Below are 53,514 nucleotides of genomic sequence, written 5' to 3'. Positions count from 1 at the left end.
ACTGGGGGACAGCCCAAGCAACTCTTCTGGAATTCGCCACGCACTAGACTGCCATCTGAGCCCAGCCGCAGCTTTTGCAGACGGCAAAAAAGCAAGCTGGTATGTTTTGAACTTCTCAAGCCGCCCTCGCCAAAAACTCTCCCGAGGCGCCAACAATTCATGCGCAACCGTTATGCTCCGGGCCTCGTCATCGCTCAGAATCGGGAGGCGGCCGCCTACATCGAAACCAGAACGCCTCGCGACTGTCCGCGCGTCCAGAGCCTGACCATCTGAGCTGCCAAACCAAACATCAACATCCTCTGTGCCTGTCGCGACACGCCAATGGCTAGGGTGGATTTCAACTAGAGACCCCGCCGCAAAGCCCGAGCTCCCGGCCGTCACCTCCAAGCGCCTGACGGGGACGAAGTCATCGCCTACAAAAACCTTGGACAGACCCAACAGATTGGCATGATAGGGGCCAAAGTCCAAGGCACGTGTCATCGCTGCCAGACCCTGCGCTGGTCGATCCCATCGCAGACAACCCGCAGCATCTGGGCGGCGACGTTTCGGGAAAAAACTTCGGTCCGCTAGCGCCTGCGGACGAGCACCGAGCTCTCCATTTGTTAAGCCAGTTAGAAGCTCGCGGAAGCCCTCGATAGCAGCCTCATAACATCTGAGATTCAGCGTCAATGCCGTATCACTCGGCGCAATCAACACTTGGCGCTGTACTACCAGCTCACCAGTATCAACCCCATGAGCGATACGATGCCACGTGATGCCATGTTCGGTCTCCCCGGCAAGAAGCGCCCAGGACGTCGCATGGGTTCCTGCATATCGCGGCAATGGACCGTCATGGTAGTTGAAAGCGCCTTGACGGGCTCGCCCAAACACCTCCGGCGGCAGCACGAACGGATTAGCAACGGAAAAAATCCATTCCACCGGCTCGGCCTTCAGCAACATGGAGAGCTCTTCAACGCTCACCACACACAGGATATTGGCGCGAGCGGCCCAATCGGCGAATGTAGCGTCGGCACACAGCGCCGCGCGGATGTCGTGACCCATCTCCTTTGCTAGCTGCAAGCACCTTATGGCTAGCGTACCACTACCAACAAAGACGCTAGAATAAATTGACGGAGTTGCAGCCTGCTGCCTGCTACTGTCGCTTGGCCCGTAAGCATCTGTGCGCATCGGAGGAGACTGATGTACTATCTTCATCGCTCAGCCAATCCGTCGCGTAGGTTGAGCAGCTCCACCCAAGGCGCCCGTACCATAGAGACTTGGACCTGCCGCACTGGTCAGGATTTGATCGAGAGCTGCCGCGTGAACGCTCATCGAATCCGACCAACTTAGAGAGCTACCAGCTCGAATAACGACAGCGGCGCCTCCGCGACCAAGCGTCATTCGGCCGGACCACTTAACAGTGCAGCGTCTATGGCGGTGAGTTGACTCAGTCGAACAAGCTTCATCTGACTGTGCGGGCGGGTCACCGCGGGACCGCCATGGCCCCACAGATCCTTCACCGTCTCATAGCAATCCGCGTGCCACAAAGAAGCTTTACAAATCCGGGTTGAAGAGCGAAAGAGCACGTGCTTTTCGCCGCGGCGCCGAAATACTTAAGCCTCAGTGTCCAATTTCGGACATAACGTCTTCAGCTGGACATGGCGAAACATGACGACTTCAAACTCAGAGGGTTGCTTCTCGTGCCGAACTCGGACATCTGCCTGAGGGGGATCTTCCGATGGCGACTCATGATCGAACGCTTGACGTTGAAACACCAAGTGTCACGCGATCTTGCGGTATGATCTAATGTTATTGGGCGGCCGAGACGCGGCCTGTCAATCGGGCCCTTTGATTGCTGCATATAGTCAAGCTTCCACTTTTTGGCTCGCCGACGACACGACGGTAGCGCCCGTGCCGTCGGAGCGGCTCAGGGTTGCAGAGACGGCGCCGGCGCGGCTGAGATTAACGACGTCGTGAAGGTGATGGCGGAGCGGCTGGAGAAAACGGAGATCGTCCGCAGGCCCTACGACATCAGCCTGCAGGAGTTCGAGGACCTGCGCACCATGTTCCGGACCTACGCCGACGCCGGCTGCTGCCTCGTCGGCTGGTGGTGAGGAGCGCGCGATGGTCAAGCGCATGATCCACAGCTGCGGGACCTGATCGTCCCGCAGCTGCCCCACGACGACGCCACCGAGTTCTGACCCCATCCCGCGTTCGCAGCGCGGCAACACAAGGAGACCACCAACATGAGAACACTCTACCAATACACCGACTCGAAGGTCGGCGCGAAGATCAAGCTGGTCGAACGGACCACGCTCGTGCCCGCCACGCCGTTCCAGCCGGCGACCCAGCGCAAGGCCTTCGCCGTCACGCTGGACATCCCCGGCGAGTACGCCACGTTCGAGAAGTACGACGACGTCGAGTATGCCGCCGGCGCCTTCATCAACACGTGCGAGATGTTCGGCGACGTGATGATGCGCAATCAGGTGGTGTAGGTATTGAGGGCCAGCAGGATGCCGGCCCTCGTCGGCGTGATGTCGATCGGCTCAACGTTGGCGATCTGTTCGAGATCGTCGTCCCTCCAATCCGAGACGGCCCGATCGGCGGCCCGCTTACTGGTGAAGTATTCGTAGCCGGCGCTCTGGCCGCCTTCGGCGAGACGGTGGACTTGATAGAAGCGCACGATGATCTCCTCTGTTACTTCGCGCTTCGCTTGAGGGCGTCAGCGATGCCGATGACGCCCTCCGTCTTGGGGGCCTGCGCGGCACGCTCGCGACTGTGCTGGGCGCGCTCCTGCAGGCCGGCGGCAATCGACTGGGCTTGCCGCCGCTCTTCGCCGCTGAGACGCGCGGCGCTGAGGAAGTTGGCCGCCAGCGCCAAAAGCGAGCCACTGCTCGGGGGACTTGGTCATTCGTCCTCCGGGAAGTCGCGGTCGTATGCCTCGGCGAACTCGTCGAGCGTGCCTTGATGGCCGCAGACCTGGCACTTGACCTGATCGTTCGAGTTCGCCGGGATGGGCGGAGCCACGATCATGTAGCGCCGGCACTTCGGGCACTTGTCGCCGTTGTACTGGAAGGCCATCACATGCCTCCCCACTCTTTGAGCAGCTCTGTCGTCGTGTCGTGGTTCCAGAACCGGATGCGCTGCCGCGGCTCCATGATCTTCCACGCCACCCGCAGCAGGTCCTGCAGGTCGCCCACCTCGTGGTCGGGCTCACTCTCGCGGCCGTGCTTGGCTGCGGCTTCGATGATGTCCTCGATGACGCTCTTCTCGCTCATGATGCGGCATCCCTCAGCATCTCGCGGGTGCTCTGCACGACGAGGTCGAAGTCGACCTTGTGAGCATCGCACCACTCGATGATGTCGCCGAGCAGGTGGGTAAGCATGATCTCCTGATCGCCTTCGAGGCCGGTGTCGGCTCGGTGACGGTCCAGCACTCGTTGTGCCCGTGAAGGGCCGTAGCTTACGTCAGACATTGATGGTCTCCTTGAATGCGCCTGCTGCGAACAGGCGGTGGGGTGTCAGTCTTTGAGAGTGTCGTCGCGGACGAACCGCACGAAGCCAAGCCGCTGGGCGATCTGCCCTATGGCGAACTTGTCCTTGTGCCGGTTCCAGAAGCCGCGGCAGCATGCGTCGTTCGAGTGGTGACAGACGCGATAGCCCTCGAAGCCGCCGTGCTTATTGGCGACGTCGGCTTCGAGTTTTTTTAGATCGAGCGGGCTGTCCTTGCGATAGATGCAGGTCGAGCACGGCCGGTCCTGCACGAGGAAGCCGTCTCGGTCAGCGCTCATGCTGCAGCTCTTCGCTGGTCAGCCAGTGACCGCCCGTGGGCCGCTCACGATTTGGGAACAGGACGTAGACGTCGTTGCCCCGCACTGTGTCGACCTCTCCGGGAAAGGCGACGCCAAGCGACACGCGCCAGACGACAGCGTCACCGCGCTTCAATGCTTGTGCCATGTCTTGCCTCCATCGTGAGAGTGGTGGCCGCCGGCGAGCGCCTTCGCATCGACGCGGCGTCCGGCCAGTTGCTCGGCGCGGGCGAGCTGCTGCTTCGCCATTGCCGATCCGGTCGACATGATCCGGCGGTAGACGCAGGCGTCGGTGACGCCGCGCCGGTCGGTGACGGCGTCCAGTCCCTCGAAGGTGATCGCGCCCTGCGCGCCCACCTTGGGCTTGACGCGGCCCTTGACGATCTCCTGCGCGACGAGGTCGATCACGCGCTTGATCTCTTCCTTGCGCTCGGTAAGGGTCTGCTTCTCGTTGGCACGCCATGTGTCACAAGCCATGTTGGTCTCCTTGAAATGTTGGGGTTTGAAGCGAAGCCGGCGGGCCTGCGAAGCCCGCCGGGGTCGTTGTCGTTAGTCCATCTCGAGCTGCGGCACCTTGACGGCCGGGGCGGCCGGAGCGATCGGCGCGACCTCCTCGTCGACCTCGGGCGCGGACGCGGGCCCCTGGCCCTCGGTCGGCTCGAAGTCGAGCGCGCGGGCGCCGTGCACGGGAGCCGCGATCTCGACGTTGTCGCCGGTGATGTCGAGGAACGCGGTGCGGCTCTCCGTGATCTTGCGGATCGCCTGCAGGTCGATCTCGGCCGAGCTCGTCTCAGCGGCCTTGACCATGTCGTTGGCCGCCTTGCGGGCGGTCTCGATGGCCTGCTTGACCCGCTCCGATGCGTCGTCGGAGAGCATCGAGCCGAGCAGCCGCGCTTTCTTGGCGGCATCGCGCACCGCCTTGGCATCGAGGTTCTGCAGGCCGGTCTCCATGTCCTGCATCAGCTCGCGGACCTCCGAGTTGATCGCCCGCATCGCCTCGACGTCATCGGCTGCCACCCGGCCCGCGATCACGAACACGTTGATCTGGGTGGTGGAGGCGCGGCCGTTGAACTCGTCGGCGAGCCGGCGGGCCTCGGTGAACGCCGCCTCGAGCTTCTCGACCTTCTCCTCCGAGCAGAGCAGGCCGAAGGTGGTCTTGATGCACAGGCCGGCGATGGTCTCGGGGCGGACCTCGAAGGTCCACGAGCCGTCGGCGCGGCGGATGCAGCTGCACCGGCGCAGGATACCGACCCGGGACTTGACCTCGGAGCGGACGTCATCGCCGTTGCAGACCGACAGGTGGTAGCTGTTGGGACTGCGCATCGCGATCTCGACCAGATAGCTGCCGGTCTCGTCGTGAACCTCGTACTCGACGCCGCCCATGTAGGAGAGCTTCCAGCGGAAGGTGGGGGTGTTGCACTGCATCGCTCACTCCCTCGCCGCCGGAGTGTCCCAGCCGAACATCGAGCCGGACTTCATGCGCATCGCCTCCTCGGCGGTGACGCCGAGGCGATCGTTCAGCTCGTCGACAGCTTCCTCGACCGCCGACATCGGCACCTCGTCATTGTCGAAGTCGGTGAGGTAGTAGCCGGCCTCGCCGCGCTTGACGATGCCGATGCGGTTGCCCGGCTCATTGCCGGGCACCACGACGTAACAGAGTTCGGGTTTCTCACTCACGGTTGGTCTCCTTGTCAGATCATCAGGATGATGGGGTTGCAGGAAACAGCGAGGCTCTGGGTGAACAGGGCGGCCTCGCTGTAGCGATAGAACTTGCGATGGGTCGCAAGCACGTAGTGTGTGCCGGGCTCCGCCCGGCGCAGCACCATGTAGACGGGCTTGCTCATTGGTCGTGGTAGCTGTCGTGACAGCCCTTCGAGCAGAACAGGCCGCGATGATCGTGCGTGCGGCCGCCGTCGGTCTCAGTGCTGTAGCGGAACAGGGCCTGCAGCTTGCGGCCGCTGCGATAGCGGAAGCCGCCGCACCAATCGCAGTCCTGCGAGGTTGCGACGACCTCGCGGCACAGGTCCTGACGGGCGAAGGAATCGCGGGCGATCTGGATGCTCATGTGCGATCCCTCCGGCCGTCGGCGTGGAACGCCAACCACGCCGACAACGGCTGACCCCGGCCCGTTCGCAGCGGGCTTCAACAAGGAGACCAAAGACCATGACGACACGTAAGCAGATGCTCGGTCGCGATCTCGCGACCACCCTCGACGGGATCACCCCTCCGCAGGAGCAGTTCATCGGGGCGGAGCAGAAGCGGCTCTACGAGCAGGAGGAGAAGCGCAACGACGCCATCAACGCCTGCGCCAAGGAGTGGGCTCGCATCTTCAAGGTCGACGGCGCCGACCTGTGGTAAGCGCTCCTTTCTACGCACCTATGCAGTTGAGCGCGGGGATGGGATGAGGTGTCCACCATGAGCGAGGTGGACACGATCGATGATCACTCCAGAAGAACCTTTGAGACTTGAGACGGTCGGCGTGTTGCGCAATGGCCGGCGTCGCTATGATCCGGCCAGCAAACAGCGGCTGGTCGAGGCCTGTCTGCAGTCTGGCGTGTCGCTGGCGGGGCTTGCGCTGCAACACGGCGTGAACGCGAACCTGCTGCGCAAGTGGGTGGCCAAGCGACAACTTCAGAACGGGGATGGCCAGCCGGAGGCGCGGGCGCCGATTGCGCCAGCCTTTATTCCGGTTCGCGCGCCGTCGCCGTCGCCAACTCGATCTGCTGGCGCGATTGCGGTTTGCGCGACGGAGCGATCCTGTGCAGGGCGGCTGACGGCATCGATGCCCAACGGCGTGACGCTTTCGCTGGAAGGCGGCGACGCGCAGTTGCTGTCGGCGGTGATTGAAGCGCTGGGGCGTTGCGATGTTCCGACTGGCGTCTGATCTTCGGGTCTACCTTCACCGCGAACCGATTGACTTCCGGGCGGGCATCAACAGCCTGGCGATCGTGGTCGAGCAGTCGATGGGGCTGGATCCGTTCCAGCGCGCGGTGTTCGCGTTCTGCAATCGTCGCCGCGACCGGATCAAGCTGCTGATTTATGATCGGTCAGGATTTTGGATGCTGCTGAAGCGGCTGGAGGCCGACAGATTCCACTGGCCCCGAAGTCAGGAGGCGGTGCTGACGCTGACGACGGAGGAGCTGCACTGGCTGCTTGACGGCATCAACATCGCGGCGGTGCGTCGTCATCCGGTGCGGCAATATCAGAGCGTGGGCTGAGCGTGTTCGATGCGGGCGGCGTCATCGGGCTTCGGCATGGCCGTTCTCAGATGACGCGGCCGAAGACATGACGAAGACATGGGAGCCCGGTTGACGCGGCGGCATGACTTCGATTCAAGACTCCGATGAGTCGCAAGCCCACGACGCACGAACTGGAAGCCTTGATCGCGGCGCACGCGGCCGAGATCGCGGCGCTGAAGGCCGAAAACGAGAAACTCGCACAACGCGTGCTGCATCTAGAGGAGCAGTTGCGCCTGGAGCGCCTGCACCGGTATGCGCCGAAGAGCGAAAAGCTCAAGGAGCGCATCTTCAACGAAGCCGAGCAGGCCGCCGCTGAAAGCCGGGACGACGACGATGTCGAGGCGGTCGCCGTGCCGGACACGGGATTGCCGGAGGCTCCAAAGCCGGCGCCGAAGGCACGCGGCCGCAAGCCGCTGCCTGACGATCTGCCGCGCCAACGCGTCGAACACGATCTGGGTGAGGATCAAAAGGACTGTCCGTGCTGCCATAATCGGATGCATCGGATGGGCGAGACCGTCACCGAGCAGTTGCACGTCGAGGTCAAGGCGTCGGTGCTGCAACATGTGCGGTTCAAATATGCCTGCCGTCACTGCGAGCGCACCGCGCTGAACACCCCGATTGTGACCGCGCCGATGCCGGCGCAGCCGCTGCCGGGTAGCGTCGCCACGCCATCGACGCTGGCGCTGGTGCTCGCCAACAAATACGTCGACGGCACGCCGCTGTACCGTGTGGCGGACGCGCTGGGGCGCGCCGACGTCAGCATCAGCCGCGGGACGCTGGGCAACTGGGTGATCCGGGCGAGCGAGTTGCATCTGCATCGGGTCTATGACGCGCTACAGCAAAAGCTCATGTCGCAGCCCCTGGTCCACGGCGACGAAACCTGGGTCCAGGTTCTTAAAGAGGACGGCCGTGATGCGCAGGCCAAATCCTTCATGTGGGCCTATCGCAGCGGCCAGGACTGCGCGCAGCCGGTCGTGCTGTTCGATTACCAGCCCGGTCGCGGCCAGCAACATCCTCAGGCCTTCCTGGCCGGCTATCGCGGCTTGTTGATGAGCGACGGCTATGACGCCTGGCGCACGCTGACAGGCGCGACCCATCTCGGCTGTATGGCGCATGCGCGCAGGAAATTTACCGATGCGCTCAAGGCCAGGACAAAGCCTGGCGGTCCGCCATTGCAGGCGCTCAAGTTCTTCGAGGCGTTGTACGAGGTCGAGAGGGTGGCGCGCCAGACGCCGCCCGACGGCGAAACGCGCGCCGCATACACCTTGCGGCTGCGCCAGCAGCATAGCCTGCCGGTATTGGCCGCCTTCCGGACCTGGCTCGACGACCAGGCGCCGAAGGTGCTACCCGAAAGCTTGACCGGCAAGGCGATCGCCTATGCACGCAACCAATGGGATTATCTGACCCGTTACACCAGTGACGGTCTCGCCCCGATCGATAACAATGTTCTGGAGCGCGACATCAGGCCGTTTTGCACCGGACGAAAAAGTTGGCTGTTCAGCGACACCGTTGCCGGCGCCAAGGCAAGCGCCGTGATCTACAGTTTGGTGCTGACATGCCGGGCATGCGGCGTCGATCCCTATGCATGGCTACGTCACGCGCTCACCGAATTGCCCCAACGCGCGCCAGACGCCGATATCGAAGATCTGTTGCCGTTCAATTGCACCGCTCAAAAAAACCTGCCAGCTGACAACGACAGCGGCTGACCGTCAAACGCTCAGGATCAATCAAGCCGTTCCGATGATCCCGCTGGGCCCCGGCGCCACGCGACGCCGCGGCCAGCCGCGCGCGCAGCCTGTGCAGTAAAATGCGCGCTTACGACCTGTGGACCCGGACGATGCCGCAGGCGCTGTTCGACACGCTGGAGGGCTTCTCGCCGCAATGCGCCATCGTGGCGGCCGAGGCGTTCCTCAAGCAGTTCGGATGGAAGATCGAGCGGCCGGGCGACGAGACGCGCGCCGACGCCGTGCACGAGGCCCTCACCGGCCTCGTCGACGAGGTGGAGAAGCTCTACCACCGCGCACCGCGTGAGAGCGACCTGCCCCATGAGCCCGGCGTCTACGCCGCCAACATGCCGGACAGTCAACGGTGGTCCTGCCCGTACCACCCGAACGAGATCGCCGAGCACATCCGCTCGAAGATCGACGGCATCGTCGAGATCGCGGTCAATCCCGCTCGCTGAAATAAAGGTGGGGCTGGAGTTCGCAGCTCCAGCCCCGGCTCAAGGGAGGTAAACCGCCAAGGAGACCATCCACGGGGTCCATCAACCAAGAGCATCCACATCACCTAACACAAACAAGGAGACCTTCAAGTGACCAACACCGAAACGGTGCAAGAACATCTTGTCTCAGCTGGGGATACTGTCTGGGTCCTCGTCATTGACACCCGGCACGGAACCGACGTGGAGACCTTCAAGACAAGGGAGGCCGCGGACAAGCACCTCTACGACTATTGCGACGAGTGGTGGGATCGCGAGTTCGGCGCCGCCAGCCGGCCATCGGACGACAATCTGGTCGAAGCCTACTGGAATCGCATGAGCGACGAGGGCGAGGAGTGGTACGTGCTGGAGGAATGTAAAGTGAAGAGCCTCGAGGTCACCGAGTAGGACCTCGCAAAGGAATTGGGCGCGGCGACTTCGCAGGTCGCCACGCCCAATCATAAGCGCCTGCCGATCCCAAGGAGACCATCCCCACGACCGGCGTCGCTTTCAAATGCAACATAAGGAGGAGCAATTGAGATTGCTATACGCGAAACGATGACAGTTCGGTCCTACACGATCCTGGAAATGCTGGGCGCCGTGCGACGGCTCCCAGCGCAGATGCCCGAGTCGGACACCCTTCCGACCGGCGGTTATCAGACCCACCAGCAGCACTGGGTCACATGGCTAAGCGAGTACGACGGTCCCGGTGGATACGGCCGGAACAGCTGGGATGTTGACGCGAGGTCGGTCTACGCGCGCCTCTGCAACGCCTACATGATCGTCTATCTCAACGAGGCGGCCGGCGCCGATCCGGCCGCGATCCGGCAGACGATCCGGGAGATATTCGCGAAGGGCAACAATCGCGCCCAGACCGAAGCCAAGATCGCCCGCGAGCGCCATTCATGGGACGGGCTGACCAAACTACTGTTCCGATAGCATTCCGAAAAAGGCCAAGGGCCCCGGCGGGTTAGTCCCTGCCGGGGTCACTCCCGACCGGTGACGGCGTCCAGCCAGTGCCAGTCGCGACACGGAACCACCTTCCTTGAGGCGGCTGGGTCCGCCGTCTTTCGCCTCCTCACCATCAGACCCCGCGGACGCCGCCCGCTCGGCTTCGCGTTTAGCTCCGGAACGATCTCGCGGATCAGTTCCGCCTCGCGCTCCCTCAGCTCTGACGGATCGCATTCGAGCAGGATTTCCAACGTCGGATACCCCCATTCATCGAAGGCCCGCTGAACGTCGCGCGTATGCCGACCTTCGCGCATGTCCTTACGATGCAGTGAGAATCTCGTCCCGACGTTCGTAGAACATCCAATGTACCGCGCCCTCCCCTGAACCGCAGCAAGTAGACCCCGCAAACGACCGTCTCGCGCGCCATGTTTTTTTGCTCTTCCGTAGGTATTTAGGTATTCCAAAAATAGGTATCTCGGTATAGGTAAGCATTGCTTACCTATATGGCCGTTTTAAGGGCCGTACAGGGCCCCGGGGCCGGGCCCGGCCCTTGGTAGCACCGGGCCCGTTTTAACGCGCCCTTGCCTGGCCTCCCGGCCCCGGTTCCGGGGCCCTAAGTAAGGTTAGCTGCCATTCCGGGGCCCCGGCCCCCGGGGCCGGTTCCTGCCCGGTTCCATAGGGGCCCGGGGCCCGGTTCCCTGCCCGTTTCCGGGCCCTGCCCGGGGCCCCTACGGGGGCCGGGGGCCGGTCCGGTTCTGCCAATGCTTCCCGGCCCTGTACCGTGATTCCATACCGCCGATATTTGGCGATGTGCACCAATCCCCGACGACACAGGTCCGAGCCGACGCGAAGGCCCATCGCGATAGTGGCACCTTCCGGCAGCAACAGCGTGAGGAAGCGACGCTCGCGCGGTGTGAGGGTCATCCGATCCCTCCCGCCGCTTCGATTGCACTCCGCTTGAGACGATCCCAGACGCGCCACCAGCGTGCGTCGAAGTGGACCCCGGCCTCCGGACCGTAGCGCCGCCACTGACGACGCAGCCGGCCCCAGACGCGGCGCTGGGCCAGCGGGACCGCCTTCCAGTGATTGCCGCAGATCCACTGCACATTGACACCGTTCCGACCCGGCTTCGTTGTGCGCCGGCAGAACGGCACAAGGCATCGCACCCGATCCGTCATGACCCGATCCCTTCCGCGATCAGCTGCTCGCGCACCTGCGGCCAGGACCAACCCTGCGGATGGCCGCGCCGGTGCCAGTTCGCGTAGGAGAGCTGCAGCTCCCGGTTGGCGCGGACGCCGTACCAGCGCCGCTTCTGCTCCTTGACGCAGGTCTTGCAGCGGAGGCGGATGCCGCCGCGGCTTTCGCTGTTGCGCTCCTCGCGCACGTTGTCGCCGGTCAGCTCGTGACCGTGTCGGCACATCGCTGGCATCAGCTCACCACCCACTCGCCGCCGGTCCAGATGATGCGGACCATCTCGGTCGGCAACATCGCTCCGGGATCGCCGGGGATTGGCCCCCACCCGATGACGTAGCGCCACTCGCCGAGCACCGGGACGCGCCCCATGTCGACCGACAGAGCTGGCTCCGCAAATTCGGACAGTAGCTTGAGTGGATTTTCTGCCTGACAGCGGCGAGGATTCTTGCTGCGAATCAGGAGCGAAGATGACGAAGAAGAGCCGCCGGATGCATTCTCCGGCATTCAAGGCGAAGGTTGCTTTGGCTGCGGTCAAAGGCGACAAGACGCTGGCGGAGCTGGCGCAACTGTTTGATGTTCATCCGAACCAGATCACGATCTGGAAAAACCAGCTCCTGGAAGGCGCCGCCGGCGTGTTTGGGCATGACAAGGCGTCGGCCGAGACGCCGGTCGATTTGAAGGCGTTACATGCCAAGATCGGCGAGCTGGCGTTGGAAAACGATTTTTTGTCCGGCGCGCTCACCAAGGCGGGCCTGCTGAGCGCAAAGCGATGATCGACCGCGGTCATGATCTTTCTATCGTGCGCCAGGCGAAGGTCCTGAAGCTGGCTCGCAGCACGGTCTACTATGAACCTCGGCCAGTTTCGGCCGAGGACCTTGCCTTGATGCGTCGGCTCGATGAGCTGCATCTCGATTATCCCTTCGCGGGAGCGCGTATGCAGCGATCGTTGCTGCGGCGGGAGGGCGTATACGCCGGTCGCCGCCACATCGCGACGCTGATGAAGCGCATGGGGATCGAGGCGGTCTATCGTCGCCCGAACACGAGTAAGCCGGCACCGGGTCACAAGATCTACCCGTACCTGTTGCGCGGATTGAAGATCGAGCGGCCCGACCAGGCGTGGGCAATGGACATCACCTACATTCCGATGCGGCGTGGCTTCGTCTATCTCGCGGCGGTCGTCGATGTGTTCAGCCGACGGGTCCTGGCCCATCGCGTCTCGATCACAATGGAGGCGGCCTTCTGCGTCGAAGCGGTCCAGGAGGCGTTGGCGAAGCACGGCAGGCCCGAGATTTTCAACACGGACCAGGGCAGCCAGTTCACCAGCCTCGAGTTCACCGATGTGCTGCTGGACGCGAAGATCGCCATCAGCATGGACGGCAAGGGCGCCTGGCGCGACAACGTGTTTGTCGAGCGGCTCTGGCGCACGGTCAAATACGAAGAAGTTTATCTCCGCGCCTACGACAGCGTGTCCGAGGCGCGAGCGTCAATTGCCAAGTATCTGGCCTTCTACAATCAGGGACGCCCTCACTCGAGCCTTGACGGGCGCACGCCCGACGAGGCTTACTTCGGCACGCAAGCTATGGTGATGGCCGCATGACCGTCGCCGACGATTTTGTCGTCGCTCTGGTCGGGCTACGCCCTCCCGACGCAACGACAAAATCGTAAGGCCCCGCGTTCAGCATAACCCGGCAGGAATCCACTTAAATCCCGCGGGGCGCTGTCCAAACAACCGGCGCCAGCTCTGACCGCATCTCGTAGGTCACGGCGCGCTCGCCGCTGTTGAGCGCCTTGATCTGATCGGCTGCGGTCACCATGATTGAACCACCCTCGTCTCACGTTGCTTTCTCTCGTCTGCGATCTCTCTGCGCCTTCGCGCCCGACGCACCTTCATGCAGGCCTTGCACTTGCGGACCGGCTTCCCCGACGTGCCCGTCTCCCACACGGTGTTCTCGGGAGTGAAGGCGTGGCCGCGCGCGCATTGTGACTTGCGGCGCGGTGCGCGCGTGATGCCGAAAGTCGTCGGCCCCGCTCCCTCAACAAACACGCATTCGATGGTGGTCCAGCGATAACCGCACCCGCATTGACGCCGGCGCCTCACCGTCTGCCCTCAAATCAACCGAGACGTTCGGCGTAACTCGCACCGTCAACGTCGATTTCCGCGCCTCGTCCGGCGCGACCTTCCTGCACATTCCCAAGCCCCCGCGCGATGTCGGCCGGCGTTGCGTCGGGATTGGTGCGCGTCGCCTGCAGCATGGTCTCCGCGTAGACGAAATCGTTGTAGGCAATCTCCCAGAGACCCTGCGAGGTATGCGGGACGACCTTCTGCCGGGTCGCGCTGTCGAAGTTCACTGAGTGGGTACCCACCATGCGAGCACCCCCGCGGTGAACGCATCGCGTGGGACCTGGCCGTAGGGCGCGAAGGTCGAGCAGCCCCAGACCCACATGCCGCCGGCATCGGCGGCGTTGTCGTCGACGGCGACCCAGCCGACGTTCTTGCAGTAGGCCAGCATCGCCTGCTTGGCCCCGTTGCGGCCGTGAAACTTGGCGGTGCCGAGCGCCACCGCGCGCCACGTCTGGACCGCGACCGACCAGCATTGCACGTTGCGACTGCGTGCCATGCCGCAGATGCATCCATACAATCCATGCAAGAGCTGCGTGGTGCCGTAGTTGCTCTCGCCCTTGATGTAGAAGGGCTGCTCGACCACGATCAGCGCCGGCTGATGCTTCACGATCAGATCGTCGACCGTGCGCGCGCACCGGCCGTACACCTCGATGTCCGGGGTGTTGTCGTTGCCGAGCGTGACCGTGCCGAGTTCGGGCGTGCCCCCGATGGGGCCCGCGCCGTAGCCGAGCTTACGCGACGGGTCGAATGTCAGGATGGATGGCTTGGTCGTCATCGCACACCGTCGGAACGAAGTGCGGTATGCGACTGATACTCACGCTTCAACACCAACGGCGGCATGACTGGTCCCCTTGGAAAATCTAATCGTTCTGTCGTGGGCGATCCGATGGTGCTGCGAACACCACGAACAGCCCTCTCCAATTACCGGCGCGCCGCAATAGAAGTACGGGGGCACGTCGTGAAAATTGCCGAGCGGCCAATGACATTGGTCGTCGCGCAGCTCGAGCAGCGTCGGCGAACGCTTCTCGCCGCTTTCGGCCTCGGCCGCGCGCTCCATGATGGGCACGACGGCTTTCTTATTGGCTATAATCTCAGGCTCCGGCGTGGAGCCCTTGCGTGCGGCGATGACCTTGGCGACCCTTGGCGCGGTATTGACCGCACCCGGTGTAGCCGGACTCGGCCTGCGCGCCTTGGCGACGTTGGAGGGCTTGCGCCAGAACGAAAGCCCCAGCCTGTGCACCTTGCCGATGACGGCGTTGCGCGACAGCTGGTAGCCGTCCGCCTTCATCGCAGCCTCCGCCTCGCCGGCGGACATCTTCTCCACCATCACGTAGTGGCGGAGCTTCTCGATCATGGTGTCGGACCAATCACCCACGATTGGTCTCCTCAGACTTCGCTGGTCGGCTGCGCGCCGCCAGCGTCGCCGCCCAGGATGCGAAGCACCTCGTCAAGCGAAGCAAGAGCGTCACGGCAATGCGGCGCGGTAGAGCCCTCCAGCTTTCGGCGCGCCATCGCGACCCCGTCGAGGGCGATGCGCCACTCGGCGGCGTCGGCCGCTTCCCGCAGCACGTCCATTTCCCATGCATCAATTCTTCGTGCTTCCCCATACCAAATGTCCCTCGCTCGCCCGTAAGCGATGCCCGTGCGTTCTGATGTTCGTGTGATTGCTGCCTTGACGTAGTCCCCCGCAGGGCATGGCTCGCTCGCGCGCTTCGCGAGATGCGCGGCGATCTCGGACGCTTTTTCCGAGCGGGAGGACGGCTTTTCTGTGCGTAAGGACTTGACGGCGCTCGAATCAACCAGCGCAATGGTTAGGTTGCTCATGCGCGCACCTGCTGAAGCGAGTACGCGCTACCACGATCGTTTAGATTCCCGTCGTTGAGACCATTAAGACTAACCCGTCTTATTCGTCAGAGTGCGCCTGAGAGGCTGGCGAGCGTGGTGTAAAGCGCTGATGCGGCGTAGGATTCGGTTGCAAAGCCAACCCCATCACCTCAACCGCGAACGCCAGGCCCGCCATGACCGATGATACGATTCTGCCCTTCTCGTTTCCAGCCGTTCACGCCAAGAAAGTCACAGCTGCCTTCGATGGCGGTCGGCTGACCTCGAACGGGGGCGTGATGCTTCTGGCGATGGCCGAGCGGCGTCTCGGCTTGGCCGACAATTTGGCCCGGGTGTTCCCGGATCGGCGCGATCCGACGCGGGTCGTGCACAGCCTTGTCGATATGTTCCGCGCGCGCATGTTCGCGATCTGCTGCGGCTACGAGGACGCCGACGACCTCGATCATCTGCGGTCCGATCCCGCATTCAAGCTGGCCTGCGGACGGCTGCCGGACACGGGTCGCGATCTGTGTTCCCAACCGACGCTGTCGCGGCTGGAGAATGCTCCGCGCCTGCGCGACGTGATCCGACTGACCTACACTTTGGTCGACGCATGGATGGATAGCTACCCGCGCGAGCCGGCATCCGTCACGCTCGACATCGATGATACCTGCGATGTCGTCCACGGCCATCAGCAGCTCTCGCTGTTCAACGCTCATTATGACGAACGCTGCTTCCTGCCGATCCACGTCTACGACACGGAGAAGAGCCGGCCCGTGGCGGTCGTGTTGCGGCCCGGCAAGACGCCGGGCGGCGTCGAGGTGCGTGCCCATCTGCGCCGCCTGATACGGCATATCCGGACGCGGTGGCACAACACGCGAATTACGTTCCGTGGCGACGGGCACTATGCCCGGCCGGAGGCAATGGCGTGGTGCGAGACCAACGGCATCGACTACATCTTCGGTCTGTCCGGCACCAAGCCGCTCGCCAGAAAACTCGACGAGGCCGCCGACGACATCCGCACGCGACGCGCCATCGAGAACCTGCCGGTTCTGCGTGGCTATACCGAGACGCGCCACAAGGCCAAGTCCTGGGATCGCGAACGGCGTACCGTCGCCCGTATTGAGGCGACGATGCTCGGCCTCGACATCCGTTTCGTCGTCACCAGCCTCGATGTCGGCTCGGCCGAGTGGATCTACGACAGCCTGTATTGCGCGCGCGGCCAAGCCGAGAATCTGATCAAGCTGCATAAGACACAGCTCGCCTCCGATCGCACCAGCTGCCGTTCGGCGCTCGCCAATCAAGTCCGCCTCGTTCTCCACACCGCCGCTTATTGGCTGATGCTGACCGTGCGCGACGCGATTCCCAAAGCCCGGGAATTGGCCACAGCCGAGTTCGCGACGCTGCGTCTTCGTCTCTTGAAACTCGCTGCCCGTGTGGTCGAGACCACGAGCCGCATTCGCCTTGCGTTTGCCGCGGCATGTCCCGAAGCCGACCTGATCCGCGGCTTGCCAGGCGCGCTGCTGCCTCTCGGTCCTTGACCGGCGGGGCGTCCGCCCCCCGTTCGCCCAACCTACACCTCAAGCGCGTTGCAAAGTACGGGTCGGTCAGGCGGTGAAAAGCCGAAGGCAATCCCGCGCGCCTCGTCAGAGCAGATGTGCGGCCACATCAATCGGACTAAAAAAAGCACTCTCACGAATAGGACGGGCTAAAACTATAGCCCTGTGACGCCCGAACCTTTTTTTGAGTACGAGAGTTTTTGCATGACCCAAGTCGTAAGGAAATGCTTGCGCTGTGACAGCGCAACCAGTCATAGAATTGCCGCAACTGGCGAGAAGGCCGAAAGAGCCGATAATGGTTACAGATGCTTTGGAAGTGCGTGCCCTCGACAAGGATCTGCTTCAACCGATCGAGGTGAAATACATCGACGCCGACCGCTTCGAGTTCACGTTCCGCACCCGGAACGGCACGCTCGTGACGAGCGTGTTGAACGCAGTGGGCATGGTCCACTGCATCAACCTCGCGATGAAGGCACTCAACGAGTACCCCACGCAGGCGCTGCACGATCTGCTGTCGCTGTAGCCTGCCCATCAGCGCTTCGCCCGTTTTTTCGCCGCAGCCTTGCCGCGCTTTTGCGCCGGCTTGGAGCGCGCGGCCATGGCGGGCTGGGTCTTGGCGATCGCGGGCAGATGATCGTCCGCGGTCACGAGACCCTTGGTGGCGTTCTTGATGCGCGCCCAGACGGTGGGCGTCGGGTAGTGCAGGAATTTTCGGTATCTGGTGACGGACCAGCGCGCGACGCCGATCTTGTCGGCGAACTGCTGGTCGGCGCCCGACGGCGAAACGTCGGGATACGCAACCGCGTAGTATTCTGCGAGCGTCATTGGCTTTCCGGTGATGGAGGTGGGCGCGTCCGTCACCAACAAATGCACCAGATAGGTACACTGGTCAAGATGTCACACGCGCGCCCCTACACCTTTTCGGTGAAATGACACATGGCAGCACGTTTGGTACCGAACAGCGTGACTCAAAAAATACTTCAAGCGCACGGAATAGTCCCCTGCCCGGGCGACTCTGCTACGACGGTTCTTCACTCCCGGTTGAGCGAAACTTTGACTAGCACAGAGATGGATATGATCGCGGACGGCCGCAGGCGGACAGGCAATAGCCGCCTGAAGAACCCGCCCCCGGAAAACTCGATTCGCTACTACAGACAGCGCAAGGGCTTGACGCTGAAGGAGGTTGCGACTCTCCTCGGCACCACCCACCAGACCATCCAGCGACTCGAAGAGCTCAATCAGGTTCTTACCCCCGACTGGGCGATGCGAATCGGTTCGGTGCTTGGCGGTATTCCCGGCGCCCTGATCGCCTATTCAGACGACGAGGACGCCTACCCGTGGGCCGCGAGGCCCATCCCGGTGATGGGGGTGATCGACGAGCGCCGGCAAATCGAGCTCCAGCAGGAGCCGCTTTACCGCGTAGGCCTGACCAACAGGCCGACCGGCACGGTTGCGATCGAAGTGCGCGACAGGACCATGCTGCTCGATGGCTGGCTCCTCCTCTACGACGACACCCAGGCCGAGCCGATCACCGATGACATCATCGCGAGGCAGGCCAACAACGAACGATTCGTCTGCCGCCTGACCGACGGCACCGTCTGGGTGCGCCGAATCGTGCCTGCTGCGAACGGTCTGCACCACCTCGAAACCGATCACGCGCCGCCGATCTACGACGCGCACGTCGAATCGGTTGCGTTGGTGCTGGGCTTCGAGAGACCGGGGCAGGACCTACCCCCGAGATAGGCCGCGGCGATTCGCCTCACAATTCCGGATTACTACGGATGACGCCCCGCGCGCGATGCAGTCAGGGCTTCGTCATGGTCGGGGACAAAGGGGACATCGCTCAACTGGCACGCGGCCTGCAATATATCCAATAACTAAGATTCTTAGATCAACTATCTCCAAGAACTCAGAACAAGGGGGCCCCTATAGGGCCCCCGTTTGTTTTCTGTTTTGAGAGATTTTCTAAGAACTTCAGAATTTAATGTTGTGCAATCCGTGCCAGCGCGCGTAGACGGAATGCACCAGATTTTTTCGATTCGGTGCATTTGCACCCTTGACGATGCACCTTTCAGGTGCAATATCGGATGCACACCGGGAGACCAACCCACCATCCATCGTCAGCAAGCCCGGTTCCGAGGGTGACTGTCAGGCCGCGCCGCACTTCGCAGGTGCACACGGACTGACGCTCGCGGGACCGGGAGGGAGCACCAAACCGTGACCGACACCGACACGTTCCAACCCGTGGGCGCGTTCGCCCAAGCCGTCGTCGACAAGATCCAGCTCGGCGCCGTCGACAGCCACCCCGTCACCGACCGCGCGTCGTGGCTCGCCATGCGGACCCGCGACATCACCGCCTCCGACATCGCGTCGATCTGCGGCGTCGGCTACCGCTCGGCGCTCGCAGTCTGGGCCGAAAAGACCGGCAAGACCCAGCCGCAGGCGGACAGCCCCATCCTGCAGCGCGGCCGCTGGCTCGAGCCCGCGATCTGGCGCGCCATCGAGGACCGCGAGCCCAGCTGGCAGCTGCGTCCTGCCAAGGTCTATCTGCGCTCGCCGTCGCTGCGCGTTGGAGCGACGCCGGATGCACTGGCAGTGGACCCCGAACGCAAGGGCTTCGTGCTCATTCAGGGCAAGGTCGTTGCTCGGCCGACGTTCATCAACGACTGGCTCGGCGGCGACAAGCATCGCGGCGCCCCCGAGGTTCCGCTCGGCTATCAGCTGCAGACGTTGACCGAGACCATGCTCGCCGAGGCGCGCTTCCAGACCGAAATCCATCCGGTCCTGGCCGCGCTTGTGGTCGGCGACTTCACCGCCGACCTGCACATGATCCCGGTGCAGCGCCACGAAGGCGCTGAACAGCGGGCGCTCGCCACCGTCAAGAGGTTCTGGGAGATGATCGCCAGCGGCCAGCAGCCGGCGCTCGACCCGAGCCGCGACCACGACGTGGTGCGCAAGCTGTACCCTGTCGCGGACGGCACCACGATCGACCTCTCCGGCGACAACGAGATTCCCGAGATGGTTGACGAGCGCCTCGAGCTCGGCCGCCAGATCAAGGAACGCGAGGATCGTCGCGACGAGATCACCACGACGATCATGCACAAGATCGGCGATGCGTCGTTCGCAGTCATCGCAGGCGGACGCAGGCTCTCGGCCAAGGTCACCAACGTCAAGGAGAAGGTTGTCGCACCCTACTCCTTCCGCAGCCTGCGCGAAGTCAAGGCGCTCTGACTAGCGCCTTCCTCCCTTCCCATTCCCACTATTCGGAGACCATCCACATGACGACGATCATCGACAATGACGATAGCCGGGTGCGCACGCTGGAGGCGTTCGCCGGCGTTGCCGGCCCTGCCCCGTCCAACCTTCCTGCGACCCAGCCGCAGAGCTTCCTGCCGCCGGTGGATCGCGTTCACGGCGCCCAACAGGTGGCCGTCCGGCGCCACGAACCGGACGTGCTGCGCAAGATCAAGGAGCTGGCGGCGGCTGCGGGTGAGTATTTCTACTACCGCTTTCCCGTGAAAAATAAGGGCAAGACGGAATACATCGAAGGCCCGACGATCAAGTGCGCCAACGCGGTCGCGCGTTTGTTCGGCAACTGCGATGTCGATTGCCGCTCGGTCGACATCGGCACCCACTGGGTGTTCCACGCGCGCTTCATGGACTTGGAGACCGGCTACTCGCTGACGCGGCCGCTGCAGCAACGCAAGACCCAGGCCACCGTGCGCGGCGATGCGGGGCGCGCCGAGGACATCGCGTACCAGATCGGCACATCGAAGGCGATCCGCAACGTCGTGACCAACGCGCTCGACACCTTCACCACCTTCGCGTGGCAAGAGGCGAAGATGTCGGTCAGAGCTGGCGCCGGTTGTTTGGACAGCGCCCCGCGGGATTTAAGTGGATTCCTGCCGGGTTATGCTGAACGCGGGGCCTTTCGATTTTGTCGTTGCGTCGGGAGGGCGTAGCCCGACCAGAGCGACGACAAAATCGTCGGCGACGGTCATGCGGCCATCACCATAGCTTGCGTGCCGAAGTAAGCCTCGTCGGGCGTGCGCCCGTCAAGGCTCGAGTGAGGGCGTCCCTGATTGTAGAAGGCCAGATACTTGGCAATTGACGCTCGCGCCTCGGACACGCTGTCGTAGGCGCGGAGATAAACTTCTTCGTATTTGACCGTGCGCCAGAGCCGCTCGACAAACACGTTGTCGCGCCAGGCGCCCTTGCCGTCCATGCTGATGGCGATCTTCGCGTCCAGCAGCACATCGGTGAACTCGAGGCTGGTGAACTGGCTGCCCTGGTCCGTGTTGAAAATCTCGGGCCTGCCGTGCTTCGCCAACGCCTCCTGGACCGCTTCGACGCAGAAGGCCGCCTCCATTGTGATCGAGACGCGATGGGCCAGGACCCGTCGGCTGAACACATCGACGACCGCCGCGAGATAGACGAAGCCACGCCGCATCGGAATGTAGGTGATGTCCATTGCCCACGCCTGGTCGGGCCGCTCGATCTTCAATCCGCGCAACAGGTACGGGTAGATCTTGTGACCCGGTGCCGGCTTACTCGTGTTCGGGCGACGATAGACCGCCTCGATCCCCATGCGCTTCATCAGCGTCGCGATGTGGCGGCGACCGGCGTATACGCCCTCCCGCCGCAGCAACGATCGCTGCATACGCGCTCCCGCGAAGGGATAATCGAGATGCAGCTCATCGAGCCGACGCATCAAGGCAAGGTCCTCGGCCGAAACTGGCCGAGGTTCATAGTAGACCGTGCTGCGAGCCAGCTTCAGGACCTTCGCCTGGCGCACGATAGAAAGATCATGACCGCGGTCGATCATCGCTTTGCGCTCAGCAGGCCCGCCTTGGTGAGCGCGCCGGACAAAAAATCGTTTTCCAACGCCAGCTCGCCGATCTTGGCATGTAACGCCTTCAAATCGACCGGCGTCTCGGCCGACGCCTTGTCATGCCCAAACACGCCGGCGGCGCCTTCCAGGAGCTGGTTTTTCCAGATCGTGATCTGGTTCGGATGAACATCAAACAGTTGCGCCAGCTCCGCCAGCGTCTTGTCGCCTTTGACCGCAGCCAAAGCAACCTTCGCCTTGAATGCCGGAGAATGCATCCGGCGGCTCTTCTTCGTCATCTTCGCTCCTGATTCGCGGCAAGAATCCTCGCCGCTGTCAGGCAGAAAATCCACTCAAGCTACTGTCCGAATTTGCGGAGCCAGCTCTGTCGTCGAGACCGTCGGCAAGCAGATCGAGAAGTACAAGACCCGGGTCCAGATCCGATTGGACGAGATGGAGGTCGACCTCCATCGCGTCGAGGCTGTACGCGGTCGACCGTTGAAGGATTGGCTCGCCACCGATGTCGCGCGCACCATCGCCGAAATTCAGGCCGTCAACGACGGCATGGCGACGGCGGACGAAACCTGGCCGAAGAAGGATGACCAGAAGGCCGATGGCGACGGCAAGCTGTCGCAGTTCGCGAGCGACGCCAACAAAGCGGACGGCAACACGGAGACCGTCGACCCCAAGACCGGCGAGGTCACCGACGGGGTCGCCAGCACCAACAACAGCGCGCAGGGCGATCAGCCCGCGCAGGGTTCGCAGACCGCCGAGGATGGCCCCCAGCCATTGGCAGCTGCGACGGAGGACGGCGCGGAAGCGTCCGCCGCGTCGTCCTCCGCTAAATCCGAGCCTGACGAGCCGCAGATGACGGAGGCCGAATACGAAGCCTACGCCATCGCGTGGTTTGCCGAGGCCGCCGTCGTCGAGGAGGCGCGCGCCCGCTGGGCTCGCGAGAAGTCGATGCGCGTCAACGTCAAGACGGCGACGCTGACGAAGCTGGAAGCGCTGATGAAGGACACCATCGCGCGCATCAAGAAGGACACCAACAAGGGATAGCGCGGAGAGCAGAGCCAATCTCCTGACGGGGTACCGCGCGCGGCTCTGACGACGAAAGGCGCCTCCGGGGTTCGTAAGTCTCTCTCGCGTGGTGTGGACCACGGTCCGGACAAGGCGACCAACGCGCGCATCTACCGTGGGGCGGGAAGCCGCCCTTCTCGCCCCACGGGACATTTATCGCCGGGCTTCGTAGCCCGAACACACTTTAGTCGGGAAACCAGCATGGCGACGATCATCAACTTGAAGGGGACCAAAGAGGCCCCGAAAAACTCTCGCTCCAGCATGGAGACACGGATCATCTCCATCTCCGGTGTCCAGCAGTGGAAGGTCCCGCCGTTCCAGCGTCCGGTGCGGGTCAATGCGAAGGTGCAGGAGGCCGCGCAGTCGACACGGGAAAACGAAGCCATCGAGGGCGTCATCACGCTGGGCCAGGTCAGGGGAGACCTCGCCTACTACATCGTTGACGGCCAGCACCGCATAGAGGGCTTTAAAATCTCCGGCATCGAGGAGGCGTTGGTCGATGTTCGCGTCGTCACCTTCGAGGACTTCGCCGAGATGGCGAACGAGTTCGTTAAGCTGAACTCGTCATTGGTTCGGATGCGACCCGACGACCTGCTGCGCGGCATGGAGGACTCGACCATCTCGCTGCAGCTTATCCGCAAGCATTGTCCTTTCGTCGGCTATGACCAGATCCGGCGCGCCTCGACCGGGGCGCCGATTGTGGGCATGTCCGTCATCCTCCGCTGTTGGGCCGGGTCGGCCGGTGAGACGCCGACATCAACGATGGCTGGTCAGTCAGTCTCGTCGCTCGCCAAGACCACGGACGAAACCAGCGCTCGGCAGTTGATCCAATTCCTCGGCAACGCCCATCAGGCATGGGGACGAGACCCTGAATACTATCGACTGTGGGGCGCCCTGAACCTTTCGCTTTGCATGTGGCTCTACCGTCGCCTCGTTATCGACCGCGACCGGATGGGCAACAAGCGCGTCGTGGTGCTGAACCAGAACGAGTTCAAGCAGTGTTTGATGTCGGTCTCGGCGAGCGGCGATTACCTGCAGTGGCTCGTCGGCCGCAACATGACCGAACGGGATCGCAGCCCCGCATACATGCGCCTCAAGGCCATCTTCCAGAAGCGCCTGCAAGAGATCACCCAGACCAAGTCGGCGCTGCCAGCTCCGGCGTGGTCGTCGCGCTGACAATCTACCCTATGGCGGGGCTTCGCAGGCCCTGCCCAGCACCATCAAGGAGACCATCTACGTGGCTGGATCAGTGAATAAGGTAATTTTGGTCGGCAATCTCGGGAAGGACCCCGAGGTGCGCCGCACCCAGGATGGCAGGCCGATTGCGAACCTGTCGATCGCGACGAGCGAGAGTTGGCGCGACAAGGGCACCGGCGAGCGTCGCGAAAAGACCGAGTGGCACCGCGTTGTAATTTTTAACGAGGGCCTCGCCAAGGTCGCCGAGCAGTATCTCAAGAAGGGCGCCAAGGTCTACATCGAGGGCCAGCTGCAAACGCGCAAGTGGACCGACCAGAGCGGCGTCGAGAAGTATTTCACCGAGGTCGTGCTGCAGGGCTTCAACTCCACGATGACCATGCTCTCGGATGGTGGCGGCGGCCGTGGTGGCGGCGGCGATGATCGCCCCAGCGGCGGATACAGCAGCGGCGGAGCCGCGCCACGCCGCGGCGGCCAGGACAACGGCGGCCAGCAGTCGCGGTTCGACAACGACATGGACGACGACATTCCATTTTGAGGAGCGCCAGCATGGCCCGCGATGAAGAGCTGATCGCTGCCTACGAAGAAATCGACCGCCTGCGAGGCGGCTTCCTCGAGCTGCTGGAAGCCGCCACTGGCAAGTTCGATCCGCTCGGCTTTGTCGAGCGCGTCACCGGTGTCACCGCCGAGATGCTCGACGAGGCGTTGGACGCGTAACTGCGGAGGTTCGAGAAGTGGCGGTCGCGGAAGCCGAGGTCACGATCAACGGACTGGCGCTCACGGAGCGCCAGTCTGCGGCATTGCGGATCAGTCTGGTCTGCACGCGCGATGGTTTGCTGCGCTCTCGAGACGCGAAGGACGTGGCCCTGCTCTACCGAATTGACCAGCTGCTCGAAGTGATTGGAAGGACACCGGTGAGAGCATGAGCGGGATCGTGATCGCCAACGAGGAGGATCGCATCTTCCTGTGCCGCATGGTGATGGACGCCAAGCCCGGCACCCTGATCGAGATGCACGTCGATCTCGCCTCCGAGGCTCAGCGCAAGAAGATGTGGGCGATGCTCGGCGAGGTGTCCAAGCAGGTGCCGCACGTCGACATGAACGGCAACACCAAGTTCTACGCGCCCGAGCAGTGGAAGCTGCTGATGATGCACGCCTGCGGCCAGGAGGTGGAGATGATGCCCTCCCTCGATGGCTCGACCTTCCTGCCCTACGAGGGCCGGTCATCGAAGATGAAGGCCGTCGATATGGGGGAATTGCTCGCCTTCATCGAGGCGTGGGGCGTCCAGAACGGGGTGGAGTTCAGCCGATGACCAAGCCCGAGCAACTGAAGATGTTCGACCTGCCGGATGTCGAGGAGCGCGTCATCGACGTGCCCGCCGAGAAGCCGCCCGCCGCGCCTAAGCGCGCGGGCCAGCGCAACCGGCAGCCAGCGCTCGCGGTCCGCCAGTACGAGGTCAAGAGCGGCGGAGACTACTCCCGCGTGCAGGCGGCCTCGCGTCGGCTGCGAAGTACATCGCATTCAGGTTTGCGCGGAGCATGGGCCAGTACCTCTACGAGGGCGGCTTCATGGCGTTCGTCTCCGGCGGCCTGCAGGTCAGGGAAGAGAGGAGATCGAAGTGAGCGTCAACGTTGAACAGATCATCGTCGGGCTGATGGCCCTCTCGGTCCTCGGCGTCTTTTTCTGCATGGGATTTGGCAAATGAGCATCATTGCGACTGAGAGACTGCAGCAGATCGAGCAACTCGACAGCCAGGGCAGGTACGGCGGTCTCGCGCGCGAGGCGCTGGAGGCCCTGCCCGTGACCTTTCAAGGTCGCGTCGCCGAGTGGATGGCAGCCTGCTTCTCTCCGGAGGTCTGTCGCGACGGACGCGAGCGCAACCACCGTTTCCTCGAGGCCGAATGTGACCGGCGCCATCAAGAGGCCGAGAAGTTGCGTGAGGAGCTGGCGGCAACGCAGGCAAGTGTGAAATAACAACCCGACGTCTTCGCAGGAGGCCACAACAAGGAGACCAGACTATGGGGTACAAGCATCTGACGTCGGGCGAGCAGTTCAGGGTCATGACCCGGCTGCACGAGGTCGTCGAGAAGGTGGCGACCACCGACGACCAGCTGTGGTGTCGCTACAACAACGGACTCGACGATCACACGATCGCCGAGGAGCTCGGCTTCAGCCGTCAACGCTGTCGGCCGGCTGCGCAAGGAGAACTTCGGCAACCTCTACAAGGAGCCGAAGGAGCAGACGCAGGCGGCGTCGAAGCGCGAACAGGAGCTGCTCAATCTGATCGCCGAACAGGCCGGTCGCATCGACGAGCTGGAGGCCCGCCTGATCGCGGTCGAGGATCGCCTCAAGATGCGGCCGCAGCCCAGCTGCCGTTGCAAATCGTTAGTTAAGACCCCGGCCGGGGCCCGCTTCGCAGGCGGGCCCCTTGCTGGCAAGGAGACCAGAATTATGACACGGTCGATCCCATATACAGCGGCTGCGCTCGCGCGCGCCATTAAGGGCGTCGAGCAGGCCGGGCGCTTTGTTGTCGGTATCAAGGTCTCCGACGGCACCCTGATTATCTCGGACAAGCCCGTCGACGTGGCTTCCATTGTTCCAAGTTCTGAGCCAGCATCGCCCCGGCCACCGCCACAACGAAGGCGTATAGGGGAGCGGACCCACAATGGTTAGCGTCAAACTGAAGGGCCTCAAGATTTCGACATCCAAGGGGCGCTGGTACGTCTACCGGCGCGCCGATGGCGAGAAGCTCATTCAGGGATTCAAGGGGACGCGCGCCGAGCTGCAGCGCAAGATGGAGGACCCCTCCTTCATCGGTATCTACAACCGCGCGCGCAAGGTCGAGCAGCGCGCCGGCAGCTTCGGCACCGAGACGCTCGGCGGCCTCGTGCACTGGTACACGAACGGCGACATCGACCGGCTGGAGGAGAAGGATCACCTCGACAATCCTGGCCGGCTCGAGACTGGTTACCCGAAGTGGCACTCGAAGCTGTCGCGGGCGACGCGCAAGGATTACCTGGCTGCGTTCCACTATCTGCGCGCCGACTTCGACACGCCGCTGGCCGACATCGAGCAGCCGGACCTCTACGAGCTTCGCGACGCCTGTGCCAACAAGAAGTGGCCCCGCTTCGCCGACAAGATGATTGCGGCGCTGTCGTCTGCGTTCAAGCAGGGCGTGAAGCGCGGCCACATGAAGATCAACCCGTGCCTCGGCATGGACAAGATCCACGAGGCCGATCCGAACGCGAACCGCGAGTGGTTCTCCGAGGAGCTGCAGGCGGCGCTCACCAAGGCCCCGGCCGAGGTCCTGACCTGCCTGATGCTGGCGCGCTATGCAGGGCTACGCGGCCAGACCCTCGTCGGCGTCAACTGGAAGCAGCTGCGGCCGCACCCCAAGACCGGTATGGCGATCCAGCTGGTGACCCGCAAGAACAGCGAGCCGAACTTCCTGCCCGTGCTCCCCGAGCTGCAGGAGCACCTTTCGGCGCTCAAGCGGACCTCGACCAAGATCGCCGTCCGCGACGACGGAACCCCGTGGGCCAACGAGGTCGACATGCAGACCAGGGTGAGCCACTGGCTTCGCGATCTGGAGCGCGCCGGCGAGATCGGCGAAGGCACCACCCTGCACGGCCTCCGGGTTTCCTATGCCGCATGGTGGAAGCGCGTCGGCGGCGCGAACAACTCCGAGATCGCCGACCTACTCGGCGACCGGTCGGAGCGCATGGGCGCGCATTACACGCGCCACGTCGAGCGAGAGGTCAACATCATCCGGGCATTCAACCGGCTGACCGACAAGACGTGAACGAGAACAGAACGAGTTTTGGAAAACTCGGGGGAATTTTTGGAAAACCATTTGACGAAAAGCGCGAAAATGCTAAGCAAATCAATGGGCGGACGTGGCGGAACTGGTAGACGCAAGGGACTTAAAATCCCTCGATGGCAACGTCGTGTGGGTTCGACTCCCACCGCCCGCACCAGCCTTCGCTCGCGAAATGATTAGCGTTGGCGCGACAGCCAGCCAGGCGAAGGCGATGCGGTTGCCGCGAGTTACGGCTCGGCAGGCCGAGCCTTACGCAAACCCCAGACCGATCCGCCTCTCCTTCTTCCAGATCACCCGGCAGGTGTGCCGCTGGCCGTCGACGGCGAGGACGAAGCGGTCGGGAAACCACAGCGGCGAATTGACTTCGATGCACGCCCCCTGCGGAGAAAGATTTCGGACCGTGCAGGGTATCGCTTCATTGCCGAACTCGATCGCCCACGATTTGAGGACGCGGCGACGGGAGCCGCCACGCCGCTCATCGGTCGGCATCGGCTGTTGCCCGCCGGCTGGTGCGGGCCTGCTTTCGTCGTCGGCCATGAACCCGTCGCGGTCGGTACACAAGCTGGCGGTCAGGTTACGACGTGATTCTGACGGGAACCTTAAGACATCGCCAACCGCGTGGCATGCCACGCGCGCGCCCACGGCCTGAGCGTTCACTCGGTATCACGATGCTCGCATCACCTGATCGTGTTTCCGGGCTGTGGCTCGGTTCACAAGCCGGGATCGCCGCGTCTCGTAATCTTCGCGCATTGGAAAATTCCGGCCGCTTATTTCGCGGCCGTCGCATTTCGAAATCAATTTGGTCGGAGATCGGTGATGGAGATTGCAAACTGCAATCGGATTGCTGGCGACAGGGCGCGCGATCAAGGCGCCTCCATTCTCGAGCATGGCGACGACGCGGCCCATTGCAGCAACGGGCTCAATGCCCAGAAATTCCGCGACGCGACGCCCAACGAGCGCGTGATCTACCGGCGATGGATTCGTGGCGCGATCATGCTGTACGGATTGCTGGCACTCGCCGCAGGAACGGCGGTCTGGATCAACGGCGCGGCGGTCGGGCCGACACAGCTCTCCAGCCTGTCGAGTGCGAACGCCGCGAAATCGGGTCACTCACATTAAAGCGTTTTCGAGCGAAGTGGGCACCGGTTCGCGTGAAGAAAACGCGTCAAACAAGAAACTAGCCCGTCTTATTCGTCAGAGTGCGCCTGAGAGGCTGGCGAGCGTGGTGTAAAGCGCTGATGCGGCGTAGGATTCGGTTGCAAAGCCAACCCCATCACCTCAACCGCGAACGCCAGGCCCGCCATGACCGATGATACGATTCTGCCCTTCTCGTTTCCAGCCGTTCACGCCAAGAAAGTCACAGCTGCCTTCGATGGCGGTCGGCTGACCTCGAACGGGGGCGTGATGCTTCTGGCGATGGCCGAGCGGCGTCTCGGCTTGGCCGACAATTTGGCCCGGGTGTTCCCGGATCGGCGCGATCCGACGCGGGTCGTGCACAGCCTTGTCGATATGTTCCGCGCGCGCATGTTCGCGATCTGCTGCGGCTACGAGGACGCCGACGACCTCGATCATCTGCGGTCCGATCCCGCATTCAAGCTGGCCTGCGGACGGCTGCCGGACACGGGTCGCGATCTGTGTTCCCAACCGACGCTGTCGCGGCTGGAGAATGCTCCGCGCCTGCGCGACGTGATCCGACTGACCTACACTTTGGTCGACGCATGGATGGATAGCTACCCGCGCGAGCCGGCATCCGTCACGCTCGACATCGATGATACCTGCGATGTCGTCCACGGCCATCAGCAGCTCTCGCTGTTCAACGCTCATTATGACGAACGCTGCTTCCTGCCGATCCACGTCTACGACACGGAGAAGAGCCGGCCCGTGGCGGTCGTGTTGCGGCCCGGCAAGACGCCGGGCGGCGTCGAGGTGCGTGCCCATCTGCGCCGCCTGATACGGCATATCCGGACGCGGTGGCACAACACGCGAATTACGTTCCGTGGCGACGGGCACTATGCCCGGCCGGAGGCAATGGCGTGGTGCGAGACCAACGGCATCGACTACATCTTCGGTCTGTCCGGCACCAAGCCGCTCGCCAGAAAACTCGACGAGGCCGCCGACGACATCCGCACGCGACGCGCCATCGAGAACCTGCCGGTTCTGCGTGGCTATACCGAGACGCGCCACAAGGCCAAGTCCTGGGATCGCGAACGGCGTACCGTCGCCCGTATTGAGGCGACGATGCTCGGCCTCGACATCCGTTTCGTCGTCACCAGCCTCGATGTCGGCTCGGCCGAGTGGATCTACGACAGCCTGTATTGCGCGCGCGGCCAAGCCGAGAATCTGATCAAGCTGCATAAGACACAGCTCGCCTCCGATCGCACCAGCTGCCGTTCGGCGCTCGCCAATCAAGTCCGCCTCGTTCTCCACACCGCCGCTTATTGGCTGATGCTGACCGTGCGCGACGCGATTCCCAAAGCCCGGGAATTGGCCACAGCCGAGTTCGCGACGCTGCGTCTTCGTCTCTTGAAACTCGCTGCCCGTGTCGTCGAGACCACGAGCCGCATTCGCCTTGCGTTTGCCGCGGCATGTCCCGAAGCCGACCTGATCCGCGGCTTGCCAGGCGCGCTGCTGCCGCTCGGTCCTTGACCGGCGGGGCGTCCGCCCCCCGTTCGCCCAACCCATCCCTCAAGCGCGTTGCAAAGTACGGGTCGTCAGGCGGTGAAAAGCCGAAGGCAATCCCGCGCGCCTCGTCAGAGCAGATGTGCGGCCACATCAATCGGACTAAAAAAAGCACTCTCACGAATAGGACGGGCTAGAGCTTCGGTTCTGATTCAATCAGAACCGAAGCTCTAGAGGCGCGAGCTCAAAACGAAAATGGCCGGGACAACGCCCGGCCATTCGTCGTGAGTAAGACTGCACCCCTACTCGGACTTGTCGATATTCCAGAAGATCGGCGTCGCCGGACCGTCGAGCACGCCGGTCAGCGACTTCCGCCAGGCGCTTGGAACCGTGTACTGACCGAGCGGGATGTAGATCACCTGATCGTAGGCCTCGGTCTGGATGTCAGCGGCGATCTTCTTCTTTTCCTCGGCCGAGCCAGCGCGCGCGAACTTGTCGCGCAGCTCCTCGATCTTCGGATCCTCGGCCCAGCCGAACCAGCCGCCGTTCTTGCCACGGCCGGAGATCGACGCGTTGACGATCGGATCGGCGACGTCGGCTGCGACCCAGTTGGTGAAGAACATGTTCCAGCCGCCTTCCTTCGGCGACTTCTGGCTGGCGCGGCGGGTCACGACGGTCTGCCAATCGGTGGCCTGGAAATCCACCTTGAAGCCGGCATCGCGCAACTGCTGCGCCACGACGATCGGCTGGGCCTTCAGCGTGGTCACATCGCCCGGCCCCATGATGACGACGGGCGTGCCGTCATAGCCGGACGCGGCAAGCGCCTTCTTGGCTTCCGCCATGCCGTTGCCCTTCACCAGCGTTTCGGCACCGACGTCGGTCTCCAGCGGCGTACCGCAGACGAAGAAGGCGCCGCAAATCTTCTGGTACTTCGCATTGCCGACCAGCGCGTCGAGCACGTCCTTCTGGTTCATCGCCAGGAACGCGGCGCGGCGCACCTTCGGATTGTCGAACGGCGGATAGAGGAAGTTCATGCGACCAAGGGTCTGGAAGCCGAACTTGTTCAGGACGTCGATCTTGAGATCCGGATTGGCTTCGAGCACCGGCAGCATGTCGAACGGAAGGTTCTCCATGAAATCGATGTCGCCGGACTGCAGCGCGTTCACCGCGGTCTGCGCGTCAGCCATCGTGACCCACTCGACGCGGTCGACCTTGACGACCTTGCCGCCTGCGGTCCAGCTCGCCGGCTCCTTGCGCGGCACGTAGTCCTTGTTCTTCTCGTACACCGCCTTCACGCCCGGCTGGAATTCCGCCTGCACGAATTTGAACGGCCCGGAGCCGATCTGTTCCGGGATCGGCTTGTCCGGCGGCGTCTCGGCGAGACGCTTCGGCATCATGAACGGCACGCGCGACGACGGCTTGCCGATCGATTCGAGCACGAGGCCGTAAGGCTCCTTCAGCTTCAGCGTGATGGTCTTGGCGTCGGTCGCCTCCAGGCTCGCGACGAAGTCCATCAGCTTCTGGCCCATGCCGTCGACCTTGCCCCAGCGCTGCAGCGAGGCGACGCAGTCTTCCGCGGTGACCGGCGCACCGTCATGCCACTTCAGGCCGTCGCGCAGCGTGAACGTGTATGTCAGCTTGTCGTCGGAGACCTTCCAGTCCGCCATCTGCGGCTGGATCTTGAAGTTGGAATCCGTCGCCAGCAGCGTGTCATAGATCATGTAGCCATGATCGCGGGTGATGTAGGCGGTGGTCATGATCGGATCGATGACGCGGAGATCCGAGTGCATCACCGCGGTGATGGTCTTGCCCGCAGCCATCGCCTGCGGTGCAAATGACAATTCCTGCGGCGCGAACGACAGTGCAAGCGCCGTCAACGCAGCCGCAAGCGTGCGGTGCTTCCAACGCGAGATAGGGAACATGCAATCTCTCCTGACGTGAAACTGGTCAAAGCCGGCTTATTCGTTATGCATGCGGTTCGTTATTTAGGCGAACTAACATGCTGTATGGCTTGTGAAATCGAGACTTGCACCAAGCGCAATGCGCGTCAATCGGTTTCGGGCGGGATCGGACGTACACAAACGAATGAGGCCGCGCGCCAGATTTTGGCTTTACAAATTCGTCGGCTGAGATTTTCGTAACGCGCGCGCGATGCCGGCGCGATCAAAACAACAAGAGAGAAAAACGATGAACCCAGCCAATCTTCCCTTTGATTCCGAAACAATGCTGCAGGGCCTGCGTAGCTGGGTGGAGTGCGGGAGCCCGACCTGGGATTCGGCGGCAGTCGAACGCATGCTCGACCTTGCCGCACGCGAGATGGCGATCATGGGTGCGACGATCGAGCGCATCGCCGGTCGCCAGGGCTTTGCCGGCTGCGTCCGCGCCCGTTTTCCTCATCCGAAGCAAGGCCAGCCCGGCATCCTGATATCAGGCCATCTGGACACCGTGCACCCGGTCGGCACCATCGAGAAGCTGAAGTGGCGGCGCGAAGGCAACAAGTGTTTCGGGCCCGGCATCTTCGACATGAAGGGCGGCAACTATCTGTCGGTCGAGGCGATCCGGCAATTGGCGCGCGCCTCCTTCACGACACCGCTGCCGATCACGGTGCTGTTCACCCCCGATGAAGAGGTCGGCACGCCGTCGACGCGCGACATCATCGAGGCGGAAGCCGCGCGCAACAAATATGTGCTGGTGCCGGAGCCCGGCCGTCCGAACAACGGCGTCGTCACCGGTCGCTACGCGATCGCGCGCTTCAATCTGGAAGCAACAGGCAAGCCGAGCCACGCCGGCGCGACGCTGTCGTCGGGCCGATCCGCGAGATGGCCCGGCAGATCATCGCCATCGACGGCATGACCACCGAGGACTGCACGTTCTCGGTCGGCATCGTGCATGGCGGCCAATGGGTCAATTGCGTTGCGACGACCTGCACCGGCGAAGCGCTCAGCATGGCCAAGCGCCAGGCCGATCTCGACCGCGGCGTCGAGCGCATGCTGGCGCTGTCCGGCACCGCCAACGACGTGACATTCAAGGTGACGCGCGGCGTCACCCGCCCGGTGTGGGAGCCGGATGCCGGCACCATGGCGCTCTATGAAAAGGCAAAGGGCCTCGCGGCGGCGATGGGCCTCGATCTGCCGCATGGCAGCGCCGGCGGCGGCTCGGACGGCAACTTCACCGGTGCGATGGGCATCCCCACGCTCGACGGCCTCGGCGTTCGCGGCGCAGACGCGCATACGCTCAACGAACATATCGAGGTCGACAGCCTCGCCGAACGCGGCCGCCTGATGGCGGCACTGCTGGCGACGCTGGACTGACATCGATTTGCACTGCACAACACGTTGGCACTGCCGGATCGAAATTTAGCCTTGTCCAATTTTCAGGCTTCGCCTACGGTCCGGCCGTCCAACACGACGATGCGGGAGAGATCGGAGCAACAACATGCGTGTTGTTGGCTTCGGCGCCGACGGAGCAACCGCCCCGGAAACTCTCAGGCAAAAGGACTGTATCGTCAGGACGATCTGGAGAGAGACGAATATGGCCGCACATCAAGGGCCATGACGTCCACCGAAGGGGATAGTTCGCTATTGGGCTGCGGCCCGATGCGGATCAAGCTCTCAGGTACCGTGACAGATGGGGCGCCGATGCCGGTTTCACCGGTGGTTCGGCGACTCTAACCCACGGGAGCCTGAAGACTATCATGCCTCACATTGCGATCATTGGCGCCGGCATCACCGGCGTGACGACGGCCTATGCCCTGCTCGAACGCGGCTACCGGGTGACTGTCCTCGACAGGCATCGCTACGCCGCGATGGAAACCTCGTTCGCCAATGGCGGACAGCTCTCCGCCAGCAACGCGGAAGTCTGGAACAGCGCCGCGACCATTCTCAAGGGGCTGCGCTGGATGCTCAGAAGCGACGCGCCGCTCTTGATGAACCCGAAGCCGAGCTGGCACAAATATTCCTGGATCGGCGAGTTCGTCGGCCACATCGGCCGCTATCGCAGCAACACCATCGAGACCACGCGGCTCGCCATCGAAGCGCGCAAACATCTTTTCTCGATCGCACAGCGCGAGAACATCGCCTTCGATCTCGAACGCCGCGGCATCCTGCACGTCTATCACGACAAGGCCGGCTTCGAAGCGGGCCTGCGGGTCAACACGCTGCTGCAGCAAGGCGGGCTCGACCGCCGGCCGGTGACCCCTGACGAAATCCGCACAATCGAACCTGCGCTGCAGACGGCCTGCTATGGCGGCTTCTTCACGCCGTCGGACGCGACCGGCGATATCCACAAGTTCACCCGCGGACTTGCCGACGCCTGCATCCGCCGCGGCGCGAGCTTCATCCACGAAGCCGATGTCGATGCGATCGCGCGAGGCGACGACGGCTTCCGCGTCAGTTGGAACGAAGCCGCTTCGCATGATGCTGACGTCGCGACGCAGCATGAGTTGCAGGCCGATGGCATCGTCATCTGCGCCGGGGTGGCGAGCCGTCACTTCGCTGGCATGCTGAACGACCGCGTCAATGTCTATCCGGTGAAGGGTTATTCGATCACCGTGCAGCTCGATGCGCCGCAAAGCCGCGACGCTGCGCCGACCGTCAGCCTGCTCGATGAAGCTGCGAAAATCGTCACCAGCCGGCTCGGCGCCGACCGCTTCCGCGTCGCCGGCACCGCCGAGTTCAACGGCTTCAACCGCGACATTCGCGCCGACCGGATCCAGCCGCTGGTGGACTGGGTGCGACAGCATTTCCCCGGGATCGACACCTCGAAGATCGTGCCATGGGCGGGCCTGCGCCCGATGATGCCGAACATGATGCCGGTGGTTCGCGCCGGACGGATTCCGGGCGTGTTCTACAATACGGGCCACGGTCATCTCGGCTGGACGCTCTCGGCCGCGACGGCGCAGATGGTAGCAGGGGCGATCGATGATTGGAGCGACCTCGACACGCCTTCAATGGTGCCGTCGCAGGTCGATACGACCGAGACCACCCGCGCAGCTTTCCCCTAATTACCCGGCCGAAGAGGAAGAATATGAGCGTATTTGCGTATGGCCAAGTCGGAATTCGCTGAGAAGCGCCGCGTGATAGGAACTAGCGTCACAATGGGAAAAAGCGCTTCATCGCGGGAGGGGACAATGCGCATTGGGGTGGTGAGCACGCATGACATTGCGGTCCGGCGCGGAATCCTGAACGACATGGATGCCGGCAGCGATCTCTTCGGCGGACCGATGCGTAACCGCGCCACCGGCACGCGCACCGACTGCGTGCGCCGCCTTTCCAAAACAGTCAACGCTCAGCCTTCTGCACAGGGCTCCACGAAAGGCACGACATGACAACTGAGACGTTGACCAAGCCGGATTCAGATTGCCGCAGAGCTGTGCGCGGCCGTCGACCGAAACTTCGACGATCAGATCGCGTTCCTGTCGCGCATGGTGCAGTTCCGCAGCTTGCGCGGACAGGAAGCGCCGCAACAACTTTGGCTGGCCGAGCAGTTCGCAAAGCGCCGCTACGACGTCGATGTGTTCAGCCTTGCGGACGTCAATCTGATGAGCCATCCGAAGGCTGCGCCAATGGACGGCATCGATCTTGCCGGATCGCAGCAGGTTGTTGCGACGAAGAACAGCAAAGGCAGCGGGCGTAGCCTGATCTTGCAAGGTCATATCGACGTGGTGCCGGAGGGGCCCGCTGACCTCTGGGACCAGCCGCCGTTCGCAGGCGCCGTGCGCGACGGCTGGATGTTCGGGCGTGGCGCGCAAGACATGAAGGCCGGTGTCTCGGCAATGATCTTCGCGCTCGATGCTATCAGAGACGCCGGCTATGCCCCGGGCGGGCGCGTCCATCTGCAGACCGTGACCGAGGAAGAGAGCACCGGCAACGGCGCATTGTCCACTCTGATGCGCGGCTATCGCGCCGACGCCTGCCTTATTCCCGAACCGACCGGACACACGCTGACGCGCGCCCAGGTCGGCGCCATCTGGTTTCGCCTGCGCGTGCGCGGCACGCCGGTGCATGTCGCCTATTCCGAGGCGGGTACGAGCGCCATCCTGTCGGCGATGCATCTGGTGCGCGCGTTCCAGGATTACACCAAAACGCTCAATGCCCGGGCGCTCGACAACAGCTGGTTCCGCACCGTCAAGAATCCGATCAAGTTCAATGTCGGGATCATCAAAGGCGGCGATTGGGCCAGTTCGACCGCGGCGTGGTGCGAGCTGGATTGCCGGCTCGGTCTGCTGCCGGGCGAGACACCGCGAGAGGCGATGCGTGGCATCGAGGAATGCCTGGCCGAGGCGCACAAGGCCGACGACTTCCTGTCCGACAATCCGGCTGAGCTCGTGTGGAGTGGTTTTCAGGCGGACCCGGCGGTGTGCGAGCCTGGCAGCGAAGCGGAAGCAGCTCTGTCGGCCGCCCATCATTCCGTCTTCCAGGCTCCAATGCAGGAGCGCCTGTCTACCGCCGTCAACGACACCCGCTACTATTGCGTCGACTATGGCATCCCTGCCCTTTGCTATGGTCCTTACGGCATCGGCCCGCATGCGTTCAACGAACGCGTCGAGCTCGACAGCCTTCGCAAGACAACGCAGAGCATCGCATTGTTCGTCGCCAACTGGTGCGGCGCGATGAGAGCGTGAATCGACTTGTGGTTTCAGGTCGGTGGCGCGTGACGAAATGTGCAATTCGAAATAGCAGCTTCAGACCAAGGGAGGCTTCCAACAGCCCGAACCGCGCCTTGATATAGCGTCGCCATTGGCACAGTATTTGCCTGCAAATTCATCACTTTCGCGCTAGCTTTGAGAGAAGACGCAGAAGCGCATGAGACACATCACGGGGACACCATGAGTATGATGCGGCCCAGCCTTCGCTTCACACCGCCTGACGACAGGAGATAGCAGCGATGATCGGCTATCTCATCCGCCGCATCCTCGCCGCCGTTCCCGTGATGGGCGTGGTGGCCCTGTTCGTGTTCCTGTTGCTGCGGCTGACGCCGGGCGACCCCGCCGCAATTCTCGCCGGCGACAATGCGACGCCGGAACAGCTCGAACGCATCAGGACCTCGCTTGGTCTCAACGAGCCGATCTACATCCAGTTCTACACCTGGGTCGCCAGACTGCTGCACGGCGACCTCGGTGTCTCCCTGATCTCGAACAAGCCGATCCTCGAGATGATCGGCCCGCGCCTCGAACCCTCGATTTCGGTTGCGCTCGCCACCATCATCCTCTCGATCCTGGTCGCGGTGCCGCTCGGCGTGATCGCGGCGTGGAAGCACGGCACCTGGATCGATCGCTTCGTGATGGGGCTCTCGGTGCTTGGCTTCTCGGTGCCGGTGTTCGTGATCGGCTATGTGCTGATCCAGATCTTTGCGATCGATCTGCGCTGGGTGCCGGTGCAGGGCTTCAAGAGCATCTCGGCCGGCTTCGGTCCGTTCTTCGAGCGCATCATCCTGCCAACCTGTACGCTCTCCTTCATCTATGTCGCGCTGATCGCGCGCATGACACGGGCCTCGATGCTCGATGTGCTGGGTGAGGATTACGTGCGCACGGCACGCGCCAAGGGCATCGGCGAGACCGGCGTGCTGCTGCGCCATGCGCTGCGCAACGCCGCGGTTCCGGTCATCACCGTGATCGGTTCCGGCTTCGCGCTCCTGATCTCCGGCGTCGTGGTCACCGAGAGCGTGTTCAACCTGCCCGGCATCGGCCGCCTCACCGTCGATGCGGTGCTGGCGCGCGATTATCCGGTGATCCAGGCGATGATCCTTCTGACGTCGGGTATCTATGTCGCGGTCAATCTGTTGATCGACCTCGCCTACACCCTGCTCGATCCTCGTATCCGGTACTGAGCAATGGCGATCGAAACCCTTCCCGAATCCTCTATTCCCGTCACGCGGCCGCTCCGCGTCAAGCTCGGCTTCCTCACCTCGACGCCGATCATCGCGGTTGCGACGATCTGCCTCGCGCTCATCATCCTGATGGCGATCTTCGCGCCGCTGCTCGCGCCGCACGATCCGCTGCTGCTGACGCCGTCGCAGCGGCTGAAGCCGTCGAGCGCGCAATACCTGCTCGGCACCGACGCCTATGGACGCGACCTGTTGTCGCGCGTCATCTATGGCGCGCGGATCTCGCTGGTGATCGGGCTCGGCGCCGCCGTCTGCTCGATCGCCGTCGGGCTGCTGATCGGCCTCGTCGCCGGCTTCTTCCGCTGGGTCGATGCGGTGATGATGCGTGTGATGGACGGCTTGATGGCGATCCCCGCCATCCTGCTCGCGATCGCCGTGGTGTCGCTGTCGGGCGCCAGCATCTGGACCGTGATGATCGCGATCACCATCCCCGAGATCCCGCGCGTGGCGCGGCTGGTGCGCGCGGTGGTGCTGACCGCACGCGAAGAGCCCTATGTCGAGGCCGCGATCTCGCTCGGCTCCAGCCTGCCCAAGATCATGTGGCGGCATTTGATGCCGAACACGATCGCGCCGCTGATCGTGCAAGGCACCTATGTCTGTGCATCCGCGATCCTGACCGAGGCGATCCTGTCGTTCCTCGGCGCCGGCATCTCGCCGGAAACGCCGACCTGGGGCAACATCATGGCCGAGGGCCGCGCCTATTTTCAGGTCAAGCCCTCGCTGATCTTCTGGCCGGGGCTCCTGCTCTCGATCGCCATTCTCAGCATCAACCTGATCGGCGACGCCGCCCGCGACGCGCTCGATCCCCGCATGAAGCAGCGTGAGGGCAAGTGACGGCTTCAGCCCTTCTGAAGCCGTCATTCCGGGGCGATGCAAAGCATCGAGCCCGGAATCTCGAGATTCCGGGTCTGGTGCTAGCGCACCATCCCGGAATGACAGCCGATAATTGCCGTCGTTTCGCTCCCCGCAATAGCGTCAAGAGAGCCTGACATGACCAACGTCGTCCTCGACATCAACAATCTCGTCGTCGGCCTCGGCCGCAAGCAGGATGCGCACCGCATCATCGACGACCTCTCGCTGCAAGTGCGCGAAGGCGAGACGCTCTGCCTGGTCGGCGAAAGCGGCTCCGGCAAGTCGGTGACCTCCTTGACCGTGATGGGCCTGCTGCAGAAGGGTACGCTGGTGCCCTCGGGCGGCAGCGTCAAACTGGTCGGCGAGGAACTGCTCACCGCCAGCGACCGGCGGCTGCGGCAATTGCGCGCCACGCGGATGGCGATGATCTTCCAGGAGCCGATGACCGCGCTCAACCCGGTCGTGCCGGTCGGGCGCCAGATCGACGAGGTGCTGCGCGCCCATACCGATCTCGACGCCCGCGCGCGGCGCCAGAAGATCCTGGCCATGATGGAGCATGTGCGGCTGCCGGACGTGGAGCGCATCTTCTCGTCCTACCCGCACCGCCTGTCGGGCGGACAGCGCCAGCGCATCATGATCGCGATGGCGCTGGTGCTGGAACCAAAGCTCCTGATCGCCGACGAGCCGACCACCGCGCTCGACGTCACCACCCAGAAGCAGATCCTCACCCTGATCCGCGACCTGCAGCGCGATCACGGCACCGCGGTGCTGTTCATCACCCACGACATGGGCGTGGTGGCCGAGATCGCCGATCGCGTGTCGGTGATGCGGCACGGCCGGCTGGTCGAGACCGGCCCGCTCGAGGGCGTGCTGCGCAATCCGACGATGGAGTACACCCGCAACCTGCTGTCCGCCGTGCCGAGCCTGGTGCCGCGGGCGCCCCGCCCGGAGACCAAGGAGCCGGTGGTGCTGGAGGCCAACGAGCTCAGCAAGGTCTACCGGGAGCGGTCGCTGTACGGCAAAGCCCGTGAAGTCGCGGCCGCCAGCAACGTCACGCTCACACTGCGCAAGGGCCGCACGCTCGGCATCGTCGGCGAGAGCGGCTCCGGCAAGTCGACGGTCGCGCGCTGCATCGTCCGCCTGATCGATCCGACCTCTGGCGGCGTGCGCCTCGCCGGCCGCGAGATCTCGGATCTGTCGCGGCGGCTGTTGCAGCCGCATCGCCAGAAGATCCAGATCATCTTCCAGGACCCCTACCGCTCGCTCAATCCGCGCGTCACCGTCGGCGAGAGCATTGCGGAGGGCCCGATCAATTACGGCATGCCGCGCAAGGACGCGCTGGCGCGAGCCCGCGAACTGCTGGAGCTGGTCCATTTGCCGCCCGACGCGATCTCACGCTACCCGCACCAGTTCTCCGGCGGCCAGCGCCAGCGCATCGCGATCGCGCGCGCACTGGCGCTCGACCCCGACGTTCTGGTGGCGGATGAAGCCGTGTCCGCACTCGACGTCTCGGTGCAGGCGCAGGTTTTGAACCTGCTTGACGAAATCCAGCAGCGTCTGGGCATCGCACTGTTGTTCATCACGCATGATCTGCGCGTCGCCGCGCAAATCTGCGACGACGTCGCCGTGATGCAGCGCGGCCGCGTCGTGGAACAGGGACCAGCGGCCGAGGTGTTGACCAATCCGCAGCAGGCCTATACCCGCGCGCTACTTGATGCCGCACCCGGCCGCGGCTGGGATTTTGCGAATTTCCGCCCGGTTTCGGAAGGCATTGTGGCGACGGCCTAGGTCTTTAGCCGCAGCCTTACGACCTAGCCTTGATGACCTGGCCTTATGACCTGGCCTTGGGCCTTTACGCCCATAGGGCATGCAAATCCGGTAGTGCTCCCCGGCTTGCGCTTGGCGCGACGACACGCTTAACGTCGCGCGCTAGAGCGTGAGCCGGAAGGTGGATACCGGCTTCTCCGAAAGATCGCGCTCCAACCAACGAGACGAGATCGTGGCGCGGGCCGTTCCATTCGCATCATGATCGAAGAAACGTATCGAGACCAACTTGATGACCCGCATTGCCGTTGGCGGCTTCCTGCACGAGACCAACACCTTCGCACCGACGAAGGCAACTTATGATGACTTCGTGCACGGCGGCGGCTGGCCGTCGATGACGCATGGCGCCGATGTGCTCAAGGTCATGCGCAAGATCAATGTAGGCCTCGCCGGTTTTGTCGAGGCGGCGGAAGCCAATGGCTGGGAGCTGGTGCCGACGATTTTCGCGGCGGCAAGCCCGTCGGCGCATGTGAGCAAGGATGCGTATGAGCGGATCGTGACCGAAATGGTCGACGGCATTACCGCGGCCGGGCCGATCGATGCGGTCTATCTCGACCTGCACGGCGCCATGGTCGCCGAGCACTATGACGACGGTGAAGGCGAAGTCCTCGCCCGCGTGCGCAAGGTGATCGGCAACGACCTCCCCTTGGTCGTGAGCCTCGATCTGCATGCGAACGTCTCGCCCAAGATGATCGAGCATGCCGATGCGTTGATCGCCTACCGCACCTACCCGCATGTCGATATGGCCGACACCGGCCAAGCCTGCGCCAGGCATCTGGCGCTCCTGCTGAAAACAAAACAGCGCTTCGCAAAGGCGTTCCGGCAATTGCCGTTCCTGATCCCGATCAGCTGGCAATGCACCAACGACCAGCCGACCAAGGGCATCTATCAACAGCTCGCGGCCCTCGAGAGCGACGCGGTGCCGACGCTGTCATTTGCGCCGGGCTTCCCGGCGGCCGATTTCAGGGATTGCGGGCCGAGCGTGTTCGCCTATGGCCGGACCCAAGCCGATGCGGATGCCGCCGCCGACAAGATCGTCGCGCTTGTCGAGAGCCATGAGGACGATTTCGACGGCCGGATCTATTCGCCCGACGAAGGCGTCCAGCTGGCGATGGAACTGGCGAAGTCGGCGAGCAAGCCGATCATCATCGCCGACACCCAGGACAATCCCGGCGCCGGCGGCGATTCCGACACGACAGGCATGCTGCGCGCGCTGGTGCGCAACAGAGCGAGTGCCGCGACCGGCGTGATCTACGACCCGCAATCGGCCAAGGCCGCGCACACCGCCGGGATCGGCGCGACCGTCACGCTCGAACTCGGCGGCAAGTCCGGCATTCCCGGTGACGCGCCATACCGGGAGAGTTTCGTGGTCGAAAAGCTCTCGGACGGCAAATTCGTCGCACCGGGCCCCTATTTCGGTGGCCGCGACATGGACATGGGACCTTCCGCCTGCCTGCGCATCGGCGACGTCCGCGTCGTGGTCGGCTCCTACAAGGCCCAGCTTGCCGACCAGTCGATGTACCGCTATGTCGGCATCGAGCCGACGGCGCAGAAGATCCTGGTCAACAAGAGCTCGGTGCATTTCCGCGCCGATTTCGAGCCGATCGCCGAAAAGCTGCTGATCTGCGCCGCGCCGGGCGCGATGCCCGCCGATACCGCCACGCTGCCGTGGAAACACTTGCGTCCCGGCATCCGTATCAAGCCAAACGGCCCGACTTTCACACCCACCTCCCCTTCACGCATAAACGGATAGAAACCATGCCGACCATTGAGCGCATCGACAGTTTTGCCGACGAACTCACTGCCATCAGACGGGATCTGCATGCGCATCCCGAGATCGGCTTCGAAGAGGTCCGCACCTCCGGCATCGTCGCCGACAAGCTGACGAGCTGGGGCATCGAGGTGCATCGCGGCCTCGGTGGCACCGGCGTGGTCGGTGTGCTCAAGGGCAAGGGCGGCGGCACCAAAAAGATCGGCCTGCGCGCCGATATGGACGCGCTGCCGATGGAGGAGAACACCAATCTGAAGTGGCGTTCGACCATTCCCGGCCGCTTCCACGGCTGCGGCCATGACGGCCACACAACGATGCTGCTCGGCTCGGCGCGCTATCTCGCCGAGACCCGCAATTTCGACGGCACCGTGCATTTCATCTTCCAGCCGGCCGAGGAAGGCCTCGGCGGCGCCCGCGCCATGATCAAGGACGGCCTGTTCAAGCAGTTCCCCTGCGACGAGGTCTATGGCCTGCACAACGCGCCCGACCTGAACCATGGCGAGATCGCCATCCTGCCGGGACCGGCGATGGCCGGTGCCGACTTCTTCGACATCAAGATCCACGGCTACGGCGCCCATGGCGCGATGCCGGAGCGCTCCAAGGATGCGGTCGTGATCGCGATGACGCTTGGACAGGCGATCCAGTCGATCGTCAGCCGCAATGTCGATCCGCTGCAGCCGGCGGTGGTCTCGATCACCCAGATTCACTCCGGCTCCGCCTACAACGTCATTCCGGGCGAAGCCTGGCTGTGCGGCACCGTGCGCGCCTTCGACGACGACACCCGCGCCCTGATCCGCAAGCGCATGCGCGCGATCTGCGCCGGCATGGCCGCGGCCTATGACGTCGAGATCGAGGCTGACATCCGCGACACGTTCAGCGTGCTGGTGAATCAGGAAGAGCAGTCCCGCGTGGTCGAGGAAGTCGCGCGCACCGTCGTCGATCCGGCCAAGGTGCTCACTCGCTCGACACCCAAGATGGGCAGCGAAGATTTCGCCGACATGATGCAGGCCATTCCCGGCGCGTATTTCTGGGTCGGTCATGACGGTTCAGTGCCCGTGCACAATCCCGGTTACGTTCTCGACGACAAGATCCTGCCGATCGGCGCCAGCATGTTTGCCCGCATCATCGAGAAACGCATGCCGGCAGGTGCCCATGCATAAGCCGAAACCGGACACCATCACCTCGCTGCACGATCTCACGGCCGTCGACCTGCTCGCCGGCTACCGTGCCAAGCAGTTCTCGCCCTCCGAGGTGCTCGAGGAGATCATCTCCCAGGTCGCGACTTGGGAGCCGCACATCAAGGCGCTGTATCTGTACGACCCTGACGGGGCGCGAAAGGTCGCCAAGACCGCAACCGAGCGCTGGCAACAAGGCGAGCCGGTCGGCACGCTCGATGGCGTGCCCGTCACCATCAAGGACAACGTCGCGACCAAGGGCCAGCCGGTGCCGCTGGGTGCCGCGAGCGTCAAGCTCGCGCCGGCGGAAAAGGATGCGCCGCCTGCCGCGCGGCTGCGCGAAGCCGGCTGCGTGATCTTCTCCAAGACCACGATGCCGGATTACGGCATGCTGTCGTCGGGACTGTCGTCGTTACATCCCCTCACCCGCAATCCCTGGAATGTCAGCAAGAACCCGGGCGGCTCGAGCGCCGGCGCCGGCGCGGCCGGTGCCGCAGGCTATGGTCCCTTGCATCTCGGCACCGATATCGGCGGCTCGGTGCGGCTGCCGGCCTCCTGGTGCGGCCTCGTCGCCCTGAAGCCGAGCCTCGGCCGCGTGCCGATTGATCCGCCCTATGTCGGCCGCGTTGCCGGTCCGATGACCCGCACCGTCGACGACGCCGCGCTGATGATGAGCGTGCTCTCGCGTCCCGACCGCCGCGACGGCATGAGCCTGCCGGCGCTGGAAGTGAACTGGAAGGCGATCGAGAAGTCGCCGCGCAAGCTGCGCATCGGGCTGATGCTCGACGCCGGATCCGGCCAGAAGGTCGAGAAGGAGGTGCGCGAAATCGTCGTCAAGGCGGCGAAGGCGTTCGAATCCGCCGGCGCCGTCATCACCGAGATCGACGGCATCCTGACCCCGGAGATGCTCGAGGGCCTCGACAATTTCTGGCGGGCGCGGACCTGGGACGAGCTGTCGAAATTGCCGCAGGCCGACCGCGGCAAGACCCTGCCCTATATCCTCAGCTGGGCCGAGGCCGGCGCAAAGCTCTCCGGTGTCGATGTGATGCGCGGCTTCAACATGACGATGGCGATCCGCGCGGCCGCCGCAAAACTGTTCTGCGAGTTCGACTATGTGATCTCGCCGGTGTCGCCGGTGGTGAACTTCCCGGCGGAGTTCGCAGCCCCGCTCAACGACCCCGCAAAGCCGTTCGAGCACATCTGCTTTACCGTGCCGTGGAATATGTCGGAGAACCCGGCGCTGTCGATCAACGGCGGCTACGACAAGAAGGGCTTTCCGATCGGCATCCAGATCATCGGCCGCCGCTTCGACGACATCGGCGTGCTCGGCATGGGCAAGGCTTTCGAAGGCCTGCGCGGCCCGCAGAAGCCGTGGCCGACGCCGCCGAAGAAGTAGCGCCTCAACGCAAGTCGCGATGCGCGGCGCGGGGCCACGCCGCGCATCCGACTTCTTCACAAGGGATGATTGCCGGGTTAACTGGATGGAGACGCGCGTAGCGCCGCCTATTCAAGAAAACCGAGAGGAAATCATCCCCATGGCGTATGAGACGATCAAGTACGAGGTCGCCGAGCAGATCCTGACCATCACGCTGAACCGGCCCGACAAGCTCAACGCCTTCAACGCGACGATGCAGCAGGAGCTGATCGACGCGTTCGACAAAGCCGACAAGGACGACGATGTCAGGGCCATCATCGTGACCGGTGCCGGCCGCGGCTTCTGTGCCGGCGCCGACCTGTCCTCCGGTGCCAACACCTTCGACCGCGATGCGCGGCGCGGTCCGGTCAAGCGGCATGCCGACGGCAGCGTCGACTACAGCGATCCGCAGGTGCGCGACGGCGGCGGCCAGGTGACGCTGCGCATCTTCAAGTGCCTGAAGCCGGTGATCGCCGCGGTGAACGGTCCCGCCGTCGGCATCGGCGTCACCATGCAGCTCGCGATGGATATCCGCATCGCGTCGGAGGCGGCGCGCTTCGGCTTCGTGTTCTCCCAGCGCGGCATCGTGCCGGAGGCCGCCTCGAGCTGGTTCCTGCCGCGCATCGTCGGCATCTCGCAGGCGCTGGAATGGTGCTATTCCGGCCGCGTCTTCCCGGCGCAGGAAGCGCTCGCCGGCCGGCTCGTCAGCAAGGTGGTGCCGCCGGACGACCTGCTGCCGACCGCGCGCGCGCTCGCCAAGGAGTTCGCGGCCAAGACCGCGCCGGTGTCGGTGGCGCTGATCCGCCAGATGATGTGGCGGATGATGGGCGCCGATGATCCGATGGAGGCGCACAAGGTCGACAGCCGCGGCATCTATGCCCGCGGCCGCTCCGACGACGTCAAGGAAGGCGTGGTGTCGTTCCTGGAAAAGCGCCCTGCGCAGTTCAAGAACAAGGTGTCGTCTGACATGCCCGACTATTTCCCGTGGTGGCAAGAGCGCGACTATAAGTGAGCGAGCGGCGTCCCGCGGCGTCTCCATCTGACGGCGTCGTCCTGCTGCACGGCATCGGCAGGACGGCGCGCTCGTTTCGCAGGATGGAGCTGGCGCTTGATGATGCCGGCTTTGCCACCCTCAATCTCGACTATGACAGCCGGCGCAAGCCGCTCGATGCGCTGGCGGAAGACATCCATCCGGCGCTCGACCGGTTCGCGCACAGCCTCGACGGCGCCGTGCATTTCGTCTGCCATTCGATGGGCGGGCTTCTGGCACGCGTCTATCTGGCACAACATCGCCCGGCGCGACTTGGCCGCGTCGTGATGCTGGGCACGCCGAATGGCGGCAGCGAGATCGCCGACCGCCTGAAAAACCTTGCTGCCTATCGCGCCTTCTTCGGCCCGGCCGGCCAGCAGCTCGTCACCCGCCGCGATGCCGCGACCAGCGCGCTGCTGCCGGCGATCGATTACCCGACCGGCATCATCGCCGGCAACCGCTCGGTCTATCCGATCACGTCCATCGGCCTGCCGCGACCGCATGACGGACGGGTGTCGGTCGCCAACACCAGGCTCGACGGCATGGCCGATCACATCGTGATCCGTACCTCGCACCCCTGGCTGGTGCGCAACGCGGACGCGATCGCGCAGACGATTGCGTTCCTGCAAACCGGGCAGTTCGCAAGAGAAGCAGTGATCAGGCAGCCTTGATTCTGCCGATGAAGCTCTCGACCTGATTGCGCATCCGGGCCGACTGCCGCGACAGTTCTTCCGAAGCGCCGAGCACCTGACTCGCCGCTGCCCCGGACTCCTCGGCAGCACCGGTAACCGCACCGATATTGGCCGAGATATCGCCGGTTCCTTTTGCCGCGTGCTGGACGTTGCGCGCGATCTCCTGGGTCGCTGCGCCCTGCTCCTCGACCGCGCTGGCGATCGACGAGGCGATCTCGTTGATCTCGTCGATCGTGACGGTCATGCTCCGGATCGCGGTCACAACATCGCCTGACGTAGCCTGGATCGCCCCAATCTGCGCCCGGATATCGTCGGTCGCCTTGGCGGTCTGTTCCGCAAGCGTCTTCACCTCGGCGGCGACCACGGCAAAGCCGCGGCCGGCATCGCCCGCGCGCGCTGCCTCGATAGTCGCATTGAGCGCCAGCAAATTGGTCTGGCTCGCGATCTCGCTGATCAGCTTGACGACGTCGCCGATCTTCTCCGCGGCGGCGGAGAGACCCTGCACCGTCTCATTGGTGCGCCGACCGTCGGCCGCCGCACGCTGCGCGATTTGCGCCGATTGCGTCACCTGACGCCCGATCTCGCCGACCGAGCCTGACAGTTCCTCGGTCGCAGCCGCGACAGTCTGCATGTTGCTGGACGCCGCCTGCGTCGCTTCGGCGACGTTCGCTGCCTGTTCGCTGGTCTTGCCGGCGCTCCTGTTCATCAGTGCAGCCGTTGCCTCGAGCTGTGATGACGCCGATATCACGGCGTCGATGACCGCGCCGATGTCGTCATGAAATTGATTGGTGAGTTCGCCGACGCGTGCTGCGCGGGCCGCACGCTGGTTGAGGGCTTCGCTATCCTTCGCGGCAAGCTCGGCCGAGCGGATCATGCTCTCCTTGAAGAACCGGACTGCCCGCGCCATTACGCCGATCTCGTCGCCGCGATCGGTGGAGTCGACCTTGAGATCGAGATTCCCTTCGGCCAGCCTCGTCATATTGGACGCCAGCGTGTTGATCGGCCCGGTGATGCTGCCCGCCATCGCCAGCACCGCGAGCGATCCCACCAGTAGCGCCAGCAGCATCAGGCCGGCGATGATACCGAGGCTCATGGTCGCCTCTTCCTTCTTGTCCGCCATAAGGCGCGACAATTCAGCGGCGAGACCGTCCTCGACCATCTTGAGCATGTCGATCCGGACTGTGGCGGCATCGAACCATGATTTGCCGTCGAGCGACTTGAAGTCGCCCGCGAGCCCGCCCTGCTCCACCGTCTTGCGCATGGCGTTGAAGGTGTCGATGGCGCCGCCCGACATCGTCCGGCTGAACAGCTCGCGCGCCTCGCGCGACGCGGCTGCACGGAACGCGCTGAAGAAGCTCTCCTGGGCCGCTGCAAGTCCTACCGCGCGCACATAGAGCTGAGGTTCTAACCGGCCCGCCGCGATGCCGCCGGCGACGGTCGCGCGCTCCTGCCCTGCGCGCTCCTTGCCCTCGATCAAATTGGCGTAGGCGGCGATGGATTTCGAGATGTCGTCGTCGCTGCTGAGCTTGGCGATACCGGTGATCACGGTGATCAGACGGCCGATCGTATCGGTGAGATAGCCAATGGCGGCCGGCGGCGCGATCGCAAGCCCATCGATGTCGGTGCGACGCGGGTCAAGCTGGCCAAGGCCGTCCTGGGCAGCCTGCGCGGCCGCGGCAAGTTCCGCTGCTCCTGATTGCTTCAGGCCGGCGAGCACTGACGTGGCGACCGTCCGGTCTGCGTCGGTTCGCTTGCGCTGCTCGCCGAGCTCGCTTCGCATCTGGACGCCCTTGCTGCCGAGATAGGCCGACGACAAGCCGCGCTCGCGCTGCAGTTCGTGCACCAGCCGGCTGAGCTTGCCGACGCCTTCGGCAATCGGCTGGATGCGTGCGATATCTGTTCGAACCGACCACTTCGCCGAGATGTCGTAGATTGCCAGTGCTGCAAATGCGAACAGCGGCAGCAAGGCGGAGAAAGCAATGCGATAAAGTATCTTGGTGTTCTTGAACATGACTCAACCCCCGGTTGGATCATGCCTACATTCGATTGGTAAAAAAGCCCTGCCGCAGCGCCGCTAAAGTTTTGAGCAGGCGCTGCGCAGAACGTGTGCAAGGCACGTAGTTCTACCGGGTGATCAACGCCACACGCCCGATGGCCTTACGTTCGATCAGCAGCCGCATCGCCTTCGCATAATCCTCCAGCGGCAGCCGGTGTGAGATATTTGGCCGCACCCGGCCCGCCTTGGCCCACGCGCTCAGCGCCTTGATCCAGACCTCGCCGAGCGCGGGGTTCTTCCGCACCGCTTCGCCGGCGCGGACGCCGAGCACGCTCGCGCCCTTGATCATCAACAGATTGGTGCGGGCGAGGCCGATGCCGCCGGTGAAGCCGACGACGAGAATCCGCGCACCCCAGTTGATGCAGCGCATCGAATTCTCGAACACCTCACCGCCGACCGGATCGAACACCACATCGGCGCCACGGCCGTCGGTGAGACGCTTGACCGCGTCACGAAACGGCTCGCGCGCATAGAGCACGAGATGATCCGCGCCGCGCGCCTTGGCGATCGCAAGCTTCTCCTCGCTGGAGGCCGCCGCGATCACGGTGGCGCCGAGCAGCTTGCCGATCTCGACCGCGGCAAGCCCGACGCCGCCGCCGGCGCCGTGCACCAGCAGCACCTCGCCCGGCTGGATCTGCCCGCGATCGATCAGCGCGTGATACGCCGTGCCGTGCGCGGCAAGGAAGGTCGCACCTTCCGCATAGTCGAAGGTCGACGGCACCGGCACCGGCACGAGCTGCGACGGCACAGCAACCGTCTCATCGCAATAGGCGCCGAAGCGCATCTTGACGATCACCTTGTCGCCGACGGCGACGCCAGCGGCATCGTTGACCTCGACGACATCGCCGGCGGCTTCCGAGCCCGGCGTGAACGGCAGCGGCGGCTTGAGCTGGTACTCGCCCGCAGCCATCAGGATGTCGGGGAAATTGATCCCGGCGGCGCGGATCGCAACGCGCACCTCGCCCGGCTTCAGCGGCACCGAGGCGAAGTTTTCCAGCTGCAGGCGCTCGGGCGGCCCGAGCTCGCGGCAAACAACGGCTTTCGGCATCAGGCAGCTCGCGCCTTGAGACGTGCCAGCGCCTCGCGGATCAGCGGCAGGCGGTCGTTGCCGAAATACATGTCGGTCTTGTCGAGATAGATCGTGGGCGAGCCGAAGCCGCCGCGCGCCATCACCTCCTCGGTGTTGGCCTTGAGCTGGTCCTTGATCGCCTGATCGCCGATGCCGGCAAGGAATTTTGCGGGATCGATCCCGACCTTGGTGCAGATCTCGGCCAGCACCGCATCCTGCGAGATGTCCTTGTCATCGCCCCAATAGGCCTCGAACACGGCGCGCGCGAACGGCACCATCTTCTCGTTGCCGAGAAGGATGCAGCCGCGCATCGCCTTCACGCTGTTCACCGGGAACACGGTCGGCGGCATCTTGATCGCAAGGCCGGCCGAGCGCGCCCAGTCGGCGAGATCCTTCTTCATGTAGCGCGCTTTCAGCGGCACCGGCGTCTCGCGCTGCGCGTAGACCGACGGATTGACGGTGTTGAAGATGCCGCCGACCAGGATCGGCCGCCAGCTGATCGGAGCGTCGAACTCCTTCGCGATCGGCTGGATGTTGTGCCAGGCCAGATAGGTCCACGGGCTGGAACAGTCGAAGAAGAATTCGATCATGGCGTTTCCTTTTTATCATGCTTGTAGCGCTGTCTTTTCCCGTCATCCCCGCGCAAAGGCTTCGCCTTTGTCGCTGGAGGTGGCCGCTTCTTCAGCGGCCCTCGAAGGATGGAGGGCCTCCGGCTTCGCATCCTTCGAGGCTCGCAAGAGCTCGCACCTCAGGATGACGATACCTACTTCCTCTCGACTAGCTCCTTCGCACGCTGGCCGAACATATTCTTGCGTGATTCCTCGTCAAACGGCTCCTTGACGAATTTTCCGAGCGCCAGCCCCGCCTGCACCTGCGGGCGGGCGCGCACGGCCGCGTACCAGCGCTTGATGTTCGGGTAATCGTCGAGGGTAAAGCCCTGCGCCTTGTGGGTCATGGTCCAGGGGAAGCAGGCGATGTCGGCGATCGAATAGTCGTCGCCGGCGATATAGGCACCGGTCTTGCCGAGCTGGCGGTTGAGCACGCCATAGAGCCGCGCCGTCTCGTCGCGGTAGCGCTCGATCGCATAGGGAATCTTCTCGGCCGCATAGAGCGCGAAATGGCCGTGCTGGCCGAGCATGGGCCCGAGGCCACCCACCTGCCACATCACCCATTGGATGACGGTCGACCGCGCACGCAGCTCCTGCGACAGGAAGCGGCCGGTCTTGTCGGCGAGATAGATCAGGATCGCGCCGGTCTCGAACACCGGGAACGGCCCGCCACCGTCGGCAGGCGCATGGTCGACGATCGCGGGGATGCGGTTGTTCGGGCTGATCGCCAGGAATTCGGGCCGAAACTGCTCGCCGGCGCGGATGTTGACCGGATCACCGTGTAGGGCAGCCCGAGTTCCTCCAGCATGATCGAGATCTTCCAGCCGTTCGGCGTCGGCGCGTAGTGCAGGTCGATCATCGGCGTCCTATTCCCCATCACAAAGACTTTTGTTGTTCTGTACGTCCACCTTAGGACATGGCACACAGGCGCTCAATCAGAACCCACCGGGAGGCACCCATGCTGTTTCCAACCACGATCGCAGGCTCGCTGCCGAAGCCGGAATGGCTCGCCGAACCGAACATGTTGTGGGCGCCCTGGAAATCGGAAGGCGCCGAGCTCGCCCGCGCCAAGCGCGATGCCACGGTGCTCGCGGTCAAGCTGCAGGAGGATGCCGGCGTCGACATCGTCACCGAGGGCGAGCAGGCGCGTCAGCATTTCGTGCACGGTTTTCTGGAGCGGATCGAGGGCATCGATTTTGCCCACAAGGTCGAAATGGGCATCCGCAAGGACCGCTACAAGGCAATGGTGCCGCAGGTGGTCGCGCCGCTGCAGCTCAAGGGCCGCGTCCATGAAAGCGAGGCGCGCGCGGCGCGCGCCCACACCAAAAACAGGCTGAAGTTCACCCTGCCCGGCCCGATGACGATCATCGATACCATCGCCGACCAATATTACGGCGACCGCGTCAAAATGGCCTTCGCTTTCGCCGAGCTGTTGAACCAGGAAGCCAGGGCGTTGCAGGCCGACGGCGTCGACATGGTCCAGTTCGATGAGCCCGCCTTCAACGTCTACATGGACGAGGTCCGAGACTGGGGCATCAAGGCGCTGGAGCGTGCCGCCGAGGGCCTGACCTGCGCCACCGCCGTGCACATCTGCTACGGCTACGGCATCAAGGCCAACACCGACTGGAAGCAGACGCTTGGCGGCGAGTGGCGGCAATATGAAGAGACCTTCCCGGTGATCGACAAGAGCACGATCCAGCACGTCGCGATCGAGTGCCGCAACTCGAAAGTGCCGATCGAACTGCTCGCGGCGCTGCCCGGCAAGATCGTGCAGGCCGGCGTGATCGACGTCGCCAGCGACGAGGTCGAGACCGCCGAGGATGTCGTCAAGGTGATCGAGGCGGTCGCGAAATTCGTGCCGAAGGGCAACATCATCGCAACCACCAATTGCGGCATGGCCCCGATGCGGCGGGACATCGCCGAAGCCAAGCTGATTGCGCTCGGTGCGGGTGCAAAGCTGGCACGGCAGCGGCTGGCGTGAGGGTCGCGCCTGCGGCTCAGCCCAGAGCAGCCGCAGCGCTCGGATGCAACACCGGCCGGTAGCCGGCCTCAAAAGCGCGGACGGTTGACGGCGGCGTCAGCAGCATCGCGGGACGGGTCACGTCAGCCCGGTCGTAACCGACGAATGACCAGCGCAACGTCTCGCCATTGGCGACGAGATAGCTTTCCCCGTTCGCCTGCACCATCGTGCCGTAGGGCAGCCCGGCTATCGGCAGCAGCAGCAGATGCAGCCGCTTCTTGCCGCGATCAAGCCGCTCGGCGTGCAGCACCGCATCCATCGCCTTGGCACTGAGATCGCTGACGCCGTTGCCGCTCTCCCAGGCCGCGCGAAACCGCTTGGCGTCATCGCGGCGGCAATAGAAGCACGGCCGGTGCCCGGCTGCGAAGGCGGTCGCTTCATCGAGGAAGAACAGCTCGGTCCAGCTCTGCCGGCTCATCACCTTGCGCCGCCGTCCCCTGAACTCGCAGACACAGGTGAGCCACGCCGGCGACGACCAGCGCTTGTTCAAGAGCGTCCGCGTCGCCGGATCGTGGATGATGCCGCGATTGCCGGTGAAGGTGCCGCGATGCTCTGACGCGACGATGTCTCCGGTCGGGGTGACGCGGTTCTGCAGGGGCATGCTCTTCCTTCTCCCTCGCCCCGCGTGCGGGGCGAGGTGGAAATCTAAGCCGCCCCGTCGCGGATCGGCGGCTGGAACGACAGCGCGGTATCCCAGGGAAAGAATAT

General features: G+C 63.8%; 65 protein-coding genes, 1 tRNA gene, 3 pseudogenes and 2 riboswitches (1 of these 71 running past the window's edge). Of the genes and pseudogenes, 39 read left to right on the top strand and 30 right to left on the bottom strand.

Features of this window, described 5'->3' with window-relative positions; translation table 11 throughout:
* Window positions 1-684: 684 nt before the first annotated feature.
* Window positions 685-939 (bottom strand): annotated as a pseudogene (locus HAP54_RS52590) (formyltransferase family protein); the annotation flags it as partial.
* Window positions 940-1,952: 1,013 nt separating this feature from the next.
* Here HAP54_RS52590 and HAP54_RS29385 point away from each other — a divergent pair.
* Window positions 1,953-2,093: a hypothetical protein gene (locus HAP54_RS29385; protein WP_166306421.1), complete on the top strand. Its 141-nt coding sequence runs from the start codon at window positions 1,953-1,955 to the stop codon at window positions 2,091-2,093.
* A gap of 132 nt (window positions 2,094-2,225) precedes the next feature.
* Entirely contained in the window at window positions 2,226-2,474 is a 249-nt protein-coding gene (locus HAP54_RS29380; protein ID WP_166306418.1) for a hypothetical protein, read from the top strand.
* On the opposite strand, the gene HAP54_RS29375 is transcribed toward HAP54_RS29380, so the two are convergent.
* The 12 genes from HAP54_RS29375 to HAP54_RS29320 form a co-directional block, all read right to left on the bottom strand.
* Complete coding sequence (locus tag HAP54_RS29375) at window positions 2,462-2,662, bottom strand: hypothetical protein (RefSeq protein WP_166306415.1); 201 nt, start codon at window positions 2,660-2,662, stop codon at window positions 2,462-2,464. The genes HAP54_RS29380 and HAP54_RS29375 overlap by 13 nt on opposite strands.
* A 14-nt stretch (window positions 2,663-2,676) precedes the next feature.
* Window positions 2,677-2,859 (bottom strand): hypothetical protein, encoded by a 183-nt coding sequence (locus HAP54_RS29370; protein WP_166205781.1) that lies wholly within the window; start codon window positions 2,857-2,859, stop codon window positions 2,677-2,679.
* A gap of 27 nt (window positions 2,860-2,886) precedes the next feature.
* On the bottom strand, window positions 2,887-3,060 hold the full coding sequence (locus HAP54_RS29365) for a hypothetical protein (RefSeq protein ID WP_166205780.1): 174 nt from the start codon (window positions 3,058-3,060) through the stop codon (window positions 2,887-2,889).
* On the bottom strand, window positions 3,060-3,257 hold the full coding sequence (locus tag HAP54_RS29360; RefSeq protein ID WP_166205779.1) for a hypothetical protein: 198 nt from the start codon (window positions 3,255-3,257) through the stop codon (window positions 3,060-3,062). The genes HAP54_RS29365 and HAP54_RS29360 overlap by 1 nt, the downstream gene beginning before the upstream one ends.
* The gene (locus HAP54_RS29355; RefSeq protein WP_166306412.1) at window positions 3,254-3,415 is read right to left on the bottom strand and encodes a hypothetical protein; all 162 of its coding nucleotides are present in this window, start codon (window positions 3,413-3,415) and stop codon (window positions 3,254-3,256) included. Before HAP54_RS29355 ends, HAP54_RS29360 begins: the two co-directional genes overlap by 4 nt.
* An 84-nt stretch (window positions 3,416-3,499) precedes the next feature.
* The gene (locus HAP54_RS29350) at window positions 3,500-3,769 is read right to left on the bottom strand and encodes a hypothetical protein (RefSeq protein WP_166205777.1); all 270 of its coding nucleotides are present in this window, start codon (window positions 3,767-3,769) and stop codon (window positions 3,500-3,502) included.
* Window positions 3,759-3,935 carry a hypothetical protein gene (locus tag HAP54_RS29345; RefSeq protein WP_166205776.1) on the bottom strand — a complete coding sequence of 59 codons (177 nt, stop codon included), beginning with the start codon at window positions 3,933-3,935 and terminating at the stop codon, window positions 3,759-3,761. The genes HAP54_RS29350 and HAP54_RS29345 overlap by 11 nt, the downstream gene beginning before the upstream one ends.
* Window positions 3,920-4,264 (bottom strand): hypothetical protein, encoded by a 345-nt coding sequence (locus HAP54_RS29340; protein ID WP_166306409.1) that lies wholly within the window; start codon window positions 4,262-4,264, stop codon window positions 3,920-3,922. The genes HAP54_RS29345 and HAP54_RS29340 overlap by 16 nt, the downstream gene beginning before the upstream one ends.
* A gap of 72 nt (window positions 4,265-4,336) precedes the next feature.
* Entirely contained in the window at window positions 4,337-5,212 is an 876-nt protein-coding gene (locus tag HAP54_RS29335) for a hypothetical protein (RefSeq protein WP_166306406.1), read from the bottom strand.
* A gap of 3 nt (window positions 5,213-5,215) precedes the next feature.
* Window positions 5,216-5,464 carry a hypothetical protein gene (locus HAP54_RS29330; RefSeq protein WP_166205760.1) on the bottom strand — a complete coding sequence of 83 codons (249 nt, stop codon included), beginning with the start codon at window positions 5,462-5,464 and terminating at the stop codon, window positions 5,216-5,218.
* A 14-nt stretch (window positions 5,465-5,478) separates the two neighbouring features.
* Complete coding sequence (locus HAP54_RS29325) at window positions 5,479-5,631, bottom strand: hypothetical protein (RefSeq protein WP_166205759.1); 153 nt, start codon at window positions 5,629-5,631, stop codon at window positions 5,479-5,481.
* Window positions 5,628-5,852, bottom strand: coding sequence for a hypothetical protein (locus HAP54_RS29320; protein ID WP_166297148.1), 225 nt, complete (start codon window positions 5,850-5,852; stop codon window positions 5,628-5,630). Before HAP54_RS29320 ends, HAP54_RS29325 begins: the two co-directional genes overlap by 4 nt.
* 98 nt (window positions 5,853-5,950) lie before the next feature.
* Here HAP54_RS29320 and HAP54_RS29315 point away from each other — a divergent pair, with 98 nt between their 5' ends.
* The 7 genes from HAP54_RS29315 to HAP54_RS29285 all read left to right on the top strand — a co-directional run bounded on the left by HAP54_RS29315 (window position 5,951) and on the right by HAP54_RS29285 (window position 10,162).
* A complete protein-coding gene (locus tag HAP54_RS29315; RefSeq protein ID WP_166306403.1) occupies window positions 5,951-6,145 on the top strand; it encodes a hypothetical protein in 195 nt (64 codons plus the stop codon).
* A 79-nt stretch (window positions 6,146-6,224) separates the two neighbouring features.
* Complete coding sequence (gene tnpA, locus HAP54_RS29310) at window positions 6,225-6,671, top strand: IS66-like element accessory protein TnpA (protein ID WP_166205731.1); 447 nt, start codon at window positions 6,225-6,227, stop codon at window positions 6,669-6,671.
* Complete coding sequence (gene tnpB, locus HAP54_RS29305; protein ID WP_166205730.1) at window positions 6,652-7,005, top strand: IS66 family insertion sequence element accessory protein TnpB; 354 nt, start codon at window positions 6,652-6,654, stop codon at window positions 7,003-7,005. The genes tnpA and tnpB overlap by 20 nt, the downstream gene beginning before the upstream one ends.
* A 125-nt stretch (window positions 7,006-7,130) precedes the next feature.
* On the top strand, window positions 7,131-8,732 hold the full coding sequence (gene tnpC / locus HAP54_RS29300; RefSeq protein WP_166205729.1) for an IS66 family transposase: 1,602 nt from the start codon (window positions 7,131-7,133) through the stop codon (window positions 8,730-8,732).
* A gap of 131 nt (window positions 8,733-8,863) precedes the next feature.
* Window positions 8,864-9,208 (top strand): hypothetical protein, encoded by a 345-nt coding sequence (locus tag HAP54_RS29295; protein WP_339156774.1) that lies wholly within the window; start codon window positions 8,864-8,866, stop codon window positions 9,206-9,208.
* 129 nt (window positions 9,209-9,337) lie between these two features.
* Window positions 9,338-9,631, top strand: coding sequence for a hypothetical protein (locus tag HAP54_RS29290; protein WP_166306397.1), 294 nt, complete (start codon window positions 9,338-9,340; stop codon window positions 9,629-9,631).
* Between the two features lie 213 nt (window positions 9,632-9,844).
* Window positions 9,845-10,162, top strand: a complete 318-nt coding sequence (locus HAP54_RS29285; RefSeq protein ID WP_166306394.1) for a hypothetical protein — start codon at window positions 9,845-9,847, stop codon at window positions 10,160-10,162.
* A gap of 47 nt (window positions 10,163-10,209) precedes the next feature.
* Here the strand turns inward: HAP54_RS29285 and HAP54_RS29280 are convergent, their stop codons facing one another.
* The 3 genes from HAP54_RS29280 to HAP54_RS29270 all read right to left on the bottom strand — a co-directional run bounded on the left by HAP54_RS29280 (window position 10,210) and on the right by HAP54_RS29270 (window position 11,594).
* Window positions 10,210-10,488, bottom strand: a complete 279-nt coding sequence (locus HAP54_RS29280; protein WP_166297187.1) for a hypothetical protein — start codon at window positions 10,486-10,488, stop codon at window positions 10,210-10,212.
* A 606-nt stretch (window positions 10,489-11,094) separates the two neighbouring features.
* On the bottom strand, window positions 11,095-11,352 hold the full coding sequence (locus HAP54_RS29275) for a hypothetical protein (protein ID WP_166306391.1): 258 nt from the start codon (window positions 11,350-11,352) through the stop codon (window positions 11,095-11,097).
* On the bottom strand, window positions 11,349-11,594 hold the full coding sequence (locus HAP54_RS29270) for a hypothetical protein (protein WP_166306388.1): 246 nt from the start codon (window positions 11,592-11,594) through the stop codon (window positions 11,349-11,351). Before HAP54_RS29270 ends, HAP54_RS29275 begins: the two co-directional genes overlap by 4 nt.
* 241 nt (window positions 11,595-11,835) lie before the next feature.
* Between HAP54_RS29270 and HAP54_RS29265 the strand changes: the two genes are divergently transcribed.
* Window positions 11,836-12,965 (top strand): IS3-like element ISRj2 family transposase gene (locus HAP54_RS29265; RefSeq protein WP_166204126.1). Its coding sequence is split into 2 segments (ribosomal slippage): window positions 11,836-12,088 and window positions 12,088-12,965, totalling 1,131 coding nucleotides; the frame shifts between segments, so codons are not numbered across the junction.
* Window positions 12,966-13,480: 515 nt separating this feature from the next.
* Here HAP54_RS29265 and HAP54_RS29260 read toward each other — a convergent pair.
* From HAP54_RS29260 to HAP54_RS29245, 4 genes are read right to left on the bottom strand one after another with little or no spacing between them, the layout of a single operon-like run.
* Entirely contained in the window at window positions 13,481-13,735 is a 255-nt protein-coding gene (locus HAP54_RS29260; RefSeq protein WP_166306386.1) for a hypothetical protein, read from the bottom strand.
* Complete coding sequence (locus HAP54_RS29255; protein ID WP_166306383.1) at window positions 13,714-14,265, bottom strand: crossover junction endodeoxyribonuclease RuvC; 552 nt, start codon at window positions 14,263-14,265, stop codon at window positions 13,714-13,716. Before HAP54_RS29255 ends, HAP54_RS29260 begins: the two co-directional genes overlap by 22 nt.
* Window positions 14,266-14,304: 39 nt before the next feature.
* Entirely contained in the window at window positions 14,305-14,865 is a 561-nt protein-coding gene (locus HAP54_RS29250; protein ID WP_312022806.1) for a GcrA family cell cycle regulator, read from the bottom strand.
* A gap of 11 nt (window positions 14,866-14,876) precedes the next feature.
* Window positions 14,877-15,314, bottom strand: a complete 438-nt coding sequence (locus HAP54_RS29245) for a hypothetical protein (RefSeq protein ID WP_166306378.1) — start codon at window positions 15,312-15,314, stop codon at window positions 14,877-14,879.
* Window positions 15,315-15,508: 194 nt separating this feature from the next.
* Between HAP54_RS29245 and HAP54_RS29240 the strand changes: the two genes are divergently transcribed.
* A complete protein-coding gene (locus tag HAP54_RS29240) occupies window positions 15,509-16,852 on the top strand; it encodes an IS1380-like element ISBdi2 family transposase (RefSeq protein ID WP_166204320.1) in 1,344 nt (447 codons plus the stop codon).
* 313 nt (window positions 16,853-17,165) lie between these two features.
* Window positions 17,166-17,393: a hypothetical protein gene (locus tag HAP54_RS29235; RefSeq protein WP_166306375.1), complete on the top strand. Its 228-nt coding sequence runs from the start codon at window positions 17,166-17,168 to the stop codon at window positions 17,391-17,393.
* 8 nt (window positions 17,394-17,401) lie between these two features.
* Here HAP54_RS29235 and HAP54_RS29230 read toward each other — a convergent pair whose 3' ends face one another.
* Window positions 17,402-17,695: a hypothetical protein gene (locus HAP54_RS29230; protein WP_166306372.1), complete on the bottom strand. Its 294-nt coding sequence runs from the start codon at window positions 17,693-17,695 to the stop codon at window positions 17,402-17,404.
* Window positions 17,696-17,944: 249 nt separating this feature from the next.
* On the opposite strand from HAP54_RS29230, the gene HAP54_RS29225 reads away from it, so the two are divergent.
* From HAP54_RS29225 to HAP54_RS29215, 3 genes are all read left to right on the top strand, one after another.
* Window positions 17,945-18,613 (top strand): helix-turn-helix domain-containing protein, encoded by a 669-nt coding sequence (locus tag HAP54_RS29225; RefSeq protein ID WP_166297216.1) that lies wholly within the window; start codon window positions 17,945-17,947, stop codon window positions 18,611-18,613.
* A 474-nt stretch (window positions 18,614-19,087) separates the two neighbouring features.
* Window positions 19,088-20,101, top strand: coding sequence for a YqaJ viral recombinase family protein (locus HAP54_RS29220; RefSeq protein ID WP_166306369.1), 1,014 nt, complete (start codon window positions 19,088-19,090; stop codon window positions 20,099-20,101).
* A 47-nt stretch (window positions 20,102-20,148) separates the two neighbouring features.
* A complete protein-coding gene (locus HAP54_RS29215; protein ID WP_166306366.1) occupies window positions 20,149-20,832 on the top strand; it encodes a hypothetical protein in 684 nt (227 codons plus the stop codon).
* 35 nt (window positions 20,833-20,867) lie between these two features.
* On the opposite strand, the gene HAP54_RS29210 is transcribed toward HAP54_RS29215, so the two are convergent.
* Window positions 20,868-21,997 (bottom strand): IS3-like element ISRj2 family transposase gene (locus HAP54_RS29210; RefSeq protein WP_166204126.1). Its coding sequence is split into 2 segments (ribosomal slippage): window positions 20,868-21,745 and window positions 21,745-21,997, totalling 1,131 coding nucleotides; the frame shifts between segments, so codons are not numbered across the junction.
* A gap of 145 nt (window positions 21,998-22,142) precedes the next feature.
* On the opposite strand from HAP54_RS29210, the gene HAP54_RS29205 reads away from it, so the two are divergent.
* From HAP54_RS29205 to HAP54_RS29160, 10 genes are all read left to right on the top strand, one after another.
* Window positions 22,143-22,757, top strand: a complete 615-nt coding sequence (locus HAP54_RS29205; protein WP_166306363.1) for a hypothetical protein — start codon at window positions 22,143-22,145, stop codon at window positions 22,755-22,757.
* Between the two features lie 222 nt (window positions 22,758-22,979).
* Entirely contained in the window at window positions 22,980-23,954 is a 975-nt protein-coding gene (locus HAP54_RS29200) for a hypothetical protein (RefSeq protein ID WP_166306360.1), read from the top strand.
* Window positions 23,955-24,015: 61 nt separating this feature from the next.
* Window positions 24,016-24,510 (top strand): single-stranded DNA-binding protein, encoded by a 495-nt coding sequence (locus HAP54_RS29195; protein WP_166306357.1) that lies wholly within the window; start codon window positions 24,016-24,018, stop codon window positions 24,508-24,510.
* Window positions 24,511-24,521: 11 nt separating this feature from the next.
* Window positions 24,522-24,689 (top strand): hypothetical protein, encoded by a 168-nt coding sequence (locus HAP54_RS29190; protein ID WP_166297224.1) that lies wholly within the window; start codon window positions 24,522-24,524, stop codon window positions 24,687-24,689.
* Window positions 24,690-24,706: 17 nt separating this feature from the next.
* Window positions 24,707-24,898, top strand: a complete 192-nt coding sequence (locus tag HAP54_RS29185) for a hypothetical protein (RefSeq protein WP_166297226.1) — start codon at window positions 24,707-24,709, stop codon at window positions 24,896-24,898.
* On the top strand, window positions 24,895-25,284 hold the full coding sequence (locus HAP54_RS29180) for a recombination protein NinB (RefSeq protein ID WP_166297228.1): 390 nt from the start codon (window positions 24,895-24,897) through the stop codon (window positions 25,282-25,284). Before HAP54_RS29185 ends, HAP54_RS29180 begins: the two co-directional genes overlap by 4 nt.
* Window positions 25,281-25,607 carry a hypothetical protein gene (locus HAP54_RS29175; RefSeq protein WP_166306354.1) on the top strand — a complete coding sequence of 109 codons (327 nt, stop codon included), beginning with the start codon at window positions 25,281-25,283 and terminating at the stop codon, window positions 25,605-25,607. Before HAP54_RS29180 ends, HAP54_RS29175 begins: the two co-directional genes overlap by 4 nt.
* Window positions 25,608-25,673: 66 nt before the next feature.
* Window positions 25,674-25,946, top strand: coding sequence for a hypothetical protein (locus HAP54_RS29170; protein WP_166306351.1), 273 nt, complete (start codon window positions 25,674-25,676; stop codon window positions 25,944-25,946).
* 691 nt (window positions 25,947-26,637) lie between these two features.
* Window positions 26,638-27,774, top strand: a complete 1,137-nt coding sequence (locus HAP54_RS29165; RefSeq protein ID WP_166306348.1) for a tyrosine-type recombinase/integrase — start codon at window positions 26,638-26,640, stop codon at window positions 27,772-27,774.
* Window positions 27,775-27,862: 88 nt separating this feature from the next.
* Window positions 27,863-27,949, top strand: a tRNA-Leu gene (locus tag HAP54_RS29160).
* 92 nt (window positions 27,950-28,041) lie between these two features.
* Here HAP54_RS29160 and HAP54_RS29155 read toward each other — a convergent pair.
* Window positions 28,042-28,329, bottom strand: a complete 288-nt coding sequence (locus HAP54_RS29155; RefSeq protein ID WP_224741745.1) for a PilZ domain-containing protein — start codon at window positions 28,327-28,329, stop codon at window positions 28,042-28,044.
* Between the two features lie 279 nt (window positions 28,330-28,608).
* Here HAP54_RS29155 and HAP54_RS29150 point away from each other — a divergent pair, with 279 nt between their 5' ends.
* Both HAP54_RS29150 and HAP54_RS29145 read left to right on the top strand, forming a co-directional pair.
* A complete protein-coding gene (locus HAP54_RS29150) occupies window positions 28,609-28,911 on the top strand; it encodes a hypothetical protein (RefSeq protein WP_166306345.1) in 303 nt (100 codons plus the stop codon).
* Between the two features lie 183 nt (window positions 28,912-29,094).
* On the top strand, window positions 29,095-30,438 hold the full coding sequence (locus tag HAP54_RS29145) for an IS1380-like element ISBdi2 family transposase (protein ID WP_166204320.1): 1,344 nt from the start codon (window positions 29,095-29,097) through the stop codon (window positions 30,436-30,438).
* A gap of 275 nt (window positions 30,439-30,713) precedes the next feature.
* Here the strand turns inward: HAP54_RS29145 and HAP54_RS29140 are convergent, their stop codons facing one another.
* Complete coding sequence (locus HAP54_RS29140; RefSeq protein WP_166306342.1) at window positions 30,714-32,333, bottom strand: ABC transporter substrate-binding protein; 1,620 nt, start codon at window positions 32,331-32,333, stop codon at window positions 30,714-30,716.
* A gap of 265 nt (window positions 32,334-32,598) precedes the next feature.
* On the opposite strand from HAP54_RS29140, the pseudogene HAP54_RS29135 reads away from it, so the two are divergent.
* From HAP54_RS29135 to HAP54_RS29085, 11 genes and pseudogenes are all read left to right on the top strand, one after another.
* A pseudogene (locus HAP54_RS29135) lies at window positions 32,599-33,722 on the top strand (M20/M25/M40 family metallo-hydrolase).
* Between the two features lie 92 nt (window positions 33,723-33,814).
* A riboswitch (glycine riboswitch) is annotated at window positions 33,815-33,921 on the top strand.
* A 3-nt stretch (window positions 33,922-33,924) separates the two neighbouring features.
* Window positions 33,925-34,040: riboswitch (glycine riboswitch) on the top strand.
* A 65-nt stretch (window positions 34,041-34,105) separates the two neighbouring features.
* Window positions 34,106-35,413 carry a D-amino acid dehydrogenase gene (locus HAP54_RS29130; RefSeq protein ID WP_166306339.1) on the top strand — a complete coding sequence of 436 codons (1,308 nt, stop codon included), beginning with the start codon at window positions 34,106-34,108 and terminating at the stop codon, window positions 35,411-35,413.
* Window positions 35,414-35,761: 348 nt separating this feature from the next.
* The gene (locus HAP54_RS29125; RefSeq protein ID WP_166308532.1) at window positions 35,762-37,033 is read left to right on the top strand and encodes an ArgE/DapE family deacylase; all 1,272 of its coding nucleotides are present in this window, start codon (window positions 35,762-35,764) and stop codon (window positions 37,031-37,033) included.
* Between the two features lie 263 nt (window positions 37,034-37,296).
* The gene (locus tag HAP54_RS29120; protein WP_029081540.1) at window positions 37,297-38,238 is read left to right on the top strand and encodes an ABC transporter permease; all 942 of its coding nucleotides are present in this window, start codon (window positions 37,297-37,299) and stop codon (window positions 38,236-38,238) included.
* 3 nt (window positions 38,239-38,241) lie between these two features.
* Complete coding sequence (locus HAP54_RS29115) at window positions 38,242-39,129, top strand: ABC transporter permease (RefSeq protein ID WP_166306336.1); 888 nt, start codon at window positions 38,242-38,244, stop codon at window positions 39,127-39,129.
* 156 nt (window positions 39,130-39,285) lie between these two features.
* Window positions 39,286-40,935, top strand: coding sequence for an ABC transporter ATP-binding protein (locus HAP54_RS29110; protein ID WP_166306333.1), 1,650 nt, complete (start codon window positions 39,286-39,288; stop codon window positions 40,933-40,935).
* Between the two features lie 268 nt (window positions 40,936-41,203).
* Complete coding sequence (locus tag HAP54_RS29105) at window positions 41,204-42,724, top strand: M81 family metallopeptidase (RefSeq protein WP_166306330.1); 1,521 nt, start codon at window positions 41,204-41,206, stop codon at window positions 42,722-42,724.
* A 5-nt stretch (window positions 42,725-42,729) separates the two neighbouring features.
* Window positions 42,730-43,902 (top strand): M20 aminoacylase family protein, encoded by a 1,173-nt coding sequence (locus HAP54_RS29100; RefSeq protein WP_166306327.1) that lies wholly within the window; start codon window positions 42,730-42,732, stop codon window positions 43,900-43,902.
* Entirely contained in the window at window positions 43,895-45,313 is a 1,419-nt protein-coding gene (locus HAP54_RS29095) for an amidase (RefSeq protein ID WP_166306324.1), read from the top strand. The genes HAP54_RS29100 and HAP54_RS29095 overlap by 8 nt, the downstream gene beginning before the upstream one ends.
* Before the next feature lie 139 nt (window positions 45,314-45,452).
* Window positions 45,453-46,343: a crotonase/enoyl-CoA hydratase family protein gene (locus HAP54_RS29090; RefSeq protein WP_166306321.1), complete on the top strand. Its 891-nt coding sequence runs from the start codon at window positions 45,453-45,455 to the stop codon at window positions 46,341-46,343.
* Window positions 46,340-47,032, top strand: a complete 693-nt coding sequence (locus tag HAP54_RS29085) for an esterase/lipase family protein (protein WP_166306318.1) — start codon at window positions 46,340-46,342, stop codon at window positions 47,030-47,032. The genes HAP54_RS29090 and HAP54_RS29085 overlap by 4 nt, the downstream gene beginning before the upstream one ends.
* On the opposite strand, the gene HAP54_RS29080 is transcribed toward HAP54_RS29085, so the two are convergent.
* The 4 genes and pseudogenes from HAP54_RS29080 to HAP54_RS29065 form a co-directional block, all read right to left on the bottom strand.
* Window positions 47,019-49,064, bottom strand: coding sequence for a methyl-accepting chemotaxis protein (locus tag HAP54_RS29080; RefSeq protein ID WP_166306315.1), 2,046 nt, complete (start codon window positions 49,062-49,064; stop codon window positions 47,019-47,021). The genes HAP54_RS29085 and HAP54_RS29080 overlap by 14 nt on opposite strands.
* 112 nt (window positions 49,065-49,176) lie before the next feature.
* Entirely contained in the window at window positions 49,177-50,157 is a 981-nt protein-coding gene (locus HAP54_RS29075; RefSeq protein ID WP_166306312.1) for an NADPH:quinone oxidoreductase family protein, read from the bottom strand.
* Entirely contained in the window at window positions 50,157-50,768 is a 612-nt protein-coding gene (locus HAP54_RS29070) for a 2-hydroxychromene-2-carboxylate isomerase (protein WP_166306309.1), read from the bottom strand. The genes HAP54_RS29075 and HAP54_RS29070 overlap by 1 nt, the downstream gene beginning before the upstream one ends.
* Before the next feature lie 173 nt (window positions 50,769-50,941).
* Window positions 50,942-51,645 (bottom strand): annotated as a pseudogene (locus HAP54_RS29065) (glutathione binding-like protein).
* 99 nt (window positions 51,646-51,744) lie between these two features.
* Between HAP54_RS29065 and HAP54_RS29060 the strand changes: the two are divergent.
* Window positions 51,745-52,767: a methionine synthase gene (locus HAP54_RS29060; protein WP_166306306.1), complete on the top strand. Its 1,023-nt coding sequence runs from the start codon at window positions 51,745-51,747 to the stop codon at window positions 52,765-52,767.
* A 16-nt stretch (window positions 52,768-52,783) separates the two neighbouring features.
* Here HAP54_RS29060 and HAP54_RS29055 read toward each other — a convergent pair whose 3' ends face one another.
* Together HAP54_RS29055 and gpt are read right to left on the bottom strand one after the other, a co-directional pair.
* A complete protein-coding gene (locus HAP54_RS29055) occupies window positions 52,784-53,407 on the bottom strand; it encodes a hypothetical protein (protein WP_166306303.1) in 624 nt (207 codons plus the stop codon).
* A gap of 44 nt (window positions 53,408-53,451) precedes the next feature.
* Window positions 53,452-53,514 carry the 3' end of a xanthine phosphoribosyltransferase gene (gene gpt, locus HAP54_RS29050; RefSeq protein ID WP_166306300.1) on the bottom strand. Its footprint extends 465 nt past the window's final position, so only the last 63 of its 528 coding nucleotides appear in the window; the start codon falls outside the window, past its right edge — the gene reads right to left on this strand; the stop codon is at window positions 53,452-53,454.

The organism is Bradyrhizobium sp. 2S1 (genome assembly GCF_011516625.5).
Taxonomy (GTDB): Bacteria; Pseudomonadota; Alphaproteobacteria; order Rhizobiales; family Xanthobacteraceae; genus Bradyrhizobium; species Bradyrhizobium septentrionale.
Note: the sequence above shows the minus strand (reverse complement) of the source record. Positions and strands in the feature narration are given on the sequence as shown.

What these genes read in the sequence shown, in the direction of transcription:
- HAP54_RS29380 (WP_166306418.1), top strand. Translation starts at nt 2,226, where the DNA reads ATGAGAACACTCTACCAATACACCGACTCGAAGGTCGGCGCGAAGATC.
- HAP54_RS29365 (WP_166205780.1), bottom strand. Translation starts at nt 3,060, where the DNA reads ATGGCCTTCCAGTACAACGGCGACAAGTGCCCGAAGTGCCGGCGCTAC.
- HAP54_RS29360 (WP_166205779.1), bottom strand. Translation starts at nt 3,257, where the DNA reads ATGAGCGAGAAGAGCGTCATCGAGGACATCATCGAAGCCGCAGCCAAG.
- HAP54_RS29350 (WP_166205777.1), bottom strand. Translation starts at nt 3,769, where the DNA reads ATGAGCGCTGACCGAGACGGCTTCCTCGTGCAGGACCGGCCGTGCTCG.
- HAP54_RS29345 (WP_166205776.1), bottom strand. Translation starts at nt 3,935, where the DNA reads ATGGCACAAGCATTGAAGCGCGGTGACGCTGTCGTCTGGCGCGTGTCG.
- HAP54_RS29340 (WP_166306409.1), bottom strand. Translation starts at nt 4,264, where the DNA reads ATGGCTTGTGACACATGGCGTGCCAACGAGAAGCAGACCCTTACCGAG.
- HAP54_RS29335 (WP_166306406.1), bottom strand. Translation starts at nt 5,212, where the DNA reads ATGCAGTGCAACACCCCCACCTTCCGCTGGAAGCTCTCCTACATGGGC.
- HAP54_RS29325 (WP_166205759.1), bottom strand. Translation starts at nt 5,631, where the DNA reads ATGAGCAAGCCCGTCTACATGGTGCTGCGCCGGGCGGAGCCCGGCACA.
- HAP54_RS29320 (WP_166297148.1), bottom strand. Translation starts at nt 5,852, where the DNA reads ATGAGCATCCAGATCGCCCGCGATTCCTTCGCCCGTCAGGACCTGTGC.
- HAP54_RS29315 (WP_166306403.1), top strand. Translation starts at nt 5,951, where the DNA reads ATGACGACACGTAAGCAGATGCTCGGTCGCGATCTCGCGACCACCCTC.
- tnpA (WP_166205731.1), top strand. Translation starts at nt 6,225, where the DNA reads ATGATCACTCCAGAAGAACCTTTGAGACTTGAGACGGTCGGCGTGTTG.
- tnpB (WP_166205730.1), top strand. Translation starts at nt 6,652, where the DNA reads ATGTTCCGACTGGCGTCTGATCTTCGGGTCTACCTTCACCGCGAACCG.
- tnpC (WP_166205729.1), top strand. Translation starts at nt 7,131, where the DNA reads ATGAGTCGCAAGCCCACGACGCACGAACTGGAAGCCTTGATCGCGGCG.
- HAP54_RS29295 (WP_339156774.1), top strand. Translation starts at nt 8,864, where the DNA reads ATGCCGCAGGCGCTGTTCGACACGCTGGAGGGCTTCTCGCCGCAATGC.
- HAP54_RS29285 (WP_166306394.1), top strand. Translation starts at nt 9,845, where the DNA reads ATGCCCGAGTCGGACACCCTTCCGACCGGCGGTTATCAGACCCACCAG.
- HAP54_RS29280 (WP_166297187.1), bottom strand. Translation starts at nt 10,488, where the DNA reads ATGCGCGAAGGTCGGCATACGCGCGACGTTCAGCGGGCCTTCGATGAA.
- HAP54_RS29275 (WP_166306391.1), bottom strand. Translation starts at nt 11,352, where the DNA reads ATGACGGATCGGGTGCGATGCCTTGTGCCGTTCTGCCGGCGCACAACG.
- HAP54_RS29270 (WP_166306388.1), bottom strand. Translation starts at nt 11,594, where the DNA reads ATGTGCCGACACGGTCACGAGCTGACCGGCGACAACGTGCGCGAGGAG.
- HAP54_RS29260 (WP_166306386.1), bottom strand. Translation starts at nt 13,735, where the DNA reads ATGGTGGGTACCCACTCAGTGAACTTCGACAGCGCGACCCGGCAGAAG.
- HAP54_RS29255 (WP_166306383.1), bottom strand. Translation starts at nt 14,265, where the DNA reads ATGACGACCAAGCCATCCATCCTGACATTCGACCCGTCGCGTAAGCTC.
- HAP54_RS29245 (WP_166306378.1), bottom strand. Translation starts at nt 15,314, where the DNA reads ATGAGCAACCTAACCATTGCGCTGGTTGATTCGAGCGCCGTCAAGTCC.
- HAP54_RS29240 (WP_166204320.1), top strand. Translation starts at nt 15,509, where the DNA reads ATGACCGATGATACGATTCTGCCCTTCTCGTTTCCAGCCGTTCACGCC.
- HAP54_RS29235 (WP_166306375.1), top strand. Translation starts at nt 17,166, where the DNA reads ATGGTTACAGATGCTTTGGAAGTGCGTGCCCTCGACAAGGATCTGCTT.
- HAP54_RS29230 (WP_166306372.1), bottom strand. Translation starts at nt 17,695, where the DNA reads ATGACGCTCGCAGAATACTACGCGGTTGCGTATCCCGACGTTTCGCCG.
- HAP54_RS29225 (WP_166297216.1), top strand. Translation starts at nt 17,945, where the DNA reads ATGATCGCGGACGGCCGCAGGCGGACAGGCAATAGCCGCCTGAAGAAC.
- HAP54_RS29215 (WP_166306366.1), top strand. Translation starts at nt 20,149, where the DNA reads ATGACGACGATCATCGACAATGACGATAGCCGGGTGCGCACGCTGGAG.
- HAP54_RS29200 (WP_166306360.1), top strand. Translation starts at nt 22,980, where the DNA reads ATGGCGACGATCATCAACTTGAAGGGGACCAAAGAGGCCCCGAAAAAC.
- HAP54_RS29190 (WP_166297224.1), top strand. Translation starts at nt 24,522, where the DNA reads ATGGCCCGCGATGAAGAGCTGATCGCTGCCTACGAAGAAATCGACCGC.
- HAP54_RS29180 (WP_166297228.1), top strand. Translation starts at nt 24,895, where the DNA reads ATGAGCGGGATCGTGATCGCCAACGAGGAGGATCGCATCTTCCTGTGC.
- HAP54_RS29175 (WP_166306354.1), top strand. Translation starts at nt 25,281, where the DNA reads ATGACCAAGCCCGAGCAACTGAAGATGTTCGACCTGCCGGATGTCGAG.
- HAP54_RS29170 (WP_166306351.1), top strand. Translation starts at nt 25,674, where the DNA reads ATGAGCATCATTGCGACTGAGAGACTGCAGCAGATCGAGCAACTCGAC.
- HAP54_RS29165 (WP_166306348.1), top strand. Translation starts at nt 26,638, where the DNA reads ATGGTTAGCGTCAAACTGAAGGGCCTCAAGATTTCGACATCCAAGGGG.
- HAP54_RS29155 (WP_224741745.1), bottom strand. Translation starts at nt 28,329, where the DNA reads ATGGCCGACGACGAAAGCAGGCCCGCACCAGCCGGCGGGCAACAGCCG.
- HAP54_RS29150 (WP_166306345.1), top strand. Translation starts at nt 28,609, where the DNA reads ATGGAGATTGCAAACTGCAATCGGATTGCTGGCGACAGGGCGCGCGAT.
- HAP54_RS29145 (WP_166204320.1), top strand. Translation starts at nt 29,095, where the DNA reads ATGACCGATGATACGATTCTGCCCTTCTCGTTTCCAGCCGTTCACGCC.
- HAP54_RS29140 (WP_166306342.1), bottom strand. Translation starts at nt 32,333, where the DNA reads ATGTTCCCTATCTCGCGTTGGAAGCACCGCACGCTTGCGGCTGCGTTG.
- HAP54_RS29130 (WP_166306339.1), top strand. Translation starts at nt 34,106, where the DNA reads ATGCCTCACATTGCGATCATTGGCGCCGGCATCACCGGCGTGACGACG.
- HAP54_RS29120 (WP_029081540.1), top strand. Translation starts at nt 37,297, where the DNA reads ATGATCGGCTATCTCATCCGCCGCATCCTCGCCGCCGTTCCCGTGATG.
- HAP54_RS29115 (WP_166306336.1), top strand. Translation starts at nt 38,242, where the DNA reads ATGGCGATCGAAACCCTTCCCGAATCCTCTATTCCCGTCACGCGGCCG.
- HAP54_RS29110 (WP_166306333.1), top strand. Translation starts at nt 39,286, where the DNA reads ATGACCAACGTCGTCCTCGACATCAACAATCTCGTCGTCGGCCTCGGC.
- HAP54_RS29105 (WP_166306330.1), top strand. Translation starts at nt 41,204, where the DNA reads ATGACCCGCATTGCCGTTGGCGGCTTCCTGCACGAGACCAACACCTTC.
- HAP54_RS29100 (WP_166306327.1), top strand. Translation starts at nt 42,730, where the DNA reads ATGCCGACCATTGAGCGCATCGACAGTTTTGCCGACGAACTCACTGCC.
- HAP54_RS29095 (WP_166306324.1), top strand. Translation starts at nt 43,895, where the DNA reads ATGCATAAGCCGAAACCGGACACCATCACCTCGCTGCACGATCTCACG.
- HAP54_RS29090 (WP_166306321.1), top strand. Translation starts at nt 45,453, where the DNA reads ATGGCGTATGAGACGATCAAGTACGAGGTCGCCGAGCAGATCCTGACC.
- HAP54_RS29080 (WP_166306315.1), bottom strand. Translation starts at nt 49,064, where the DNA reads ATGTTCAAGAACACCAAGATACTTTATCGCATTGCTTTCTCCGCCTTG.
- HAP54_RS29075 (WP_166306312.1), bottom strand. Translation starts at nt 50,157, where the DNA reads ATGCCGAAAGCCGTTGTTTGCCGCGAGCTCGGGCCGCCCGAGCGCCTG.
- HAP54_RS29070 (WP_166306309.1), bottom strand. Translation starts at nt 50,768, where the DNA reads ATGATCGAATTCTTCTTCGACTGTTCCAGCCCGTGGACCTATCTGGCC.
- HAP54_RS29060 (WP_166306306.1), top strand. Translation starts at nt 51,745, where the DNA reads ATGCTGTTTCCAACCACGATCGCAGGCTCGCTGCCGAAGCCGGAATGG.
- HAP54_RS29055 (WP_166306303.1), bottom strand. Translation starts at nt 53,407, where the DNA reads ATGCCCCTGCAGAACCGCGTCACCCCGACCGGAGACATCGTCGCGTCA.